51 protein-coding genes, 3 other RNA genes and 2 pseudogenes (1 of these 56 cut by a window edge) are annotated in these 56,563 nt (G+C 64.5%); 21 read left to right on the forward strand and 35 right to left on the reverse strand.

Annotated features, from left to right (window positions below):
* Positions 1-212 precede the first annotated feature (212 nt).
* Positions 213-1,931 (forward strand): ExeM/NucH family extracellular endonuclease, encoded by a 1,719-nt coding sequence (locus NX05_RS17050; protein ID WP_017115836.1) that lies wholly within the window; start codon positions 213-215, stop codon positions 1,929-1,931.
* 93 nt (positions 1,932-2,024) lie between these two features.
* Here the strand turns inward: NX05_RS17050 and NX05_RS17055 are convergent, their stop codons facing one another.
* Positions 2,025-2,411, reverse strand: a complete 387-nt coding sequence (locus tag NX05_RS17055) for a MerC family mercury resistance protein (RefSeq protein ID WP_017115837.1) — start codon at positions 2,409-2,411, stop codon at positions 2,025-2,027.
* Between the two features lie 61 nt (positions 2,412-2,472).
* On the opposite strand from NX05_RS17055, the gene NX05_RS17060 reads away from it, so the two are divergent.
* Complete coding sequence (locus NX05_RS17060) at positions 2,473-3,798, forward strand: GTP-binding protein (protein WP_017119512.1); 1,326 nt, start codon at positions 2,473-2,475, stop codon at positions 3,796-3,798.
* Positions 3,799-3,937: 139 nt separating this feature from the next.
* Here NX05_RS17060 and NX05_RS17065 read toward each other — a convergent pair whose 3' ends face one another.
* Positions 3,938-4,510 (reverse strand): hypothetical protein, encoded by a 573-nt coding sequence (locus tag NX05_RS17065; RefSeq protein WP_017117604.1) that lies wholly within the window; start codon positions 4,508-4,510, stop codon positions 3,938-3,940.
* A gap of 975 nt (positions 4,511-5,485) precedes the next feature.
* Entirely contained in the window at positions 5,486-6,361 is an 876-nt protein-coding gene (locus tag NX05_RS17070; RefSeq protein WP_039436498.1) for an EamA family transporter, read from the reverse strand.
* Between the two features lie 66 nt (positions 6,362-6,427).
* On the opposite strand from NX05_RS17070, the gene NX05_RS17075 reads away from it, so the two are divergent.
* The 5 genes from NX05_RS17075 to NX05_RS17090 all read left to right on the forward strand — a co-directional run bounded on the left by NX05_RS17075 (position 6,428) and on the right by NX05_RS17090 (position 10,041).
* Positions 6,428-7,090: an alpha/beta hydrolase gene (locus NX05_RS17075; RefSeq protein ID WP_039436901.1), complete on the forward strand. Its 663-nt coding sequence runs from the start codon at positions 6,428-6,430 to the stop codon at positions 7,088-7,090.
* Positions 7,091-7,167: 77 nt separating this feature from the next.
* Positions 7,168-8,262, forward strand: a complete 1,095-nt coding sequence (zapE, locus tag NX05_RS17080) for a cell division protein ZapE (protein ID WP_039436903.1) — start codon at positions 7,168-7,170, stop codon at positions 8,260-8,262.
* Between the two features lies 1 nt (position 8,263).
* Entirely contained in the window at positions 8,264-9,169 is a 906-nt protein-coding gene (locus tag NX05_RS25000) for a hypothetical protein (protein ID WP_230597553.1), read from the forward strand.
* The gene (locus NX05_RS17085; RefSeq protein WP_230597555.1) at positions 9,109-9,510 is read left to right on the forward strand and encodes a MarR family winged helix-turn-helix transcriptional regulator; all 402 of its coding nucleotides are present in this window, start codon (positions 9,109-9,111) and stop codon (positions 9,508-9,510) included. Before NX05_RS25000 ends, NX05_RS17085 begins: the two co-directional genes overlap by 61 nt.
* A gap of 102 nt (positions 9,511-9,612) precedes the next feature.
* Positions 9,613-10,041, forward strand: a complete 429-nt coding sequence (locus tag NX05_RS17090; protein WP_010370414.1) for an organic hydroperoxide resistance protein — start codon at positions 9,613-9,615, stop codon at positions 10,039-10,041.
* Positions 10,042-10,334: 293 nt separating this feature from the next.
* Here NX05_RS17090 and NX05_RS17095 read toward each other — a convergent pair whose 3' ends face one another.
* The gene (locus NX05_RS17095; RefSeq protein ID WP_039436502.1) at positions 10,335-11,204 is read right to left on the reverse strand and encodes a DUF2884 family protein; all 870 of its coding nucleotides are present in this window, start codon (positions 11,202-11,204) and stop codon (positions 10,335-10,337) included.
* Between the two features lie 161 nt (positions 11,205-11,365).
* On the opposite strand from NX05_RS17095, the gene NX05_RS17100 reads away from it, so the two are divergent.
* The gene (locus NX05_RS17100; protein ID WP_039436905.1) at positions 11,366-11,782 is read left to right on the forward strand and encodes a hypothetical protein; all 417 of its coding nucleotides are present in this window, start codon (positions 11,366-11,368) and stop codon (positions 11,780-11,782) included.
* Between the two features lie 295 nt (positions 11,783-12,077).
* Here the strand turns inward: NX05_RS17100 and NX05_RS17105 are convergent, their stop codons facing one another.
* The 4 genes from NX05_RS17105 to NX05_RS17120 all read right to left on the reverse strand — a co-directional run bounded on the left by NX05_RS17105 (position 12,078) and on the right by NX05_RS17120 (position 15,543).
* Positions 12,078-12,380, reverse strand: a complete 303-nt coding sequence (locus NX05_RS17105) for a hypothetical protein (RefSeq protein WP_039436504.1) — start codon at positions 12,378-12,380, stop codon at positions 12,078-12,080.
* Positions 12,381-12,526: 146 nt separating this feature from the next.
* Positions 12,527-13,330, reverse strand: coding sequence for a 2,5-didehydrogluconate reductase DkgB (gene dkgB, locus NX05_RS17110; RefSeq protein ID WP_039436506.1), 804 nt, complete (start codon positions 13,328-13,330; stop codon positions 12,527-12,529).
* Positions 13,331-13,403: 73 nt separating this feature from the next.
* The gene (locus NX05_RS17115) at positions 13,404-14,435 is read right to left on the reverse strand and encodes an NADP-dependent oxidoreductase (protein ID WP_039436508.1); all 1,032 of its coding nucleotides are present in this window, start codon (positions 14,433-14,435) and stop codon (positions 13,404-13,406) included.
* A gap of 136 nt (positions 14,436-14,571) precedes the next feature.
* Positions 14,572-15,543 (reverse strand): aldo/keto reductase, encoded by a 972-nt coding sequence (locus tag NX05_RS17120; RefSeq protein WP_039436510.1) that lies wholly within the window; start codon positions 15,541-15,543, stop codon positions 14,572-14,574.
* Between the two features lie 233 nt (positions 15,544-15,776).
* Between NX05_RS17120 and NX05_RS17125 the strand changes: the two genes are divergently transcribed.
* Positions 15,777-16,631, forward strand: a complete 855-nt coding sequence (locus NX05_RS17125; RefSeq protein ID WP_010379905.1) for a class I SAM-dependent methyltransferase — start codon at positions 15,777-15,779, stop codon at positions 16,629-16,631.
* Between the two features lie 93 nt (positions 16,632-16,724).
* On the forward strand, positions 16,725-17,297 hold the full coding sequence (locus NX05_RS17130) for a pseudouridine synthase (RefSeq protein ID WP_010370391.1): 573 nt from the start codon (positions 16,725-16,727) through the stop codon (positions 17,295-17,297).
* A 319-nt stretch (positions 17,298-17,616) separates the two neighbouring features.
* Here the strand turns inward: NX05_RS17130 and NX05_RS17135 are convergent, their stop codons facing one another.
* The 10 genes from NX05_RS17135 to NX05_RS17180 form a co-directional block, all read right to left on the reverse strand.
* Complete coding sequence (locus tag NX05_RS17135; RefSeq protein ID WP_010379909.1) at positions 17,617-18,048, reverse strand: hypothetical protein; 432 nt, start codon at positions 18,046-18,048, stop codon at positions 17,617-17,619.
* A gap of 365 nt (positions 18,049-18,413) precedes the next feature.
* Positions 18,414-20,915, reverse strand: a complete 2,502-nt coding sequence (hrpB, locus tag NX05_RS17140) for an ATP-dependent helicase HrpB (RefSeq protein ID WP_039436908.1) — start codon at positions 20,913-20,915, stop codon at positions 18,414-18,416.
* A gap of 421 nt (positions 20,916-21,336) precedes the next feature.
* On the reverse strand, positions 21,337-21,810 hold the full coding sequence (locus NX05_RS17145) for a YehS family protein (protein WP_010370381.1): 474 nt from the start codon (positions 21,808-21,810) through the stop codon (positions 21,337-21,339).
* 166 nt (positions 21,811-21,976) lie between these two features.
* Positions 21,977-22,336, reverse strand: coding sequence for a hydroxyisourate hydrolase (gene uraH, locus NX05_RS17150; RefSeq protein WP_039436511.1), 360 nt, complete (start codon positions 22,334-22,336; stop codon positions 21,977-21,979).
* Positions 22,306-23,727 carry an FAD-dependent urate hydroxylase HpyO gene (hpyO, locus tag NX05_RS17155; protein ID WP_039436513.1) on the reverse strand — a complete coding sequence of 474 codons (1,422 nt, stop codon included), beginning with the start codon at positions 23,725-23,727 and terminating at the stop codon, positions 22,306-22,308. Before hpyO ends, uraH begins: the two co-directional genes overlap by 31 nt.
* Positions 23,724-24,215 carry a 2-oxo-4-hydroxy-4-carboxy-5-ureidoimidazoline decarboxylase gene (uraD, locus tag NX05_RS17160; RefSeq protein WP_039436514.1) on the reverse strand — a complete coding sequence of 164 codons (492 nt, stop codon included), beginning with the start codon at positions 24,213-24,215 and terminating at the stop codon, positions 23,724-23,726. Before uraD ends, hpyO begins: the two co-directional genes overlap by 4 nt.
* Complete coding sequence (hpxZ, locus tag NX05_RS17165) at positions 24,212-24,607, reverse strand: oxalurate catabolism protein HpxZ (RefSeq protein ID WP_039436515.1); 396 nt, start codon at positions 24,605-24,607, stop codon at positions 24,212-24,214. The genes uraD and hpxZ overlap by 4 nt, the downstream gene beginning before the upstream one ends.
* Positions 24,604-25,494 carry an allantoinase PuuE gene (gene puuE / locus NX05_RS17170; RefSeq protein ID WP_039436516.1) on the reverse strand — a complete coding sequence of 297 codons (891 nt, stop codon included), beginning with the start codon at positions 25,492-25,494 and terminating at the stop codon, positions 24,604-24,606. The genes hpxZ and puuE overlap by 4 nt, the downstream gene beginning before the upstream one ends.
* Positions 25,491-26,747 (reverse strand): pyridoxal-phosphate-dependent aminotransferase family protein, encoded by a 1,257-nt coding sequence (locus tag NX05_RS17175; RefSeq protein ID WP_039436517.1) that lies wholly within the window; start codon positions 26,745-26,747, stop codon positions 25,491-25,493. Before NX05_RS17175 ends, puuE begins: the two co-directional genes overlap by 4 nt.
* Complete coding sequence (locus tag NX05_RS17180; protein WP_230597556.1) at positions 26,737-27,957, reverse strand: allantoate amidohydrolase; 1,221 nt, start codon at positions 27,955-27,957, stop codon at positions 26,737-26,739. Before NX05_RS17180 ends, NX05_RS17175 begins: the two co-directional genes overlap by 11 nt.
* 626 nt (positions 27,958-28,583) lie before the next feature.
* Here NX05_RS17180 and NX05_RS17185 point away from each other — a divergent pair.
* Entirely contained in the window at positions 28,584-31,088 is a 2,505-nt protein-coding gene (locus NX05_RS17185) for a S9 family peptidase (RefSeq protein ID WP_039436910.1), read from the forward strand.
* A gap of 46 nt (positions 31,089-31,134) precedes the next feature.
* Here the strand turns inward: NX05_RS17185 and NX05_RS22985 are convergent.
* From NX05_RS22985 to NX05_RS17225, 9 genes are all read right to left on the reverse strand, one after another.
* Positions 31,135-31,211: non-coding RNA, sX9 sRNA (locus tag NX05_RS22985), on the reverse strand.
* Between the two features lie 62 nt (positions 31,212-31,273).
* A complete protein-coding gene (gvpU, locus tag NX05_RS17190; RefSeq protein WP_039436519.1) occupies positions 31,274-31,732 on the reverse strand; it encodes a gas vesicle accessory protein GvpU in 459 nt (152 codons plus the stop codon).
* A gap of 228 nt (positions 31,733-31,960) precedes the next feature.
* Entirely contained in the window at positions 31,961-33,541 is a 1,581-nt protein-coding gene (locus NX05_RS17195; protein ID WP_039436520.1) for a gamma-glutamyltransferase family protein, read from the reverse strand.
* The gene (locus NX05_RS17200) at positions 33,541-35,001 is read right to left on the reverse strand and encodes an AtzE family amidohydrolase (RefSeq protein ID WP_039436521.1); all 1,461 of its coding nucleotides are present in this window, start codon (positions 34,999-35,001) and stop codon (positions 33,541-33,543) included. The genes NX05_RS17195 and NX05_RS17200 overlap by 1 nt, the downstream gene beginning before the upstream one ends.
* Before the next feature lie 428 nt (positions 35,002-35,429).
* Complete coding sequence (locus tag NX05_RS17205) at positions 35,430-36,590, reverse strand: nucleoside hydrolase (RefSeq protein WP_039436522.1); 1,161 nt, start codon at positions 36,588-36,590, stop codon at positions 35,430-35,432.
* A gap of 149 nt (positions 36,591-36,739) precedes the next feature.
* Positions 36,740-38,284, reverse strand: coding sequence for an adenosine deaminase family protein (locus NX05_RS17210; protein ID WP_039436523.1), 1,545 nt, complete (start codon positions 38,282-38,284; stop codon positions 36,740-36,742).
* A gap of 124 nt (positions 38,285-38,408) precedes the next feature.
* Entirely contained in the window at positions 38,409-39,722 is a 1,314-nt protein-coding gene (locus tag NX05_RS17215; protein ID WP_039436526.1) for an NCS2 family permease, read from the reverse strand.
* 369 nt (positions 39,723-40,091) lie between these two features.
* Complete coding sequence (locus tag NX05_RS17220) at positions 40,092-41,051, reverse strand: PDR/VanB family oxidoreductase (protein WP_010379951.1); 960 nt, start codon at positions 41,049-41,051, stop codon at positions 40,092-40,094.
* 17 nt (positions 41,052-41,068) lie between these two features.
* Positions 41,069-42,121, reverse strand: a complete 1,053-nt coding sequence (locus tag NX05_RS17225) for an aromatic ring-hydroxylating oxygenase subunit alpha (RefSeq protein WP_039436527.1) — start codon at positions 42,119-42,121, stop codon at positions 41,069-41,071.
* Positions 42,122-42,247: 126 nt separating this feature from the next.
* Here NX05_RS17225 and NX05_RS17230 point away from each other — a divergent pair, with 126 nt between their 5' ends.
* Together NX05_RS17230 and NX05_RS17235 are read left to right on the forward strand one after the other, a co-directional pair.
* Positions 42,248-43,165: a LysR family transcriptional regulator gene (locus NX05_RS17230; protein ID WP_010379953.1), complete on the forward strand. Its 918-nt coding sequence runs from the start codon at positions 42,248-42,250 to the stop codon at positions 43,163-43,165.
* 301 nt (positions 43,166-43,466) lie between these two features.
* The gene (locus NX05_RS17235; protein ID WP_039436528.1) at positions 43,467-44,279 is read left to right on the forward strand and encodes a TatD family hydrolase; all 813 of its coding nucleotides are present in this window, start codon (positions 43,467-43,469) and stop codon (positions 44,277-44,279) included.
* On the opposite strand, the gene NX05_RS22990 is transcribed toward NX05_RS17235, so the two are convergent.
* Positions 44,274-44,348, reverse strand: a non-coding RNA gene (locus NX05_RS22990) — sX9 sRNA. The two genes, NX05_RS17235 and NX05_RS22990, sit on opposite strands and share 6 nt — an antisense overlap.
* 221 nt (positions 44,349-44,569) lie before the next feature.
* On the opposite strand from NX05_RS22990, the gene NX05_RS22995 reads away from it, so the two are divergent.
* The gene (locus NX05_RS22995) at positions 44,570-44,863 is read left to right on the forward strand and encodes a hypothetical protein (RefSeq protein ID WP_244220698.1); all 294 of its coding nucleotides are present in this window, start codon (positions 44,570-44,572) and stop codon (positions 44,861-44,863) included.
* Positions 44,864-45,397: 534 nt separating this feature from the next.
* Positions 45,398-46,039 carry a XopG/HopH/AvrPtoH family type III secretion system effector gene (xopG, locus tag NX05_RS23000; protein ID WP_080764474.1) on the forward strand — a complete coding sequence of 214 codons (642 nt, stop codon included), beginning with the start codon at positions 45,398-45,400 and terminating at the stop codon, positions 46,037-46,039.
* A 33-nt stretch (positions 46,040-46,072) separates the two neighbouring features.
* On the opposite strand, the gene NX05_RS17240 is transcribed toward xopG, so the two are convergent.
* From NX05_RS17240 to NX05_RS17250, 4 genes and pseudogenes are all read right to left on the reverse strand, one after another.
* Positions 46,073-47,218, reverse strand: a complete 1,146-nt coding sequence (locus NX05_RS17240) for a DUF4236 domain-containing protein (RefSeq protein ID WP_039436529.1) — start codon at positions 47,216-47,218, stop codon at positions 46,073-46,075.
* 73 nt (positions 47,219-47,291) lie between these two features.
* A pseudogene (locus NX05_RS25005) lies at positions 47,292-47,414 on the reverse strand (XRE family transcriptional regulator); the annotation flags it as partial.
* Between the two features lie 101 nt (positions 47,415-47,515).
* Positions 47,516-48,125: pseudogene (locus NX05_RS25285) on the reverse strand (NYN domain-containing protein).
* A 648-nt stretch (positions 48,126-48,773) separates the two neighbouring features.
* Positions 48,774-49,661: a LysR family transcriptional regulator gene (locus NX05_RS17250; RefSeq protein ID WP_039436530.1), complete on the reverse strand. Its 888-nt coding sequence runs from the start codon at positions 49,659-49,661 to the stop codon at positions 48,774-48,776.
* Positions 49,662-49,806: 145 nt separating this feature from the next.
* Here NX05_RS17250 and NX05_RS17255 point away from each other — a divergent pair, with 145 nt between their 5' ends.
* The gene (locus tag NX05_RS17255) at positions 49,807-51,087 is read left to right on the forward strand and encodes an MFS transporter (RefSeq protein WP_039436531.1); all 1,281 of its coding nucleotides are present in this window, start codon (positions 49,807-49,809) and stop codon (positions 51,085-51,087) included.
* 203 nt (positions 51,088-51,290) lie between these two features.
* Here NX05_RS17255 and NX05_RS17260 read toward each other — a convergent pair whose 3' ends face one another.
* A complete protein-coding gene (locus NX05_RS17260) occupies positions 51,291-52,010 on the reverse strand; it encodes an SDR family NAD(P)-dependent oxidoreductase (RefSeq protein ID WP_039436536.1) in 720 nt (239 codons plus the stop codon).
* Positions 52,011-52,096: 86 nt separating this feature from the next.
* On the opposite strand from NX05_RS17260, the gene NX05_RS17265 reads away from it, so the two are divergent.
* The 4 genes from NX05_RS17265 to NX05_RS17280 are packed head-to-tail and all read left to right on the forward strand — an operon-like array spanning position 52,097 to position 55,688.
* Complete coding sequence (locus tag NX05_RS17265; protein ID WP_039436537.1) at positions 52,097-52,717, forward strand: TetR/AcrR family transcriptional regulator; 621 nt, start codon at positions 52,097-52,099, stop codon at positions 52,715-52,717.
* Positions 52,714-53,595 carry an NAD-dependent protein deacetylase gene (locus NX05_RS17270; RefSeq protein WP_039436538.1) on the forward strand — a complete coding sequence of 294 codons (882 nt, stop codon included), beginning with the start codon at positions 52,714-52,716 and terminating at the stop codon, positions 53,593-53,595. Before NX05_RS17265 ends, NX05_RS17270 begins: the two co-directional genes overlap by 4 nt.
* A 60-nt stretch (positions 53,596-53,655) precedes the next feature.
* On the forward strand, positions 53,656-54,774 hold the full coding sequence (locus NX05_RS17275) for an NADH:flavin oxidoreductase/NADH oxidase (RefSeq protein ID WP_039436539.1): 1,119 nt from the start codon (positions 53,656-53,658) through the stop codon (positions 54,772-54,774).
* 35 nt (positions 54,775-54,809) lie between these two features.
* Positions 54,810-55,688 (forward strand): NAD(P)-dependent oxidoreductase, encoded by an 879-nt coding sequence (locus NX05_RS17280; RefSeq protein WP_039436540.1) that lies wholly within the window; start codon positions 54,810-54,812, stop codon positions 55,686-55,688.
* A 28-nt stretch (positions 55,689-55,716) separates the two neighbouring features.
* Here the strand turns inward: NX05_RS17280 and NX05_RS23010 are convergent.
* Positions 55,717-55,792, reverse strand: a non-coding RNA gene (locus NX05_RS23010) — sX9 sRNA.
* Positions 55,793-56,042: 250 nt separating this feature from the next.
* Here NX05_RS23010 and NX05_RS17285 point away from each other — a divergent pair.
* A complete protein-coding gene (locus tag NX05_RS17285) occupies positions 56,043-56,435 on the forward strand; it encodes an XVIPCD domain-containing protein (protein ID WP_039436545.1) in 393 nt (130 codons plus the stop codon).
* Positions 56,436-56,493: 58 nt separating this feature from the next.
* Here NX05_RS17285 and NX05_RS24490 read toward each other — a convergent pair whose 3' ends face one another.
* Positions 56,494-56,563: the final stretch of a hypothetical protein gene (locus NX05_RS24490; RefSeq protein WP_164722205.1), read on the reverse strand. Its footprint extends 74 nt past the window's final position; 70 of the gene's 144 nt are visible here — the last part of the coding sequence; its start codon lies off the right edge, out of view; its stop codon occupies positions 56,494-56,496.

Raw genomic sequence — 56,563 nt, forward strand, 5'->3', positions numbered from 1 at the left:
GTGTACGCATGGGCGGAAATTGCAAGAAACCAGCCTTCAGCGTAGCGAACACTGGTAGTTTTAGCACGCCGGTGCAGACATCAAGGCCTTGCGGTCGTTGGGTGGTTGGGGTTTTTCAGGGGCGACTTGTTAGCCTGCCTCCGCGCTTTCGGTTATCACGCGCCGCCTTCCGGGCGGCGTTTGCGTTTGATCCACCTCACTGGAGTTGTTCGATGTCGCGTCGCCCGCTGGTTGTGCTCGGTTTGGTTGGTCTGTTGGCTCCGTTGCTCTGCAGCGCTGCCGATGGTGCCGCGCAACGGCTCTCGATTGCCGACGTGCAGGGGGAGGACAGCCGCAGTCCGTACGACGGCCGCGTGGTGGAGGTGGAAGGCATCATCACCGCCGACACGCGTGTGGGTTTGGCCGGCCTATTCGTGCAGCAACCCGGGTTCGAGCCGCGGCGCTCGCATGGTCTGTTCGTCACCGGTGCCGGCAATGCCGAGCTGGCGGTGGGTGACCGCGTGCGCATCGTTGGCACCGTGCGTGAGGTCTCGGCAGGGGGTGAGGCAAGCCTGACCACGGTGGACGCCAGCAGCATCGAGCGGCTCGCCAGTGGCCAGCCGGTGCCGGTACGCATGCTCAGCGGCCCGCCGGCCAATTGGGAAGCGCTGGAAGGCGAACACGTGCGCATTGCCGCGCTCACGCTCAATGGCAGCGACCGCCTGGACACCTACGGCGAATTGGTCGCCGCCTTCGGCGGGCGCCTGTGGCAGCCGAGCGAAGTGGCCGCAGCCGGCACGCCGGCATTCGCGCAAGTGGAGGCCGATAACGCACGCCGGCGCGTGCTGCTGGACGATGCGCGCAACGGCCGTAGCCCCAAGACGGTGTCGTATCTGCCGGCCGATCCGGTGCTACGCAGCGGCAGCCTGCTCAAATCGGTGGATGGCATCGTCGACCAACGCTACGACGGCAACTACCGGATCCAGGTGCTGAGCCCGCTGAGCTTGCCGGCGATGCCCACCGCCGTTGCGCCGCAGGTAGGTGGCGATCTGCGCATCGCCTCGTTCAACCTGGAGAATTTCTTCAACGGCAATGGCCGTGGCGGTGGCTTTCCGACCAAGCGCGGCGCACGCACGCATGAACAGTTCCAGGCGCAGCTGGCCAAACTGGTGGCCACCATCGTGCCGCTGGGCGCCGATGTGGCCGCACTGATGGAACTGGAAAACGACGGCGACGGTGCCGATGCGGCGGTTGCGCAGCTGGTGGCCGCGCTCAACGCTGCCGGCAAGGACGAGGATTGGCAGTTCATCGATACCGGCAGTGGCCCGGGCGAGGACGCAATCCGGGTCGGCATCGTGTATCGCAGCTCGCAGGTCACTCCGGTTGGCAAGCCGGCCACGCTGACCGGCGGGCCGTTCGACAATCACAGCCGCGTGCCGCTGGCGCAGGCGTTCCGCAGCACGCGCGGAGCCACCTTCGTGGTAGTCGCCAATCACTTCAAGTCCAAAGGCTGCGGTAACGCCAGCGGAGCCGATGCCGATCAGCAAGACGGCCAGGCCTGCTGGAACGCGACCCGTACCGAATCGGCCAAGCGCTTGCACCAGTGGCTGCAGACCGACCCCACCGGCGCGCAGACCAAGCTCGCCGTGCTGCTGGGCGACTTCAATGCCTACGCGATGGAAATGCCGATGCGCAGCCTGCGCGCCAGTGGCTGGCAGGACGCGTTTGCGGTGGCCGGGGTGAAGCAGCCTTACAGCTTCGTCTACGACGGCATGAGCGGGCGGCTGGATCACGCGCTGCTCAGTCCGGCGATGGCCAAGCAACTGCGTGGCGCGGCCGAATGGCATATCAATGCCGATGTCATGGATGCCGCCGGCTATGCCAAGCGCAACCTGCCCGGGCCGTGGCGCAGTTCCGATCACGACCCGGTGTTGCTGGGGTTTTCGCTGTAGCACCCATCGATCATCGACCTGCGTGCGTTGGTCTCAACCTCCCGTGCAAAGCGGCTCCGGCACACGTCGCTGGAGCGGTCACTGACCCTGCCGTTAGCGCGCGCACCCTCCATGTCGGCGACGCAGGCGCAGATTGAGCAGATGCGTGCTGGCCAGCAGCAGGCTGCCGGTGACCGTGATCGGTGTTTCCAGCGCCTCGCCGACCAGACCGCTCGCACCGAGCACCAACCCGGTTAGCCCGCAAAGCGCTGGCACCCAGACCGGCGCCGGCAGCGCGTGCCGGCGGTGCGTGCTCCACAGCGCATAGCCGCTCAGCGGCACCGCCGCCATCGCGAACACCACATGAACCCACTCGGCCCGGCTCCAGGCGCCCAGCAGCGGCAGCGCGGCGGCCAGCAGCGGCAGGGCGAGGCAATGCAACAGGCATAAGCCGGACAAGGCGATGGCCGAGCTATCCAGCAAGGAGGTGGTGGCGCGCATGTGAGCTGTCCCGTCGAGTAAGTGTTATATAGTAACACTACACTTCAGCCAGGCTCCCCGGATGTCCTTGTCCCCCAAGCGCGATTCACGTCTTCCCGTCACCGTGTTGTCCGGCTTTCTGGGTGCGGGCAAGACCACCTTGCTCAATCGCATCCTGCATAACCGCGACGGCCTGCGTGTGGCGGTCATCGTCAACGACATGAGCGAGGTCAACATCGACGTGCAGCTGGTGCGCGAGGGCGGCGCGGCGTTGCGGCGCACCGAAGAGACGCTGGTGGCATTCAGTAACGGCTGCATCTGCTGCACGCTGCGCGACGATCTGCTGCAGGAAGTGCGCCGGCTGGCCGAGCAAAATCGCTATGACTATCTGCTGATCGAATCGACCGGTATCGCCGAGCCGATGCCGGTGGCCGCCACCTTCGCGGTGCGCGATGCCCATGGTTTCAGCCTGTCGGACATCGCCCGGCTCGACACCATGGTGACAGTGGTGGACGGCGGCCGCTTTCTGCAGGACTTCGGCTCGGCCGCCACACTGGCCGAACTCGGCCAGCAAGCCGGCCCGGACGATACGCGCGGGCTGGTGCAGTTGCTGGGCGAACAGGTGGAATTCGCCGATGTGCTGGTGATCAGCAAATGCGACCGCATCGATGCGCAGCAGCTGCAACGCCTGCGCGCGGTGCTGCGTGCGCTGAACCGCGAAGCGGCGATTGTGGATGCGGCGCATGGCGAGGTGCCGCTGCAGCAACTGCTCGACACCGGGCGTTTCGATTTTACCCGTGCGCAGCTGGCGCCGGGCTGGATGCAGGAACTGCGCGGTCAGCACACGCCGGAAACCGAGGAATACGGCATCAGCAGCTTCGTGTACCGCGCACGTCGGCCATTCCATCCGCAGCGCTTCGCGCACATGGTGCACAGCGGCTTGCCGCAGGTGATCCGCAGCAAGGGCTTCTTCTGGCTGGCCAGTCGCATGGACTGGGTGGGCGAACTGTCCAGCGTGGGCGGCGCCACCCAGACCAATGCGGCCGGTTTCTGGTTCGCTGCGCGCCACCGTGTGGATGCGCAGTCGGTCGGCCAGCCGCTGCAGACCAGCGTCACGCCACTGCCCTACACCGATATCGGCTGGCAGCGGCAACAGACGCAGTGCTGGACTGCGCCACTGCCGCAATCGCACGAGGTGGGCGATGCCAACGAATACGCCGCGATGCAGCGGCTGTGGCATCCGCTCTGGGGCGACCGCCGCCAGGAGCTGGCGGTGATCGGCGTGGATATGGATGCGCCGCGCACACGCTCCGCGCTGGACGCGTGCCTGCTCAGTGACCAGGAACTACGGCTAGGGCCGGCGCAATGGCAACTGCTGGACGACCCATTCCCGCATTGGGCGCGGTGACCGTGGTTTTTTTTCAATGTGCGCAGTATTTTCGCCCATGTGTTTGTGATCGCATCAAGCACAAGGGGCCAGGCTGCGAGGTACGTGCCGTGTCACCCGCCCCATGCGGTTCACATTCCGCCTGGTCGTCGGGATTTCATTACCAATACCCTTGTGCGATGGACTCTTGGTGGGACTCGAGCTCCTGCTGCTTAGCTTCCTCACGCTCTCGCGGAGTACTAGGGTCGCTGTCAGTCAGCTGTGGCCCGCCCAGCGCTCCGAGCTGATCATTGATTTGATCGACCATCTGCTGCAATGCCAGCCAGTTTTGGTAACCCGTCATCATGCGTTCCAAACGCTTGAGCTTGTTGTAATCCGCCCCGCTATTTTTCAACGACTCAATGCGACGCTGTGCTTTCGCGTAATCCCTGGCGATCAAATCCATGTCGAGCTCTTTGCGTATTACGTCCTTGTAGGCGCGCCGATTAGCATCAATCACTTTGTATTGGGCAATGCTCACACGCTTGCTCGTTGTTTGCGGTGGTGTAATATATTCCATAGGGGCAAGCACCTTAAGCATGTTATCGAGTTGAATATCACGAACTCGATTGCGTTGGTCGATCAGCGCCTGACGCGTTTCAAGGTCTTCTTGCTCGTCTGCTGTGGGCGTAGGATCCTCACGACTATCGATGTTGTATTTCAATATGTTATACGGCGCCAATTGCTTATTCATCCTATCCAATAACGTCTCCCGCTTGCGCTGATTCGGCGAGGACGAGGTTGGGGATACGCTAGGTGACACCGGCGATGGGGGCGACGCCTGGGGGGTGTGCTGACGCTGCCTGGCTCGGTCGGTATCGATGGGACTCGGTGCCAGCCGTCGCCCGTCCTCGCCGCCTTTCTTCTCGGATTCGCGAACCGGCACGTGCTCTGCAAAGCGGGTAGGCCTCATTTGCCGCTGCGCCGGGGGGGACGTATTACGCCGATGTGGAGATTGTTGCTGTTGCCATCTCTCCTCGGTGCGGCTTGGCGGCACCTGCATGGGCTCTGGCGGACGTTCAGCCGCCACGTGCGCACGATGCCGTGCTGGGGGTCGCAGCGGATCCACGTTACGCCGATGTGGAGATTGTTGCTGTTGCCATCTCTCCTCGGTGCGGCTTGGCGGCACCTGCATGGGTGCTGGTGTACGTTCAGCCGCCAGGTGCGCACGATGCCGTGCTGGGGGGCGCAGCGGAGTCAGGTAGAAGGGGTTGCCTGCGGAGGCTGACCCTTGCGCGTCCAGGCCGGTTTGCGTCATCTGCGGCCGCGGGCTGAGCATGGAGGCTTTGGGTGTGGATAGCTTGCCCGGGGTCTGCGTTGCTTCGGTAGTCGGTGAACCCAGGCACGTCGAAGGCAGCAGCTTGCCCAGTCTCGCCAGCGACTTACGCGCCGACGCGAGCATGGCCAGGGGCGACCTATAGGCATTCTTTACCGCATCGGTCCTGGGGGCCTGAGGCAGCGCGTGCTGTGAGCCTGACGCAGGAGCTGCTGCTGGCACATCGGCAGCAGCTGGGCTGGCTGGTGTTGCAGCGCCGCCACCATAGCTGCGCGAAAAGAAATTCGTGCGCATCGGATACTCCTTTCGGAACGATGCGTCCATCGTAGCGGCCCCATTCCGGTGCTGGAGGCGGGTAGCGAACCGACGTCGCGCAGGCCGAACGCGCGAGCGTCAAGCCAGACGCATCCCCCATGCGATCGCAGCGATCGCGGGGGCCGCCAGTGCCAGCCCCAACCAGCCGCGTAGACCCAGGCGTTCGGCAAATCCCAGCTTGCCGACCAGGGCACCCAACACGACGACGCCCAGATTCATGCTGGCAAACACGATCGCCGGACTCTGCGGCAGCAGCTGATGTGCGCGCACGTAACAGAAGATGTTGCCGAAATTGAGCGCACCCAACAGCACGCCGGCAAGGATGCTGCGGATGTTCAGCCGTGCGCCACGTGTCGCGCGCACGCGCTGCACGCCAACCATCAGCAAGAAGGCCAGCGCGAAACACAACGTCAACGATGTCAGCGATGGTGTCCCGGCCTGCGCAATGTGCTTGAGCAGCAAGTCAATGAGCGCAAAGCCGATCCAGACGCCAACCAGCCAGGGCAGCCCTGTTGTCCTCGGTGCCGGATCTGCAGCGTCTTGGTGACGCGGGCGTCGCACGATACACACGATTGCCAAAAGGCCCAGTGCAAGCCCCGTCAGCTTCCAGCCATTGACCGGTTCGCCGAAGACGGTGAAGGCGGCGGCGAGCGAAAGCACCAACGACAAGCGCTGCGCAATATCGGTACGCACGATGCCGGCGACCGCGACCGACCGCGCCATCACCAGGAAGATGGAGGGCAATGCGACGGCCAACAGCAGCAGTGCCAACCAGGGCGTGGTCGTGGCACGTAGCGTATCCAACGCAGGATGCAGCGTCAGCCACGCCAAGACTGCGGCGGTGGCGTAGTTCCAGGTAATGGCCTGAAACACATCGATCTGGCGCCGTGGCGCACGCTTCAACAGCACCGACACCAGGACACTGCAAATAACGGCAAACAGCAGCAAATGCATGGGCAACGCAACGGAGTGTGCAGGCAGGGCGGTGAACGCGGCCGGCGGGGCGGCTATTATGCAGGCATGTCCAATCCCTCATTCCCCATCGAATCGGCTGCGTTGACGCTTCAGGGGCCGGTCGGCCCGCTGGATGTCGCGGTCGATCTGCCCGAGCCGGACGTTGCCGCACACGCGGTCACCGCCATCTTCTGCCATCCGCTCTCCACCGAAGGCGGCAGCATGCACAACAAGGTCGTCACCATGGCCGCGCGCGCGCTGCGCGAGCTGGGCATCACCGTGGTGCGCTTCAATTTCCGCAGCGTCGGCAACTCCGCCGGCACATTCGATCATGGCGATGGCGAGCAGGACGATCTGCGCGCGGTCGCCGACTGGGTGCGCACGCAACGCCAGGACCACACAGTGTGGCTGGGCGGTTTCAGCTTCGGTGCGTATGTGTCGTTGCGTGTTGCTGGATCGCTCGCACCGCAGGTGCTGATTTCGATCGCGCCGCCGGCCGGGCGCTGGGATTTCAGCGATATCCAGCCGCCGGCGCAGTGGTTGGTGATCCAGGGCGATGCCGACGAGATCGTCGACCCGCAAGCGGTCTACGACTGGCTGGACACCTTGGAACAGCAACCCGAGTTGGTGCGCATGCCCGACACCAGTCATTTCTTCCACCGCAAATTGATCGACCTGCGCGGTGCGATCCAGCATGGTGTCCGGCGCTGGTTGCCGGCCGCAGTCTGAGCGCGGCACGGCCCATGCGCATCCTAGACGATGCGCTGTTGAGCGGGCCAGGCAGCAGCCGGCCCGCGGAGAATGTAATGAGTGAGATGACCCCGTCGCAGCGCTACGCCGACGGCGTGCAACGCGGCGACTGGCGCGCCGACCCCGCGCAACTGGCGGCCCTGGCGGAACTGGACCGTATCCACGAAGCGCTGGTGGACAGCGAACAGGACGGTTGGCTGGATCGGCTGTCGGCGTTCTGGAAAAAACCCGAACCGGTGCGCGGCCTGTATTTCTGGGGCGGTGTCGGGCGCGGCAAGACCTTTCTGGTCGATCTGTTCTATGACGGCCTGCCGATCAAGCAGAAATACCGCACCCACTTCCACCGCTTCATGCGCGGCGTGCACGAGCAGTTGCGCGAGCACGCCGGGCAAAGCGATCCGCTGGCCAGAATCGCCCAGCAGTGGCGCGAGAATCTGCGCGTGCTGGTGCTGGACGAATTCTTCGTCACCGACATCGGCGATGCGATGCTGCTGGCGCGCCTGCTCGAACGCCTGTTCGCCGAAGGCGTAACCCTGGTGACCACGTCCAACACCCCGCCGGAAAACCTCTACGCCAACGGATTGCAGCGCGACAGCTTCATGCCGGCGATCGGGTTGCTGCAGAAGTTCTGCGTGGAACTCTACGCAGAAGGCACCGAGGATTACCGCATGCGCGCGCTGACGCGCTCGCCGGTGTACCGCGCGCCACTGGATGCGCAGGCTGATGACTGGCTTGCGCAGCGCTGGGGTGAGTTGAGTGGCAACGCCGAGGCGCGCGCGGGCACTATCGAAATCGAAGCGCGCAAGATTCCGGTGCGTGCACGTGGCAAGAGCATCGCCTGGTTCGATTTTGCTGCGCTGTGCGAAGGCCCGCGCGGACCCAGCGACTACATCGAGATCGCACGCGAATTCACCACCGTGTTGCTGGGCGGCATTCCGCACTTCAACCGCATGAATGAAGATGCCGCGCGCCGTTTCGTCAACCTGATCGACGAGCTGTACGACCGCCACGTCAATCTGGTCTGCACCGCGCAAGATGCGCCGCCGGCCTTATACAGCGGCCAGCGCCTGGCCGGCGCCTTCGAGCGCACTGCGTCACGTTTGATCGAAATGCAGAGCGCCGACTATCTGGCCGCTGCGCATCGGGCCTAACATGCAGACGCGGCCTGACCCCGGATTCCACAAGATCGTTGTCAGCGATTCGGACGGTGCCCTGGGCCAGTTGGCGGCGGTGCGTGGCTGGACGACGCAGCGCGATGGCCGACGGCCCCGTCGACTGGTCAGCCAATGCTCCCATCGTCATGCTCACCGCGTTGTTTTTGCCGACCTTTATCTGCCCGACGACATGGCGCTGACGGTCTTTGCATCGATTGAGCGGTCCGACGATGGCGACAACCATGCATCGCTGCGCAGGCTGGCAGTCAATCAGCAAAGCGACTTCGACAAGAGTGCGCTGGGGCATAGCAAGGTGCTGTTGCATCGACGCGCCAAGCAGGAGGTGTGCGTCGGCGACAGTGCGTTGTTGCTCGGGCGTCACTTCATTGGTCTGCAGCCATTCGATGACGACGATAGACCAGAAGAACTGGAAGATGGCGACAACGGCGCCGGGATGAGTAAACAACTCGGCCGACCGTGCTGGTTGCAGGGCCCCATCCATGCGAGCCAACGCTATTACTTTCTTGCCCAGTTCGTTGAATCGGAGCTGCGTCGCAAAGATCCTGGCATCGACGACATTTTCGGTGGCGGCGCCGGTTACCTGTTTGCAGACCAGCGCGCGAAGAAACTGGGCAAAGGCGATGCGGCGGGCATTTCCTGCTGCAGTTCACCTGAGGCGTTGCGCAGCGCGGCTGCAGGCGTGCGTATTCCGCCACCCAAGGCAAATTGGTTCCATTCGTTAAATCGCTTGCTATTAAATCGGGAACTATGTAAATTGCATCCATGGACACCGCCCCAGCCACCAACTGCCGCACCGATGCGCTGCTGCAGCTCGACAACCAGCTGTGCTTTGCGCTGTATTCGGCCAACCTGGCGATGCACAAGCTCTACCGCGGGTTGTTGAAGGCGCTGGATCTGACCTACCCGCAGTACCTGGTGATGCTGGTGTTGTGGGAGACCGACGAACGCAGCGTGTCGGAGATTGGCGAGCGCCTGTATCTGGATTCGGCCACGCTGACGCCGCTGCTCAAGCGCTTGCAGGCGGCCGGCTTGGTGACTCGCACCCGTGCGGCCAACGACGAGCGGCAGGTGATCATCGCGCTGACCGAAACCGGCCGCGCATTGCGCCACAGGGCAGGCGCGGTGCCGGAACAAGTGTTTTGTGCGTCGGCCTGTTCGTTGGACGAACTGCGTCAACTCAAACAGCAATTGGAGAAGTTACGCTCCAGCCTTGGCGCCGGGTGAGCTGCCCGGTGTACCCCCATGCTTTGCAACACGTCGTACACGATTCGGTCGTCAACTAGTCAACCCCTCATGCGCTCATAGCGCTCACCCTGGAGAACCACCATGGCCTCACCTGAAAAAGTCCTCTACACCGCCCACGCCACTGCTACCGGCGGCCGCGAAGGCCGCGCCGTGTCCTCGGACAAGGCGCTGGACGCCAAGCTGTCCACCCCGCGCGAACTGGGCGGCGCCGGAGGCGATGGCACCAACCCGGAACAGCTGTTCGCAGCCGGCTACGCTGCCTGCTTCATCGGCGCAATGAAGGCCGTGGCCGCACAGGACAAGATCAAGCTGCCGGGCGAAGTGAGCATCGACAGCAGCGTTGGTATCGGCCAGATTCCGGGCGGCTTCGGCATCGTCGTGGAACTGCGCATCTCCGTGCCGGGCATGGACAAGGCCGAACTGCAGACGCTGGTCGACAAGGCTCATCAGGTCTGCCCGTACTCCAATGCGACTCGCGGCAATATCGACGTCACCCTGACCTTGGCGTAATGCAGGTCAGGCCGTGACGCGCATGCGCGTCACGATATCAACAACGGCCCGGCGCATACGTCGGGCCGTTGTACGTTGTGGCTTGAGAAGATTCCCGATTCCCGCGTGCGCACTGCAGCGAAGACATGGCAGCAGATAAATCGGCATCGATCTGCTACTCCATGCACTGCCCGCAGCGCATGCGCTGTGTTACATGGTGCACCAGCCGTGGCGGTTGCCGAAGCGTCCTTCCAGCACAACCGGGTGAGAACATCGATCCGACGCGTGCGCCCAGCGATACGTGCTGTTTAGGTTTAGCGCGTCACTGTCGCCACGACGCTACTGGACGCCGGCGCATCCTCTGATGGCGTCTGCGGATGCAGGTTGAGTTCCAGCATCTGCAGGCGTTCACCGTGGAAGCGGTACTCCAGCGCCTGCTGCACCGCGTAGAGCGCCTGCGCTTGCACACACAGGGTGCGGGCCTGGGTTTCCAGCGCCTCGCTGCGGCCCTGCATCTGCTGCTGCATCCGCGCATCCAACTCCTCACCGCGGCGCTCCAGCTGCGCGGCGCGCCCGGTCATGACTGTCCACAGCACGCTGCGGGTGAGGCTGCCAGCCAGCTCTTCGGCTGCCTGTTCGACGTTGGCCTCGAAGCGTTCGTCGAACGCCTCCTGCTCCCAACGCCCACGCCCGAGGCTGCCATCGACCTGCGCACGTGCGGCTGTGCGTAGCTGCTCCACCTTGCGCTGCTGGCGTGTGCTGCCGGACAGCAGGTGCACCACCCCGGTCAGTGCATCGAACGTGATATCGACCACCGACTGGGCGATGGAGGTCACTGCCGGCAACAGCGCACGGGTGCTCTGTTCGAGCTCACGGAGGCGTTGTGCATCGGCGGCGTTGACCGGCTGCGGCTGGCGGTCCACGTTGAGCTCGCCAGCGTGGAAGAAGATTTCGCGCGGCACGCCCTGCTTGCGGCGCAGCCAGATGCCGCCGCTGTCTGCCAGCACGTCGTAGGAGGTACTGACATCGCATTGCTGCGAGGACAACTGCGGAGTTGCGGTCTTAGCATGCCCAGCGCAGGCTGCCAGCAGCAACAGCGGCGCGAGAAAAAAGAGGGTGCCGCGCATGCGAGTGGCCTTGCAATCCGGGCCTGCAGCATCGCGCAGCGCGGTGACAGCCGCCATGGGAAGAAAGTCACGGTGCCGCAGGTGCTTGCTAGGAGGGATGTTGCGAAGCGTGAACCGGGTCGAGCATCGGCACACTGACGGCTTTCAAACGACTAGCTCACTTGATTCTCACGGCGTATGGTGTGAATTATGTTGCACAGCAGCATCGGAGCTTCGAAATGCTCGACCCACGCATCGAAAAGGTAGACCTGGCGCTTACCGAGATTGCCCAGGACCCATCGGAAAAGGTGGCGTTGTGGCAATGGGCGTGCCGCGAGATGCTGCATGAGACGCTGATCGGCATGCATCAGCTCTCACACCTGGCCGGCATCGCCCGGCAGGTGGCGAACGACTGGCGCGAGCCGGTGGACGTCATCGCACCGGCAAAGCCCTATCTAGCCGCCTCGGCGCTTGCAGACAGGCGCCTGCCGCAGGTTCTCGACGGCCTGGGCAGTACGCATGACGACAACGACCGCGCCACGCTGTGGCGGCTGCGTTATGCCAGCCTGATCGCCTCGACCTTGCAAGGCATGCAGGCGTTGGCCGAAAAGCACCGCATCGATCGCCGGGCAATGGTGATCGGGCAGTTGAACTAGCAGGTATTTGTTGCCCGCAGTTCGCAATGCCGATTGCTCTTTCTGGCGCGGTTACCTGGCCGAGGCGTTCTCATCTAACTGGGCGGGCAACCTAAGCTGTGAGCGCGATATAGGCAGCAATCCTGCGTCGCTACTTGATACGCTTTGCCATGGTATGGCTGCTTTGTTGACGCCAAGTGGCAGGCGTCATCGCCGCAGGCGCTTTCAGCGCAATCGGACCAGTGAACGCTGCCCGGTAAGGCATTTTCTAAGCGATGGCAACGCTAGTGCGTCGCGAAACTCTTCGTGAGACGCTCTAATGCCGAACAGCCGCATCTTCCAGATGCCGCCACGCATGCCGCACGATCCAGCGCGCCTGATCCCAGGGCACCGTCAGCATTGGCAGACAGTGGTAGTAGCTGTCCTGCAGCACGCGGTAGAGCTGTGCTTCGGTTGCGCGCGGGTAGGCCAGGTAGATGTCGTAGCCAAGGGAGAGCAGTCGGGCGTAGTCGGCGAACGCGTAACCACCCAGATGCCCTTCGGCATGGACGTCGCGCCAATAGGCAATCTCCGCGTCGAGATTGACGCCGCGGCGGGTTAAGACGGATGCGCTGTGCATGGGTAGGACTCCGCAATCGAGACTACCCCCCTGTGCGTGCACCGTAGCAGCGGCTGGCGTAGGCAACCAGCGCGCGACGACGAGCGGTCGTCGCGGCGGTAGCTGCCATGCACCGAGCGATGCCGGCGCATGGCAAAAACAAGACCTCAATCCCAATCGGGTGCGATTGCCTTCGGGTTGGCCAGGCGGTGCCCACGGTCGAGTGCGGCGATCTCGCCCATGTCCTGCTCGGTCAGCCGCAGCGTCTGCGCCTTGAGGTTGCTTTCCAGATTTTCACGCTTGGTCGAGGAAGGGATCACCGAGTAGCCCTGCTGCAGCGCCCAAGCCAACGTGACCTGTGCCGGGGTGGCAGCGTGACGCGTGGCGATCGCCTGGATCACCGGATCCTTGAGCACTTCGCCCACTGCCAACGTCATGTATGAAGTGACATGGATGCCTTGCTCGCGCAGGAAGTCGGTCAAGGCACGATTCTGCAAGTACGGATGCACTTCGATCTGGTTGGTGGCGATGGCGTCGGCGCCCAGGATCTCGATCGCCTGCTTGGTCAGTGCGATGGTGAAGTTGGACACCCCGATCGCGCGGGTCAGACCCTGCTGTTTGGCCTGCGCCAGCGCTTCCAGATACTCGCGCATTGGCACCTGGTCCTTCGGCGAAGGCCAATGGATCAACGTGAGATCCACATACTCGGTGCCGAGCTTGCGCAGGCTTTGCTGCAGGCTCGGCAGCAAGGCGCCGTCGCCGAACTTGTCGACCCAGATCTTGGTTGTCAGATACAGCTGATCGCGCGCAATGCCGGAAGCTGCGATCGCTTCGCCAACCTGCGCTTCGTTGTCATAAATCTGCGCGGTGTCGACGGCGCGATAGCCTAGTTCCAGTGCGTTGCGCACCGAGTCGATGACAATCTGGTCTTTGAGGCGAAAGGTGCCGAGGCCGAATGCGGGGACAGTCATTGTGTGCCTTTGGGAATGGAGAATAGGGAATGGGGAATCGCAAGAGCGAAAGCTGCGAACCGCACCATGGATTTCATTCGTCGAGGGCGACGACGGATTTTCCGAAGTTCTTGCCGCGCAATACCTCGATCAGGCCCTGCGGGGCGCTGTCCAGGCCGTGCAGCACGTGCTCGCGGTACTGAATCTTGTCTTCGCGCAGCCATTGGCCCATTTCGCGCAGGAACGCGGGCATCAGGCGGATGAAATCGTGCTGGATGAAGCCGCGCACCGTGAGGCGCTTATGCAATACCTGACCCATGAACCCTGGCAGGCGATCTGGACCGGGCAGCACTTGCCCACGGCTGTTGTAGGTCGCGACCACGCCGCAGACCGGGATACGTGCGAAGTCGTTGAGCTGCGGCAACACCGCATCAAACACCTTGCCGCCGACGTTTTCGAAATAGATGTCGATGCCGTCCGGCGTTGCAGCGCGCAGCTGCTCTGCAAAGTCGTCGGCGCGGTGGTCCAGCGCCACATCTACGCGCAGCGTATCGCGCAGGTAAGCCACTTTTTTTTCGCCACCGGCAATGGCCACCACGCGCAAGCCCTGCAAGCGGGCCAGCTGTGCCACCGTGGCGCCAACCGGGCCGCTGGCGGCGGCCACCACCAGCGTTTCGCCGGGCTGCGGCTTGCCGATTTCATGCAGGCCGGCATACGCGGTAAAGCCGGGCATGCCATACACGCCCAGCGCGGTGCTCAGCGGCAGGCTGTCATCCTTGGGCAGCTTGCGCAATGGCGTTGTCGGGGTCAGCAGGGTATGCGTCTGCCAGCCGCCGGGGAGCACCAGCAGGTCACCGGGGTGATAGTCGGCGTGATTGGACGCGATGACTTCGCCAACCGTGCCGCCTTCCATGACCGCGCCGATGCCTACTGGCGCGACGTAGGAGGGGCCCTCGTCCATGCGTCCACGCATGTACGGGTCTAGCGACAGGAAGCGATTGCGTACCAGGATCTGATCGTGGCCAGTCGGCGCGACAGCAACGTCTTCGATACGGAAGTTGTCGGCACTGGGTTCATCCTGCGGGCGCGATGCCAGCACCACGCGGCGGTTGGTAAGGGAAGTCATGGGGAATTCCTCACAAAGAGGCCGCGCAAGTGCGGTCGTGTTCGCACAGCCGCCAGAGCGACTGCGCGAGGGAGTGTTGTAAGAGGCGCACCAGGACGCATGCCCGGCAGATAACGCGACATGCCGAGCTATTGCATCACGCTGCTGCCGATGGCTCCGGCGTGCTGGCACTGTCGAGCTGTGCAATCTGATCGGCACTCAACGACACGTGTGCGGCTGCCAGCACATCGTGCAGCTGGGCCACGCTGGTTGCGCTGACGATTGGTGCGGTGACACTGGGGCGTGCGATCAACCAAGCCAGGGCGATTTGCGCAGGTGTGGCGTTGTGCGTCACAGCTAGATCGTCCAGCGCCTGCAGGATGCGCAGGCCACGCGGGTTGAGGTATTGCTTGACCACCGACGCACCACGCGCGCTGCTCTTGCCGGCGTCATCGGCGCTGCGATATTTGCCGGTGAGAAAGCCGCTGGCCAGCGAGTAGTAACTGATGACGCCAAGCTCGCGCTCGCGCACCAGCGGTTCGAGTTCTGCTTCGTAACCGGCGCGATCGTACAGGTTGTATTCCGGCTGCAGGCTTTCGTAGCGCGGCAGCTTGTACTGCTCGGAAATATCCAGCGCATCGCGCAGTCGTGCAGCGCTGTAGTTGGAAGCGCCAATCGCACGCACTTTGCCTTGTTCGATCAACCGGCCGAATGCGGCCAACGTGGCTTCCAGTGGAATTGACTCATCGTCTTCGTGCGCCTGGTACAGATCGATCACATCGGTCTGCAGACGCGTCAACGAATCTTCCACCGCCGCGGCGATGTTGTCTGGCGACAGACCGGGGTGCTCGCTCCACTTGGCCACCTTGGTGGCGATCAGCACTTTGTCGCGCTTGCCGCTGCGTGCAAGCCAGCGCCCAATGATGGTTTCCGATTCGCCGCCGCGGTTGCCGGGCACCCAACCAGAATACGCATCGGCCGTATCGATCAGATTGAAGCCGGCATCCACAAACGCGTCGAGCAACGCGAACGAGGTCGCCTCATCGGCGCTCCAGCCGAACACATTGCCGCCGAAGACGATCGGTTGAACCTGCAGGCCGGAGCGGCCGAGTGCGCGGGGTTGGGACATCGTAGATGCTCCTGTTTCGAACTGCGCACAGGATAGTCACGCGTACCGATGTTGCGTGTGACATCTGTGTGGATTCAGCGTTCCGCCGGTCGTCCTCAGCAGCTCACAGGATCTGAACATGTCGGCGACAGCGCACGCCACAACGTGCCCTGTGCTGCCCAACCGCGGGCACATGGCAGGCCCCGGAGCGCATGCTAGGCTCGCGCTACTTTTTCCCGGAGGAGGGCGTTGCGATGATCCGCAACAAGCTGGCCTGTGCATGTGTGATGAGTGTGGTGATGGCGATGAGCATCCCTGTGGCAATGGCTGTAAAGCCTGCCGATAGCGCAACGTTGCCGGCGCCCGATACCGCGTTGCAGGCGACCATCAACGGCAACTGGCGCGACCGTGTGTACGTGCAGCGCGACCAGTACCGCCACCCCGGCCAGACGCTGGCGTTCTTCGGCATCAAGCCCACCCAGACCGTCATCGAGATCACGCCGGGCGGCGGCTGGTATTCGGAAATTCTGGCGCCGTATCTGCGCGAGAAGGGCAAGTACGTTGCGGCAGTGGTCGACCCCGCGTCGGCGCCCGAGGGCCGTAGCCGCGATTACGCACAGCGCGCGCGCGATGACCTGGAGAAGAAGTTCCAGGCCAAGCCGGAGGTTTATGGCAAGCCTTCGTTTGTCTCGTATGTACCCAAGTCGCCGTCCTTCGGCGTGGACAACTCCGCTGACTTGGTGCTGACCTTCCGCAACGTGCACAACTGGCGCATGGCCGGCAATGCCGAGGCGATGTTTGCCGGCTTCTACAAGGTGCTCAAGCCCGGCGGCGTGCTCGGCGTGGTCGAACACCGCGCCAAGGCCGATGTGCCGGCCGACGACAAGAGCGGTTATGTCGGCCAGGCGCAGGTGATCGCGATGGCCGAGGCAGCCGGTTTCACGCTGGTCGGCAAGAGCGAGGTCAACGCCAACCCGCGCGACACCAAGGATTACCCGGGCGGTGTGTGGACGCTGCCGCCGAGCAACAGCCATGACAAGGCCGATGATGCCAAGTACAAGGCGATCGGCGAAAGCGACCGCATGACCTTGAAGTTCGTCAAGCGCTGAGGCATGGCCTGCATGCCGGCGCGTTGCGCGTGTCGGCATGCAGATGTCTGAAATACGTGAGGCTTGGGTAGCGCGTCGCGCAACAGGATTGGCATGTTGGTGTTGTTGAACAAACCCTACGGCGTGCTGTCGCAATTCAGCGACCGCTCGCAGCCGCCCAAGCGCACGCTGGCCGAATTCGGCTTGCCGCCCGATGTGTATGCGGCAGGCCGCCTGGACCACGACAGCGAAGGCTTGTTGTTGCTGACCGACGATGGCGCATTGGCGCATCGGCTCACCGACCCACGCCACAAACAGCCCAAGACCTACTGGGTGCAGGTGGAAGGCGAGCCGCAAGCCGAGCAACTGCAGGCCTTGCGCGATGGAGTGGTACTCAACGACGGCCCGACCCTTCCCGCACAGGTGCGCAGCCTCGATCCGGCACCGCAGCTGTGGCCGCGCGATCCACCGGTGCGCGTGCGCAAGACTGTGCCCGATGCCTGGCTGGAACTGCAGATCACTGAAGGCCGCAACCGTCAGGTGCGGCGCATGACGGCAGCGGTGGGCTTGCCGACCTTGCGGTTGGTGCGTGTCGCCATTGGCGATTGGCGGCTGGACACGCTTGCGCCCGGGCAGTGGCGCGTTGAAGAAACGACGAGCGCACGGCCAAGTCGCAGTCGGCGCTGAGTTGTGTCCATCGCTTGTATGGCGAACGCGGGACTGCGCTGCGGCGTTTTAGCGGCTAGCAAAAACGATCGCTGCCTTATTACGGCGAGATAGCCGGTGCTCGTGACCGTGGAGGTTCTGTACCTGAACCATGCTGCGTTTGAGCCTCATGGCTGACGGTTGCTCGGACCATTTTGATCGGCGCGTCATCGCATGATGCGGACGACACGGAGAGCGGGTATATCAGTCGCCGACATCAATGCACCAAATTGCACGCATATCAGAAACGACAACGCCACGGCGCAAGACCGTGGCGTTGGAGAATGCTTAAAGCGTTGGCTTATTCGATGCCGTCGCTCGGCGTCACTGCACCGCGACGCTGGTAAGCCGCACGACGTGCGTTGGCATTGCTGGCGTGTTCGCGATCCAGGCGATGCACATTGCCGCCGAGCACCTGCTGATCGCGCTGACGCTTGCGGTACACCGCGTAGCCGATCAGGCCCAGGCCTGCGACCGCTGCAGCAACCGTGACGGCCGGGTTGCGCTTGACCAGCTTGCTGGCCGCCTTGCCACCGTTACGCACTGCACCGAGTGCGACGCCGGTCTTAAGCCATTCGCTCGCGCTCGGGCCGAAATGACGCAGGCTGCTCCCAGCATTGCGTGCCTGATCGCCCGCATTGGACGCGGCATGACGCAACTGGTCGCCTGCAGTGCCGGCCAGTTCCAGGGCACGCTCCAGGGCGCGTTCAGTGATCACAGTCAGCTTGCTCATCGGAGGCGTTTCCTTTCTGAGTACGTGCTGTGCAGTCTGTGCGCTGATGCGTATAGGCGGCGTTAGCGGGGCTGGGTGTCGTTTGGCTTACGGTTAGGAAGGGCGCTGCGCACTGGTGCAAACGCTGCTGAAAAGGGCAGGGAAAGGCAGCGCAAGTTTGGATTCCCTCGAGCCTGCGCCCCGGACCCTCGCCCCACTCCGCGCCCCACTCCGCGCCCCGGCCCGGCCCGCGCCAGCGACGCGGGCGCTCCTAAGACACGCGCTCTTTCGGTGCGCAAGCAGTGCCTTGTCGCCTCGTGAGAGAGGGGCTCGTTCAGGAGACCAGGGCCACCGGGTCCTCTCCCGCTGCCGCCGGTCCGTGCGTCTCAGGTCCCGCGAGGTTTGGCCCGATGGGTTGCTGCAGCCGTCCAAGGATCGTCAGGCCACGGATGCCGCGGATACCGCCCCCTCATCTCTTTTTTAACGTCCGGATACGTGTTCGCCCAGAAACTCTCCAAATCCTGTGTCACCTGCAATGGGCGTCCGCCGGGGGAGAGCAGGTGCAGGGTCAAGGGGATGCGGCGGTCGGCGATGCGCGGGGTTTCGGCCAGGCCGAACAGTTCCTGCAGTTTGACTGCCAGCACCGGCGGTAGCGGTTGGCCGGCATGGTCGAGGGCGTAGTTGATCTGCCGCTCCATGCCCGACGGCACGCTGATGCGGGTGGGTGCGTGGCGGTCGATGGCCTGGCGGCGCTCCCATGGCAGGGCGGCCTTGAGTGCTTCGCCCAGGCTGGCTTCGTCCAGTGCGTCCAGGCGGGTCTTGCCGGCGAAGGCCGGGCGCAGCCAGGTATCCAGCGTCGCCAGCAGCGCGGTGTCGGAGAGATCGGGCAAGGCGAGTTCGGGCATCCACGTGCGCAGCGCCTGCACGCGTGCGCGCCACTGCTGCAGATTTTCGGTCCACGGCAGGGCGTCCAGGCCGAGCTGACGCACGGCGTCGGTCAGCGCGGCGGCGGCGTGCGCCGGGTCGACGCGGCCGGCCGGGCGGCTGTCGAGCACGATGCGGTCGAAACTGGATTGGCGACGAGCGACCAAGGCCCGCTTGTCTGCGTCCCATTGCACCACGTCCTGCTGCACGAAGCGCTCGGGCAGGCTGCGGCGCAGGTAGGCTTCATCCACCGGGGCGGCGCGCAGCAGCAGGGCGTCCTTGGCTTCGTAGCGCAACTCGCTGGCGACCAGCCACGGTTCGCCACGCAGATCGCTGTGGTCGAACAGGCGCGCGCTGCGTCCATTGGCGAGCAGGTAGCGCAGCGGGTCGGCCGGGTGGCGTGCGGCAATACGGTCGGGGAAGGCATGCGACAGCAGGTCGCCGAGTGCGTGCGCTTCCACGCTGGACGGCGGGGCGCTGTCGCAGCGCAACCGGCGTCGCCATTGCTTGGCGGCGCTGTCGATCGCGGCCAGGCCGCCGCGATTGGCGTCGGCTGCGCTGCGGCCCTGACGGAAGGCCGCCAGCGCACGCCAACGCGCGGCCAGCCCGTCGCCGCCCTGACGCAACGGGTCGCGTGCTTCCAGCAGTGCGGCCAGGTCGCAGGCCAGCGCCACACGCGGCGCTTCGCCAGCCTGCGCCAACATCGCGGCCAGGCGTGGATGCGTGCCCAGCGCGAGCATGCGCCGGCCGAGCGCAGTGATGCCGCCGCCTGCAGTGAGCGCGCCCAGCCGCTGTAGCAACTCGTGCGCGGCGGCCAGCGCACCGCTCGGTGGTGCATCGACAAAGCGCAGCGCGGTGCTGCCCCAGGCGGCCAATTCCAGTGCCAGGCCGGCCAGTTCCACCTGGGTAATTTCGGCGCGGCGCTGCGGTTCCAGCCGTTGCGATTGCGGCCACAGCCGGTAGGCCCAGCCGCTGGCGACACGCCCGGCGCGACCGGCGCGTTGGTCGGCCGAGGCCTGCGCAATTGTGGTCACATCCAGCCGCGAAAAGCCGCTGTTGGGGTCGTAATGCGGCTCGCGTGCGAGCCCGCTGTCGATCACCACGCGCACGCCGGGCAAGGTGACCGACGATTCGGCCACGTTGGTGGCCAGCACCACGCGGCGGCGGCCTTGCGGGTCGGGCTGCAACACCTGGCTTTGCGCCTCCACCGACAGCTCGCCATGCAGCGGCAGTACCTGCACCGCCGGGTCCAGTACATCCTGCAGCGCGCTGTGCACGCGCGCGATTTCGCGTTGGCCGGGCAGAAACACCAGCACGTCGCCGGGATGCGTCGCCAGCGCGTGCTCCACTGCACGCCGCGTCTGCGGCTCCAGCGCTTCGTCGCGGCGTGCGGGAAAGTGCGCGATCTCCACCGGGAAACTGCGCCCGGCACTGCTCAGCCGTGGCGCCTCCAGAAAGCCGGCCAGGCGCTCGCCATCCAGCGTGGCCGACATCGCCACGATGCGTAGGTCCTCGCGTACCTGTGCCTGCACATCCAGCGCTAGCGCCAACCCCAGGTCGCCGGCCAGATGGCGTTCGTGGAATTCGTCGAACAGCAGCACGCCGACGCTTTCCAGCATCGGGTCGTCCTGGATCAGTCGGGTCAGGATGCCTTCGGTAACGACTTCAATGCGGGTGCGCGCGGAGGTCTTGTTCTCGAAGCGGATGCGGTAACCCACCGTCTCACCGACCGGCTCTTCGAGCTGGCGCGCCATGAACATCGCCGCGCTGCGGGCAGCCACGCGGCGCGGTTCCAGCATCACGATCTTGCGGCCGGCCAGCCACGGTGCATCCAGCAGCGCCAACGGCACCTGGGTGGTCTTGCCGGCGCCAGGCGGCGCTTCCAACACCAGTCGCGGATGCGCGGCGAGACTGTCGCGAATCTGCGGCAACAACGGGGAGATCGGAAAAACGGGGTCGGTCATGCGCGGGAAGGATACGGGCTGCGGCACGCTGCGGCGACGATGTGACGCGTTGGATGCATCAATGCCGCCAACGGTCACGCAATCAGCGAGGACGCCGCGCAAGAACGTTCGCAGGTGTTTTTGCTGAAGAATGAAACCGCAAGGTCACGCGGCTTGGTTGTTGCTCATTGCTGCGCTGAAACGGTGCGGATCGACCAACTCGACTGATCCTTGCCCGCTCACCGCGTAAGTGCGTGCAAGGACGTACTTGCAGCGTATCGCACGACCGTGGGCCGCCAAGGGCCTTGCAAACGCAACGAGGTCGAGGACATCGCACCAGACAGCTTGCTGGCGGTCTCTTGAAGAACAAGGACACCGCATCGCGGTGTCATCAGACCGTCCGGGTCAGGCCGATCTCACCAACAGGACGTCGACCGGGACATCAACCGGCTTCGCGCATCCGGGATGTCAGGCCCTTGAGGAAGGCGCGCAGCAGCTGGTCGCCGCAGGGACGGAAATTCTTGTGGCCGGGTTGGCGGAACAGGGCGGAGAGTTCCGGCTTGGACAGCGGGAAGCCGGCGCTGGCGAAGATGGCGTGCATGTCGACATCCTTCAGTTCGAAAGCCACGCGCAGCTTCTTCAGCACCAGGTTGTTGCCGACCCGGGTTTCCAGCGGGCGCACCGGCTGGCTCTCGTCGCGGCCGCGGAATCGCAGCACCAGGCCGTCGAGAAAACGCGCCAGCATGGCATCGGTGCAAGGCTCGAAGCCCGGCTCGTCTTCCTTCTTCAGCCAGGCCTGTACCTGCGGCTTGTCGAGCGCGAACTCGGGGTCGGCCAGGTGGGTGATGTCCACCACCTTGTCGTCGCTGAGGTCGAGCATGTAGCGGATGCTGCGCAGTACATCGTTGTGGATCATGACCGTTCCGGTGCCCCGGCCTGTCGCCGGAAAGCGGTTATTCTACGGGGCTTGAGTGAAACCGGCCTGACACTGGGCGCAGCGCGTCACTCGCGCCAGCGTTGCGATGGAAGCACGGACCGTCGGGCAGGAGGGCCCGCACTGCCTGCGCCGCGTTAGACAGCGCTCAGCTGCCGCGATAGGTGGAGTACCCGTACGGCGAGAGCAGCAATGGCACGTGATAGTGGCCGTCGCTGGCGATGCCGAAGGCGATCGGCACCTGTTCCAGAAACGGCGGGTCGGCCAGCGCCATGCCGGTGGCCTGCCAATAGCGGGCGACGTCGAATTCCAGCCGGTAGCGGCCGGGCTGCAGCGCGAGCGCGGCCAGGTCCGGGCAGCGGCCGTCCTGGTTGGTGACGCCTTCGAAGTGCAGCGTGTCGCCGGCGAACAGGCGCAGCGGCACGCCAGCGGCGGGGCGGCCGCTGGCGATGTCCAGCACATGCGTGGACAGGGTGCTCATGCCACCGCCTGGGCGGGTTGCGGCCATTGGCCGACAAATTCGGGCTGGTCGTAGGCCAGATAGGTTTCGACGATGGCTTGGCGGTCGTCCAGGAACAGTTGGTCGGCCACCGCGCGGGCAAGCCGTGGCAGTGCGATCTTTAGCCCTGACAACGCTGCGGCCGAGGGGCCGTGGTTGATCAGCGCCGAATAGTTGAACGCGAACAGCCCATGCAGCAGTGCAGCATCGTCGGGCGTGCGCGGTAGCAGCTCGAAGCCCGGCCCAAGATACGGATGCGCGTCCAGCACCGGGTTGGCCTGGCCCGGCGGCGGCTGATAGCGGTCGCCCCAGCAGGCGATGCGGCTGGACAGCGCAGCCAGCTCCGGGCGCAGCTGCGGGTCTGTGACCAGGCCAGTGGCCACTGCCAGAAAATCGAAACGGTGTTCGCCCTGCGGTGTGCGGACGATGACGTCGCCATCGCGTTCGGCGACGTCCAGCCATGGCGCACCCAGATGCAGCGCAAAACCGGCATGCGCGCAGGCGCGTTGAAAGGTGTCGTTGGTGGGAGGTTGGTTATGCGCGAAGAAGCTGGCCATCATCCGGTACTTGTCCGCATCCGGCAGGCTCAAAAAGCGCGGAATGATGCCGGCCTGCTCCATGTGCCGGAAGGGATTGATGCGCGGCAGTTCATTGCGGCGTACGAATACTTCCGCACTGGCAACGCCTTGTTCCAGCGCAAAACACGCATTGTCAAACGCCGAGGCACCGCCGCCGAGAATGCCCACGCGCTTGCCGGCCAGCGCGGCGAAATCGATATGGCTGGAGGTGTGTGCGTAACGCTGCGCGGGCAGGGTGCGGCTGATCCACTCGGGCACCACCCACTGGCCGCCGCCCTGGATGCCGGTGGCCAGAATCAGTTTGCGCGTGAGCAGCGGCGCACCCATCGCCAGATGCAGGCGATGGATGCCGGGCGCGACGTCCGGTTCTACGCGCACCAACTGGGTGGCGTTGCGCACCGGCAAGCGCAGCGTTGTGCGATACCAGCGCAGGTAGTCCATCCAGCGGGCGCGCGGAATTTTGTCCAGCGCGTCCCACGCGGCACTGCCGTACTGCGCCTCCCACCACGCGCGGAAGGTGAGCGATGGCACGCCCAGATCGATCGAGGTGATGTGCTTGGGTGTGCGCAAGGTCTGCATGCGCGCGTAGGTTACCCACGGGCCTTCCTGCCCGGCCGGGTTTTCGTCGATCACCAGCACGTTGTGCACGCGCTCGCGTTGCAGCGCGAACGCCGCACCCATGCCGCTCTGGCCGGCGCCGACGATGATCACGTCATACACATGCCCGGCCGGATGCACGCGCGGTTGCACCCAGGCATCGCCGCCGTGTGCCAGGCATTGCAGGTCGTGGGCGAGCGCGCGTTCGAGTTGGGCCAGGCTCATGGCAGTGCCTCCAGGCGCAGGTGAACGATCTTGCCGATTTCGGCGATAGCGGTGGCGATCTCTGCCTTGCGTGATGCGTCCAGCCGCTGCTCCAGCGCGGCGAGAATGCCGGCCTTGTCATGCAGCCGTACGCAGATCACGAACGGAAATCCGAAACGGTGGCGGTAGGCTTGATTGAGCGCGTGGAAGCGCTTGAATTCGTCTTCGCTGAGCCGGTCGAGCCCTGCCGATGCCTGCTCTGCAGCGGAGGCTTCGGTGAGCGTGCGATCGATCGCGGCCTTGCCGGCCAGCTCGGGGTGCGCGCGAATCAGTGCGACCTGATCTTCCTGCGAAGCGTCCAGCACCACCTGCATCAAGCCGCGATGCACATCGGCGAACGGCCGCCGCCGCAGCGCACGCTCGAGCACCCACGGCGAGTGCTCGAACAGGTCGCGATAACGCGCCACGAAGGCGGCATCGTTCAGCATGCGGTCGTCGATAACGCTCATGCGTGCATTCCTTGCAGTGAGACGTGCGCGGCCACCACTTTCCAGCCGTCGGCAAAGCGCACCCAGCTCTGACTTTGCCGCCCATGTGCATTGCTGCCCTCGCGCATGAATTCTGCGTGCGTGGTGGCGAAGTCGTGGCCAAAGCCGTGCACCTGCACATGCGTCAACTGACGCTGCGGTGAGCCGCCGCGGCCGATGCGGAATGCGCGGATCGCATCGATGCCGTACAACACTTCGCCCACGCCATAACGCACCGTGCTGGGCGCTGCATGGAACAGCGCGTCCATCGCCGCGATGTCGTCGCGCATCAGGGCTGCTTCATAGGCATGAAACGCGGCCGTCACTTGCGCGATCACCTCGGGCAAATCGATGTCGGAGGCTGCAATGTTCATGCGGGATGCACCTGTAGCCAATGGCGCGCGATATCGATGCGGCGCGCAATCCAGGCATCGCCGCTGTCCAGCACATGATCGACAAAGCGTGCTAGGGCCGCCGCACGCGCCGGCTTGCCGACGATGCGCCCATGCAAGCCGATCGAGAGCATGCGCCCGCCCTCGCTGCGCAGTTGCTCGAAGCTGTCGCGCAGATAGCGGAAGAACGGTTCGCCATCGGCAAAGCCGTTGTAGGCGACGAATTTCATATCGTTGGCGTCCAGCGTGTACGGCACGATCAACTGCGCGCGGCCGTGGCGGCTGTCGTAGTACGGCACATCGTCGGCATAGCTGTCGGCGTCGTAGACAAAGCCGCCTTCTTGGGCGATCAGGCGCGCGGTGTTGGGGCTGGTGCGGCCCTGGTACCAGCCCAGCGGGCGGCTGCCGGTGACGCGCGTATGCATGGCGATGGCCTCGGCAATATGCGCGCGCTCGGTGGCCTCATCCAGGTATTGGTAGTCGATCCAGCGCAGACCATGGCTGGCGATTTCCCACTCGGCCGCCTGCATCGCGGCTACCGCTTCCGGATTGGCTGCCAATGCCTGCGCCACACCGAACACCGTCAACGGCACATTGCGTGTGGTGAACAAGCGATGCAGCCGCCAGAAGCCGGCGCGGCTGCCGTATTCGTACAGGCTTTCCATCGCCATGGCGCGTGCGCCGGGTTGCGATTGCGCACCCACCATTTCGGAGAGAAATGCCTCAGAACCAGCATCGCCATTGAGTACGCAGTTTTCCGCGCCTTCTTCGTAATTGATGACGAACTGCACCGCGATGCGCGCGTCGCCTGGCCACTGCGCCGCAGGCGGCGTGGCGCCATAGCCGACCAGGTCGCGCGCAGCGTTCATGCCTGCGCTTCCGCGTGCCATGCGGCCAGTGCTGCTTCCACCGCCAGGCCTTGCGTGCAAGCGTAGCCTTCGGCACGCAGCACCGCTTCCAGCGCGGCCAGGGTGATCAGCACCTTGTGCTTCATGGCGTTGTAGCCCATCGCCCCGATGCGCCAGATCTTGCCTTGCAGCGGGCCGAATGCCGTGCCGATTTCGATCTCGAAATCTTCGCGCATGCGCCGGCGCACCGCATCGCTGTCGATGCCGGGTGGAATCACTACGCCGGTGACATTGGTCATGCGATGCGCATCGTCGCCGAACACCTCCAGCCCCAATGCGCGGATGCCGGCATTGACCGCACGCCCGGCGGCCGCGTGACGCGCGAAGCGTGCATCCAGGCCTTCCTGCAGGGCAACGCGTGCGCACTCGCGTGCGCCGTATAGCATGGTGGTGGCTTCGGTGTGGTGGTTGAGGCGCTTGTCCGACCAGTAATCCATGATCATCGCCAGGTCGAAATAATTCGAGGCGATGCGCGGGCCGCTGCCGTTGAGGATGTCGTCGCGCACGATGCCGCGTTCGACATGGCGGCGCGCGAAGATCGCCTCGGCCGCGCGTTCGGAGACGGTGATCGGTGCCGAGCCGGACGGCCCGCCCAGGCATTTCTGCAGGCCGGCGGTGACCACATCCATCTGCCAGCGGTCGCTGGCGATAGGCATGCCGCCCATGGTGGCGGTGGCGTCCACATAACTCAGCGCGCCGGCTGCGCGGCACAGTGCGCCGACGCCATCGAGCGGCTGCGCCATGGTGGTGGAGGTGTCGCCGTGCACGGTGGCCACCAGTTTGGGCGCGACGCGCTCGATCGCCTCGGCAATCGCGCTCAGCGGCAGCACTTCGCCCCACGGCGCGTCCACGGTGTGCACCTCGGCGCCGAGGCGGCCCAGGATTTCGGTGAGCAACAAGCCGAAGCGGCCGAAGTTGAGCACCAGCACGCGGTCGCCGGGGCTGACCAGCGACACCAGCGCGGCTTCGATGCCGGCGCGTGCGGTGCCATCGACCAGAAACGTCCAGCGGTTGTCGGTGCCGAACAATGGACGGTACAGCGCCATCACCTCGTTCATGTAGGTGGTCATTTCCGGATCGAACTGGCCCAGCAGATCGGCTGCCATCGCGCGCAGCACGCGCGGATGCGCATTGACCGGGCCCGGGCCCATCAACAGGCGTTGCGGTGGATCGAGTTCGCCGAAGGTGTGCAGGTGGCGCAGATCAGGTGACAAGGGGATCTCCCAGGTGTTCGATGAAGTGGCGCATGACCGCCAGTGCGCGTTCGGCATCGGCCGGGTCGACGTGTTCGTCCGGATGATGGCTGATGCCGCCGGCGCAGCGCACGAACAACATCGCGGTGGGGCACAGCGATGCCATCACCATGGCATCGTGGCCGGCACCGGAGACCAGCTGACGCGGTGCAATGCCTTGTGCGGCGACCGCGTGTTCCAGGCGCGTGATCAGTGCCGGCGCGCAGGGGCTTGCGGCCAGTGTTTGCAGCGGCTCGATGGCGATGGCGATGCCGCGGTGCGTGGCGATCTGCGCAAGCGCCTGTTCGATCTGGTGCACGGCTGCATCGCGGCTTGCATCGCTGCCGGCGCGTACGTCCAGCGTGCAGTCCACACGGCCTGGCACCACATTGGTGGCGCCGGGTGCGACCTGCAGCTTGCCGACCGTGGCGACCAGATCGCTGCTGCCTGCGCGTGCGATACGTTCAATGGCCAACAGCGCTTCGGCCGCGGCGCTCAATGCGTCGCGGCGCAATGCCATGCTGGTGGTACCGGCATGCCCGGCGCGGCCGTCCAAGCGCAGTGCGAAGCGCCGCTGCGCTGCGATAGCGCTGACGATGCCGAGCGGTAGTCCTTGGGCCTCCAAGACCGGGCCTTGTTCGATATGGGTTTCCAGATACGCCAGCACGCTTCCGGGTTTACGTGCGGCGTGCTGGACGTGGGCGATATCCAGATTCCACTCAGCCAGCGCGTCGGCCACAGTGATGCCGGCGGCATCGGTGACCGCCAACGTGGTGGGGTCGAGGGTGCCGGCCACCGCGCGGCTGCAGAACATGGACGCGGGAAAGCGCGAGCCTTCTTCGTCGCCGAAAGCGATGACCTCGATGGCGAACGGCAGCCGGCGCCCATGCGCATGCAGTGCGGCCACGCATTCGATACCGAGCAGGATGCCGAGCGGGCCGTCGTAGCGGCCGGCGTCGCGCACGCTGTCCAGATGGCTTCCAATCAGTAGCGTCTGCGCGTCTGGTTGCGTGCCTGCGAAACGGCCGACCAGGTTGCCCAGGGGGTCGATGCGCACCTGCATGCCGGCTGCTTCCATCCAGGCTCTGACCTGTTTCACCGTGGCGCGGTGGGCGGGGCCAAGCCAGCCGCGGAAGAGTCCGGTGTCGCTGTCGCTATAAGGCGCAGTGCCCAGCGCGTCGCAGCGCGCCACCGCACGCGCACCGCCAGGAGCGGTGGGGTCGGCGGTGGCTTGGCGGGAGGGCAGGGCAGCGGGCATCGACAGAACCAACAGGGCTCGCGGAGCTTTCAATAGCAGCCCGGGGAGCAGGCGGGAGAGGTGACGCTTCGACTATAGGGAGCCGGTCCTGTCGCCATCAAAGAGTATTTTCGCAGGCTGGCGCTGCAAAAAATGCAACGCGTCGTCTGCATGCGCTGGCCACGCATTGCACGGCGATGGTGCAAGGCTGGCCGATGCCAGCCACCCACACCGGCGCAACCACGATCGCCGGCTCTGCAGAACGTCGGTTGATCGAATGCGCACATGCCAGCCGCCGCTGCCGACGCCACGAGGCAAGCGCGGCCAGTCTTCTCTTCCCGCGAACGCGCGGGCCTAGCGCAAGGGTCTTCCGATGGCTCAACAGGGCACCTCGCACAGGAGACGCATGCGATGAAGATTGCCAACTCCATCACTGATTTCTTTCGCGCACGCTCGGGGCATCGGCATAACGCTGTGGGTCCGCATCCGCAATGCGGAAGTCGCGACAGGGATGCGTCCACGTGCAAATTGGCGGGCAACCAGGCGTGCTAGCTTGCGGCGCTCACCGCCGAGATATGCCGATGATCGCCTCGCACCGATGGACAGCGTTGTTCGTGCTCGTCAGCCTGATGCCGGTGCCTGCGGTTGCAGGGACGCCGGAGGGTGGTTACCGGCAGCCACCGGAGCCGCTGCTGAGTGTGATGCGCGCGCCGCTCAATCCATCGCCGCGGCCGGATCCTACCGGCAGGACCTTGTTGCTGGTGCAGCGCACCCAGTACCCGCCGATCGCGCGGGTGGCCGAGCCCTATCTCAAGCTCGCCGGCGTGCGGGTGGAGCCGCGCACGCATAGCCGCCACGATATGTCCGACGGATACGGCATTCGTTCCTGCCTGGAAGGCTTCAGCCTGGTGGATATCGCCAGCGGCAAGCAGACGGCGGTGAGCTTGCCGGCCGGCGCCTGTCCGGCCTTGCCGGTGTGGTCGCCGGATGGGCGTCGGTTCGCCTTCAACAACACGGCGGCCGACCGTGTCGAGCTCTGGGTGGGAGACGTCGCCACCGGGCAGGTACGCAAGATCGACGGTGTGCAGCTCAATCCTGTGCTTGGCGGCGAGATCCAATGGCTGGGCGGCAGCAACACACTGCTGTTGAAGACGGTACCGCAGGATCTGGGCCCCGCACCGCGCAAGGCGGCGGTGCCGCCGGGCCCGGAGGTCAAGGAAACCATCCAGGGCAAGGGTGAAAGCAGTACCTATGAAGCCCGCGACACGCTGTCCAGTCCAGAGGAGGAGGCGTTGTTCACCTATTACGCCACCGCGCAACTTCTCACGGTGGATGCGGCAACCGGCAGTCAGCGCAAGCTCGGGACACCTGCGGTCTACAGCAATGTGGATGGCGCGCCCGATGGCCGCCACGTGCTGGTGGAACGGTTGAAGCAGCCCTATTCCTACGTCACTACCTATGCGCGGTTTGCTCACGATGTAGCGGTGCTGGATCTGGCCAACGGCAACGCGCGTGTGCTGGCCAACCTGCCGGTCGCGGACCGGGTGCCGGTGCAGGGCGTACCGAGCGGCCCGCGTGCTTATTCCTGGCGCGCCAACCAACCAGCCACGCTGGTCTGGGCCGAGGCGCTGGACGGCGGTGACTGGAAAACCAACGTGCCGGCACGCGATAAGTTGATGACGCTGGCGGCACCGTTCACCGCCAAACCGCGCGAGCTTGCGCGCGTGCAGCAGCGGTATGTGGGCCTGTCGTGGTTTGCCGAAGGCGGGCAAGCCTTGCTGGACGAGTACGACGATAACCGCCATTGGCGGCGGACCACGCTGGTGGATACCGACCGCCTCAGCGCTGGGGGCCGGGTGTTGTTCGACCTGTCCACCGACGATCTGTATGCCGATCCCGGCCTGCCCGAGATGCGGGTGCTCGCCAACGGCCAAGCCGTGCTGCGCGAGGCGCAAGGTGTGCTGTTCCTGAGCGGGCAAGGTGCCTCGCCCGCGGGCGACCGGCCATTTCTGGATCGCTACACGCTTGCCACCGGCAAGAGCCAGCGGCTGTTCCGCAGCGACGCGAATGTAGACGAGGTGTTCTTCGGATTTGCAGAAGACGAGACCTCGCGCCTGCTGACCTGGCATCAGTCGCTGACCGACCCGCCCAATGTGTACTTGCGGACCTTGGGCGAACCGTTACCGGCGCCGGCTGCGGGCGAAGCCGCCTTTGCGTCCACTGCCACGCCGGTGACGCATTTCGCGGATCCAACCCCGCTGGTGCGGCAGATCAAGAAGCGTCTGGTGAGCTACAAGCGCAAGGACGGTGTGGACTTGTCGTTCACCCTGTACACGCCGCCCGGCTACAAGGAAGGCACGCGCGTGCCGGCCATCCTGTACGCCTACCCGCTCGACTATGCCGATCCCTCCAAGGCTGGTCAGGTCAGCGGTGCCAGCGAGCGCGATTTCACCCGTCTCAATTACTACCAGCTGCTGCTGTTGGCCGGTTACGCCATCATCGACGATGCCGCATTCCCCATCGTGGGCGACCCCAAGACCGCTTACGACACCTACCTGCAGCAGTTGGTGGACGACGCCACCGCTGCGGTGGACAAGGCCGTGGCGTTGGGCGTGGTCGACCGTCAGCGCATCGGCGTCACCGGCCATAGCCACGGCGCGTTGATGACGGCCAATCTATTGGCGCATACAGACTTGTTTCGCGCAGGCGCCGCCACCAGCGGCAGCTACAACAAGACCTTAACGCCATTCGGATTCCAGAACGAGCGTCGTTCGTTCTGGGCAGCACCGGACGTTTACGCGCAAGCATCGGCGTTCTTCCACGCCGATAAAATCAACCAACCGTTGTTGATCGTGCATGGCATGGACGATGCCAACCCCGGTACCGAAACCACCCAGGCACCGCGCTTGTTTCAGGCCATTCGCGGCAACGGTGGCACTGCACGCCTGGTGCTACTGCCGTTCGAACCGCACTGGTACAGCGCACGCGAATCCAACGAAGACCTGGTGGCTGAAATGCTGGAGTGGTTCGACCGTTACGTCAAAAACGCACCGCCGCGCGCGAAGGTCAGCACGCCAAAAATGTGAGATGACCCGCACCTCACACAAACGCGGACCTTGCCAGGCTTAGACCGGCTAACAAACCGTAGCGAGCGGTCGTCAGGTGGGCGTGGACGGCGCGCTCAGAATCGCAGCGTACGCGTGGTACATGCCGATTCCGAGCACCGGCCGCGCCCGCCTGGCGGTGAGCGCAGTCGTTTTGTTACCTGCTCTTAGTCTGCCGACAGCGACCCAAGGGTAAAGCCGGACACAGCATTCACCTTGCCGCGCCACAGCACGCCACGGTTGCTGGGCAGTGGCTGGCCGCCGGGCGAGAAGCAACGCGATTCGATCAGGTGGATGAACTGCGGCGGCGTGCTGCTCTGCTGCGCATCGTCTTCGGAGTCGTAGATGCTGGCGTGGCTGGCAAACGCGCGGCGGATATCTTCTTTTTCATCGGCACCGCCGGGGTAGGCAGCAGAGAATTCCTGCGCAAACGCCTCGAAATATCGCTTGCCGCTGACCAGTTGGCCGGAAATGACGACGCCTTCGACAAACAACGTGACGCCGAACTGCACGTCCGAGTTGTTGGCAATGCCGACCAGCTTCTGCAGATACCAATCCACGCTTTGGCCATCGAACGCCAGCTTGACGTCTTCCAGCGACGGCTGATTTTGATCTTGGTCTGTCATGTTGCTCTCCCTGAGTAGATTCAACGACGCGTTAGCAGTAACGCAGATGTGGTTGGCTCGCCATTGGCGTGCTTAAGCATGGCACACGGACCGCCAAGTTTGCCGCGGTTGGGTTCGCTACCGACTCTCCGGCACGGCCGCCCTGCGACACATGGACGCTTCATCCTGATGCGCGCCATGCTGCGAGTGTTGGGGGGGGGCGCCGCAGTCGCGAAACGAGCGCCGTGGTCACCACCCCGCCACCGCCCCATCGGAGCGCGGGTCACTTGCGCCGCTGATCACGCCATCGACCTCGCGCACCAACGCGCCGGCATGCCCCATCACCGAGGTATAAGCCGGGTGCAGTTCCACCGCATGCCCAGCCTCGCGCAGGGCGTGCACCGCTGCTGGGTCGAAACGGTTTTCCAGCTTCAATGACGTGCTGTCTTCGCCCCAGGTGCGGCCGAGCAGCCAGCGTGGTGCGGTGATCGCTTGTTGCAGCGGCATGCCGAAGCGCGCGTAGCGGGAGAACACGGCGGCCTGGGTTTGCGGTTGGCCTTCGCCGCCCATGGTGCCGTAGGCCATGACGCGGCCGTCGTCGAAGGTGGCCAGCGCCGGGTTGAGGGTGTGGAAGGGTTTGCGCCCGGAGGCGAGGGCGTTCCAGCCATCGGGGGCGAGGCGGAAGCTGCAGCCGCGGTTCTGCCAAGTGATGCCGGTGCGCGGCAGCACCAGCCCGGAGCCGAATTCGAAGTAGGTGGACTGGATACAACTGACTGCGCGGCCGTGCGCGTCGATGGCGCCGAACCAGACGGTGTCGCCGGCTTGCGAAGGCTGCGGCCAGGGCAGGGCCGTGGTCATGTCGATGCGTGCGGCAAGCGCGTCGAGTGCAGCACTGTCGTCGAGCAACGCCTGCGCGTCGAGCGTCATCCAGGCAGGGTCGCCGATGTGCGCGTCGCGGATCAGGAAGGCCTGTTTGCTTGCTTCGACGAGCCCATGCAGATGCGCGTAGCTGTCTGCTTCTTCCACCTTCAAGCGATCAAACAGTGCAAGGATCAACAGCGATGCCAGCCCCTGCGTTGGCGGTGCGTGGTTGTAGAGACGCGCGCCATGGATGGCGGCCGAGAGCGGCACGCTGGCTTCGGCGTGATGGGCGGCGAGATCGTCAGCGCTGAGCGGGCTGCCGAGCGCGTGCAGATCTGCAGCGATGTCGTAGGCAAGCGCACCGCGATAAAAACTCTCCAGTCCTTCATCGGCGAGCCGTTGCAAGGTATGCGCGAGCTGCGCTTGCTGCAGCAGCGCGCCTTCGTGCAGAGGGATGCCGCGCGGCTCGAAAATCTCGGCATAGGCGCCCGGTTGTGGACGCAGCTCTGCACTCTTGCTTGCAGCAATCTGCGCGCCGCCCAGCGTCATCGGCACGCCAGCACTAGCGTGATGGATCGCATCGCTCAACAGCCGTTGCAGGGGCAACGTGCCGCCGGCGTGCTGCAGCGCAAGCGCCCAGCCGGAGACGGTGCCGGCCACGGTGTTGGCCGCACCGGGGCCGCGCCACGGGATGCTGCTGTGGCCGCGATAGAAATCCAGTGTTGCGGCTCGTGCGGCGCGGCCGCAGGCGTCGATGGTATGCACGCGCCCATCGGGTTCGTGGATGAGCCAGAAGCCATCGCCGCCGATGCTGGTCATGTGTGGGTACACCACTGCCAGGCAAGCGGCGGTGGCGACGGCGGCTTCGATGGCATTGCCACCGTCGCGCAAGACATCCCGCCCGGCCTGGCCGGCGAGATGGTGCGGGGCGACCACCATGCCGCGGCGCGCGCGCAGGGTATGCAGCATCAGCGTGGCTCCGGCGGCGGGCTGAAGGCGAGCAAGCCGTCGCGTTCGAGTTGCGCGGCGAGGGCGAACACGCGGTCTTCGCGACCCGGCGCGGCAATCAGTTGCACGCCCAGCGGTAAGCGCCCGGGGCGCGGCAACGGCGCGGCCAGCACCGGGCAGGCGGCCAGCCCAAGCGGTTGGGTAAAGATGCCCAGATTGGCGCGTGCAGAGACCGGCAGGCCGTCGATCTGGATGGTGTCCTGGTCGATGCGTGGCGCCACGCACGGCGTAGCCGGTGCGATGAGCACATCGACGTCGTCCCATAGCGCGTGCATGGCATTGGCAAACCAGTGTGCAAAGCGCTGCGCGTCGGCCACTGCGCTGGCGGGCAGCTGCAAGCCGGCGAGCAGGCGGTCGCGTGTGGCTGGGTCGAATTGCGCGCCGTGCGTATGGAGTGCGCTGCGGTGCCGATGTCCGCCTTCGGCGGCGGTGAGGACGAAGGCCGCTGCGCGCGCGCGTTCTGCTTCCGGTAGTTCGATCATGGTGGTGCTGTTGCAGGCGGTGAGCAATGCCTCCAGCCCGGCATCGAGATCCGGATCGAGATTGCGTTGAAACCAGCCGCCCAGCCGTGCGATGCGCAGGTTGCCGGTCGTGCGCGAAGGCAGTGCATGCCCGCGCATTACTTCATACACGCGGCGCAAATCGGAAACCGACGTGGCGAAGGGGCCCACCACATCCAGCGCATCGACAAACGGGAACACGCCATCCACGGGCACGGCGCCATGCGTCGGGCGCAGGCCGTAGACACCGCACAGCGCAGCCGGCACACGGATCGAGCCGTTGGTGTCCGAACCGAGCGCGAACGGCACCAGCCCGGCGGCCACTGCTGCAGCCGAGCCGCCCGATGAGCCACCGGCCAGGTGCTGGTGATCGTGCGGATTGGTGGTCGTGCCGTAATGCGCGTTGACAGTGGCAAAGCCGTACGCGAATTCGTCCATGTTGGCAGTGCCCACCAGCACCGCACCGGCATCGCCGAGCCGTTGCACGACCGCGGCATCGCGGGCGGCAGGCGCACACTGCGCGCGCACCGCCGCACCGGCGGTGGTGACCTGCCCGGCGACATCGAACAAATCCTTGACCACGAATGGCACGCCGGCCAACGCGCCACCGTCGCTGCCACCGGCGAGCGCGGCCTGCACACGCGCGGCATCGGCCGCAGCACGCGCTGGCAGCAGGCGGGTGATGGCGCACAGGCGGTCGTTGGCCTGGTTGATGCGCGTCAGCGTCTGCGTGGCCAGCCGCGCGGCCAGCGTGGGCTGACTGCGCGTGGTGCTGACGATGGAAGCGATCTGGCCGCGTGGGCCGCCACCGTCACGGGTGGTCGCGGGCGGCGCGTTGAAGGCGGCCAGCAGCTGCGTGTGCCCGCGCAGCACTTCGGTATTGCGATCGACGCCGGCCTGCCACTGCGCTGGGAGTTGCATGGGTCACCTGTTGGAGAGCGGAATTTGGGATTGGTGATTCGTATTGCCTGCGCGGTGTGCAAGCAACGCAACTGTGCCTGCTGCTGATTTAGAACCTGACGCGGGGCGGATGGGACGAATGTATAAGCCGTTGAAGCACGAGCAGGCAATGGAATGACTGCGGATGTACAGTTTCTAGCGTTCGATCTAACCACGCGGTAGTGGCATGGCGCTTCGTTTCGTCTCAGGCTTGGGTTGGGCCCTTCTCACGCCGGGGCGAGAAGGTACGGTTTGCGCACCACTGGCACGCGTGCGTTGGAGCGCTCGCGTCGCAAACGCGGGTTGGGGCGCGGGGCGGGGGTTGGGATGAGGGTGCCTCGGGAGTTGGAGATGTGTCAGGCATTTGCTCCGCGCCGTTTACAAGCTACTCAACCGGCGCAGCACTGTCATCAGCACGCCGAACACTCATCCGCCCTTCGGGCACCTTCTTCCCATAAAGGGGACCGAGGTCTCGACGGGAGAAGGGGTAAAGGCAATCCCACCGCTGGCGGTTGCGGCGCAGTGAGGCGATCGATCAACAGCTGCTCGAATGCCTGCACATCCACTGCATGCACCACCGTCTGCGCCTGTTCGCCCAGCCCGGGCTGATACCCCGGTGCCCACGACAAGATATCGCCATACCCGGCATCGAAGGCGGTGTTGGTGTCGACGTAGAGCCTTTCGGTGTGCGTTGCCAACTCCGGGTGCAGCCACACTGCGGTGGCCAGTTCGTCCCACATCGGAAAGCCCGGCTCGCGGCTGCGTAGCGCGTGGCCGATGGTGGTGTCGGCCGCACTCATGCGTGCCAGCAATTCGGGAGTGAGTTCGGTGGCGGTGGATGGGTCGACCGGCACCATGGTGATTTGGCGCCACGGGGCGCGCATGACGATGCTGGCCGCTTCCGGGTCCCAGCGGATATTGAATTCGCGGCGCGGCGAGTTGACGAATTCGCGCGCGAATTGCTGTGCGCTGATGCTGTTGCGCTGTTGCCGGGGATTGAGGCTGCCGCCCATGTAGACCAGCTCGCGCGTCAACGTGGCGAAGGCCGGGTCCAGCGATTGCGCCAGTGCCAGGTTGGTCAACGGGCCGGTGGCAATGATGCTTACCTCGCCCGGGTATTGGCGCACCATGCGCAGCATGAATAACGCGGCCGGCTCGTCGGAGGCGCGCACCACACTGGGATTACCCAAGGCCAGATCGGGCACCACATCGTGCGCGTGATAACGCGGCGCGCTCTGCACGGTGTCGCCATCTACCCAGTGTTTGGTCCACGCGCCTTTCCAGACGAGTTTGCCGTACAGCGCTTCCCAGCGTTCGGTGGCCAACTCGCTGTTGAGCAGCGGATGCACCGGGCCGGGGAGCACTGGAATCTGCGGGTGTCCGGCAAGTTCCAGCAGGCGGCAGGTGTGCGCCAACACTGCATCGCGCCAGATGTTGCCGCTGACAGCACTGATACCCAGCACCTCGACGTCGGGCGATTGCAACAACAGCAACTGCGCGGGCGTGAAGCCGTCGATATCGTCTTCGAGAATGACGAGGCGCTTGGGATGTGGGGAGGAAGAAGCGGTCATTGATGTCGGGTGATCGAAGGTGAGTGCATCGTGGCGATGATGAAACACGTTGGCACAGAGAAGTTGTAGGAGCGCGCTTGCGCGCAAGGTGGATTTACCGGCGACGCCACATCGCGCGCAAGTGCGCTCCTACGTCATATGCATCTGCACTAGCGACGCTGCGCAAGCAACGTACGCTCGTACTGCGCCAGGTCGGTTTCCAGCTGCCATTGCAGGCGTGCCTTTTCGCTGCTCTTGCGGAAGTCGCGGCAGGTTGCGTCATCCGTCTCGCGCTGCACTGCTGTGGCGCAGGCCGATGCAGGGGCACCTTCGGCAGTCCACAGGCTGGCACCTGGCAGGAAGCTGTAGCTCAGACCATTGCGGGCGAGTTGTTTCAGGGTGGGGTAGTCGATGCCTTGTTCCTGCATCGCGCGTTGGTATTCGTGGGTCATGTCCGCGCGCGAGACGCCGGCATCATCGGTGGACAGCACCACCGGTACGCCGGCACGCAGATACAGCGCCAGCGGATGCGCGGCGCCTTTGACGCCCAGGATCACATCGTTGCTGGTGAGATTGATCTCCACTGCAATCTGCTCGCGCCGCATGCGCTGCAGCAGTGCATCGGCATCCTCTTCGTAGGGTAGATCCACGCCATGACCGATGCGGCGCGCACCCGCATCCAGCGCCTGCCGGATATGCGAGCGCAGCTGCGCCGGCGGCACCAGCCCCAACGTCAGCTCGCCGGCATGCAGCGACAGCGGCACACCGGGGTAGCGCGTTGCGAAGAAGCGGAACATCGCCATGTGCCGCGCGTAATCGGCCAATGCCACCGGGTTGTCTTCCGGCGCGACGATGTTGAGCGCCACTGCGCGGGTAGTGCCGGCAGCGATCAGCGCATGCGCTAGCGCCATCTGCCCAAACACCATCGGCTGCGGCAGCACACGCAACACGTAGGGAACATAGCGGTAATCGACCGTGCAGCCGGGGCGAGCATCGGCCTGGTCGCAATGCAGCACACGGCGTATCTGGGCATCGATGTCGGCGAGGTCGCGCTGCGCGGCTTGCACCAGCGGCGGCAAATCGGCCTGCAATGCGCGCAGATTGGCCGCGTCGTCATAGCCCTTCCACTGCAAGGCTTGCATGCGCTTGGCAGCCTGATCCATCTGCGGTGGGTTGGCGATGATTTCCACGTACGGCACGCGGTCGCGTGCGGCCTGCTCCAGCACTGCGGCGACGGTGTCGGCAACGCGGGTGCGTACCACTGCATCGAACTTGCCGAAGGTGCTGAAGAACTGATCGTGCCCGGTGGGTTGCGCTGGGCTGGGCAGGAATTTGCGCATCGACAGCGAATCCACCACCCGGCCATACAGCGCGGCATTACGCGCTGCCAGGCCGCTGGCCGGTTCCTGGCCGGCACCGCAGGGCGGCGCGCGCAAGCTCAGATCGCTCAGTTGGACGCAGGCACCATCGTCGCTGGCCCATTGCAGATAGTCCTCGGCATACACCGAGCCAGAGAGATGGTTGTGCAGATCGCCACCTTTCGGCATCGCCTGTAGCCAGGTGCGTAACTGCGCCGGCTGCGCGGCAGCATCACGGAATAATTGCGCGACATGTTGTTCGCGTTGTTGCGCAGGCGCTAGCGCTGGCCGTGCGTGCGCGACGATGGGTAAGAAAGCGCACATGCTCAGAAGCAGGCAGCGGTGAAGAATGGGCATGCAGGAAGCTCGGTAAGAGATGCGTTGGCGTGCGAGCGCCGATGAAGGTGTAGCTTGCCTGGCAGCGCGACGCTCGGCCAGCCACGTGCTCGCCTGCAGGTCGTCGCGCGCGCGACGCCGTCGGTCATTCCAGCGCATAGCGCAACACGAATAATCCCGCGATCGCCCAGGTGGCTGGATGCACACCGCGCCAGCGCCCACTGCCGAGTCTGAGCGCCGCATAGGTGATGAAGCCGAACGCCAGCCCGGTGGCAATGGAATAGGTCAACGGCATGGCTAGCATGCAGATGGCCGCCGGCAACGCATCGCCCACATCGTCCCACTGAATCTGCGTGCATTCGCGCAGCATCACCGAGGCCAGGTAGATCAATGCCGGTGCAGTAGCGTAGGCCGGCACCATCGCGGCCAGCGGCGAGAACAGCAGCGCGAGTAGAAACAGGCCGGCAACCACCAGCGCGGTGAGGCCGGTGCGCCCGCCCACCTGCACACCGGCGGCGCTTTCCACATAGGCGGTGGTGCTGGAAGTGCCAAGCAGCGAGCCGGCCAGGATGGCGGTGCTGTCGGCAAGCAGGGCGCGGTCGAACTGGTGGCGCTGCGCGGGCGTATGCAGCAGACCGGCGCGTTGTGCCACGCCCATCAGCGTGCCGGTGGCGTCGAACATTTCCACCAGCACGAACACCAACACTACGTGCACCACTGCAGCGAGCGCGCCGCTGCCGCCATGGCCGTGCAGCGCGCCTACGATGTCCAACTGCAACAACGTGGGCGCCAGGCTCGGCGGCAGCGACAGCACGCCGGTGTAGTGCACCAACCCCAGTGCCAGGGCAGTCACGGTCACCGCCAGAATGCCGAGCAGCATGGCACCACGCACGCGGCGCAGTTCCAGTACGCCGATCAGCAGCAAGCCGGCCAGCGCAAGCAGCGGCTCGGGCCGATGCAGATCGCCCAACGTGAGCAAGGTCTGCGGATGTGCCACTACCAGCCCGGCTTTCTGCAGCCCGATCAAGGCCAGAAACAAGCCGATGCCCACCGCAATGGCGCTGCGCAAGGTGGGTGGAATCCCATCCACCAACCATCGCCGCGCACCAGTGACGGTGAGCAGCAAAAAGATGCAGCCGGAAACGAACACCAGCCCAAGCGTCTGCTGCCAGCTGTAGTCCAATGTGCCGACCACGCTGAAAGCGAAGAACGCGTTCAAGCCCATGCCCGGCGCCATGCCGATGGGGTAATTGGCCAGCACGCCCATCAACAGCGAGCCGAGCGCGGCGGCAAGGCACGTGGCCACGAACACAGCGCCATGATCCATGCCGGTGGTGGCCAGGATGTCGGGATTGACGAAGACGATGTACGCCATGGTCAGAAAGGTGGTGGCACCTGCCAGCACCTCCGTGCGTACCGTGCTGCCGTTGGCGGCGAGCGCAAAACCCGGCCAGCGCATCAGCGTGCGCTCGGGGCGGGGAGTGAGTTGACGGCAGGACAAACGAACATCGGTAGACATCTCATCGATATGGGGCGGCATGCGGCAGCAGCGCACTGGCGCGGACTGCCCATCTTGCCCTGTTGTGCTGCGCTTGCCACGGACATCGGGCGCGGATTTTGGTGCGAGGGGAACTCACCAAACGTAGCGCGGAATCTTTAGGCGGCGATATCACGCATTGTCGCGCTGTATGTGCCTTGGCTGACGTGCGCATTGCAGCGCGCACGCGAACGGATTGCGCGGCACATTGCGCGCCGTTGTTGGGCGCAAGCAAGTCCTCCGCCAGCGCGACGTTACGGAACAGGCGCAGATGCACCGCGTAGACAGCGGTCAAAGGTCCAGCACCAACCGCGGCGAGCGGCTGCGCGAGCAGCACACAGTGATCTGCCGATTGGTGGCATGTTCGGTGTCGCTAAGCACGCTGTCACGATGATCTGGCGTGCCAGCCAGCACGCCGGTGAGACACGCGCCGCACATGCCTTGTTCGCACGACAGTGGCACTTCAATGCCTGCATCGAGCAGGGCGCTGGCAATGCTGCAATCAGCCGGCACCTGCACCACACGTCCGCTGGCGGCCAGTTCCACTTCGAATGCGCTGTCGGCATCATGGGCAACGCTAGGCGCGGCGGCAGCGAAGTGTTCGCGATGCAGTTGCGCCACCGTCCAGCCATGCGCTTTTGCCAGCACGGTGAAGTGGTCCATGAACGCGGCCGGCCCGCAGAGATACAGCTGATCGCGTGCACGCGCTTGGCCCAGTTCTTCCGGTACATGCACACGCGGGCTCTGCCCGCCATCGCTTAGGTGCATGCGCACCTGCCCATGCGTAAAGCCTTGTTGCAGCCGCTGCGAAAACGCCACATCCGCATGCCGGCGTGCATAGTAATGCAGCACGAAGGGCTCGCCGCGGGCCTCCAGTGCTTCGGCCATCGACAGCAGCGGGGTAATGCCGATGCCGGCCGCTAGCAGCACATGGCGGTCGCCCGGATGCAGCGGAAATAGATTGCGCGGTGTGGAGATGCGCAGACGATCGCCCGGTGCGAGCTGTTCGCACAGATGCCGCGACCCGCCGCGCGAGGCATCGGCCAGCTTGACGCACAGCAAATAGTGGTCGCGCACATGCGGTGCGCTGGCGATCGAATACTGGCGAATCAAGCCATCCGGCAGATGCAGGTCCACGTGTGCGCCGGCCTCGAATGCGGGCAATTGCGCGCCCACCGGTTCCAGCCGGATCGCGCGTTGGCGGTGGCCTTGATCGACGACCTCGGCAACGCGCACTTCATGCAGGCTCATGCGAGTGTCCTTGGTCGTCAGCGCAGGAAGAAATCGCTATAGCCCTGGCTACGCAGCCCACGCCGATAGGCGATGGAACTGCGATCGGCGGGAATATGCACTTCCAGCAGCGGGTCCAGCGGCAGGTATTCCGGCCGCTGCGCTTCCACCATCGCGCGGTCCTCTTCGAACACGCGCAAGTTGAAGGCGTGCACGTCTTCCACCGGCAGATGGGTATCGAAATTGCGCGCAATCGGCACCAGCAGCCGGGTCTTGTGCTTGGACACCGGGCTTGCGGCATTCATGATCACCAGCCGCTTGCCCGGCACCGGGAAGTGGATGGTGAGCGTGGCGGTGAACGGCAGATGCACTTCGAAGTGACGCAGCCACTGGAAGTCCGGCGCCACCTCCGGCAGCGGCATGTCCACCGAATAATTGGCCACCGTGCTCAGGTAATCGGCATTGAAGCCGGTCGGCGTTTCGGTGGTGGTATAGGCCGGCACTTCGCGCTTGTCCGGCTGAGCAAACGTGGCGGTGTGCACGAAGGCGAAATGCGCCACGTCGATGAACCCCTCCAGCTGGCGCGCGGCACTGCCGCCGATGTCGAAGGCCGGGCACACGATCTGCTGGAAGCCTTCTTCGTCCCAACCCGGCATCGGCGGAATCTGGATTTCCGCATCGCTCACCCCGGCCGGCTTGGCCAGGCACACCCAGATCAACCCGTAACGCTCGGCCACCGCATAGGTATGCAGGCGCATCTTGGCCGGGATGTTCTGGCTGGGGCTGGCAGGAATGTGATTGCAGCGCCCGCCGCTGCCGAAGCGCAGGCCGTGATAGGCGCAGACCACCCCGCCGCCGTCAGCCGTGCCCATGCTCAGCGGCACGCCGCGGTGTGGGCAGACATCGCGCGCGGCCACCAACTCGCTGCCCAGCCGGTACAGCACCAGCGGTTCGTCCAGCAAGGTGGCCTTGGACGGCACTTCGCTCACCTCGCTGCTCAGCGCCACCGCGTGCCAGTGCTGGGCCAGGCGCTGCCAATCGGCGGCCTCGAAGGTGCAGTGCAGCGGCAGAGCGGGGACGGCGACATCCATGGGGCGGTCTCTGGCATAGGGCGGGAGCGGTGCCGGATTGACTCTAGGAAGCCGGGGGTGTGTGATCAAACATCGTTTTTCCGTCTAGCCATTGCAAAAAATGCAACGCCAACAGAGCCCCGCCGCATGCTGACCTTTTCCCGCTTCACCCGTTACTTCATCGAAGTGGCCCGCTGCGGCAGCATCCGCAAGGCCTCCGACGTGCTGCACGTGTCGGCCTCTGCGATCGACCGGCAGATCCTCAAGGCCGAGGAAGAGCTGGGCGCGCAGCTGTTCGAACGCCTGCCCGGCCGGCTGCGGCTCACCGCCGCCGGCGAGCTGCTGCTGGTGGACGTGCGCGGCTGGGAAAAGGCCTACGCGCGCACCCTGGAGCGCTTCGACGAGCTCAAGGGCCTGCGCCGCGGACATGTGGAGATCGCCATGATCGACGCGCTCAGCGAAGGCGTGGTGCCGGCGGCGGTGGCGGCGCTGGTGCAGGAGTACCCCGGCATCACCTTCAACCTCTCCACCGCACGCAACCAGCGCGTGATGGAAATGGTGACCTCGGCCGACGTGGATATCGGCCTGCTGCTGGACCCGGTGAGCAGCGTGGACCTGGAAGTGCGCGCGTTTGCGGACATTCCACTAGGCATTGCGATGCCGGTGGGTCACCCGTTGAGCACCCGCACCGAGCTGCAGCTGAGCGAGACGCTGGAACACCGCCTGCTGCTGCCGGCGGCCCCGTTGATCGTCGGCGAGCACGCCAAGGTGCTGTACCAGCGCCAGCACATCGACGTGAAGCGGCTCACCCACTGCAACGACGTGCGCACCCTGCGCGGCCTGGTGCGTGCCGGCGCCGGCGTGGGCCTGATGTCGTGGCTGGATGCCGCCCCCGACGTGGCCGACGGACGTTTGGCGTTCGTGCCGTTTCGCCAGCACCTGACCAAACCGATGACGCTGGCGCTGTGCGTGGCCCCACAACGGCAACTGTCGCGCTCGGCGCAACTGGCGATCCAGGCGCTGGCAGCGAAGATCGATGCGATGTCGGTGCCGGCGGTGGGGTAACCGCTTTCCCTGTTGAAGAGGGGTGAAGGTATGGGCGTAGCAGCCGCTGCGTCACTTCTTCAGGCGCGTGGCGACGCGTTTGTCACTGCAGGCGCTGGCAGATGCGTGAGGCTCCCTCCGGCACTACGCGCCAGCTTCTCCCCCATGAAGGGGGACAATGTCCCGATGGGAGAAGGAAGCCCAAGCCCCTGTCCTGCGGGTTGGGGTGATGGTAAGGCGCGCAGCGACCCTCACCGAGCAGGCATGCAAACCGCGCCGCTCGTTACACTTGCCCGGCTCACCCCCACACGACACCCGCAGCATGCAATTGATCGATATCGGCGCCAACCTCACCCATGACGCGTTCGACCGCGATCGCGATGCGGTGCTGCAACGCGCACGCGATGCCGGCGTGGCGCAGCTGGTGATGACCGGCGCCAGCCGCGAGCATTCGCCACTGGCCTTGCAACTGGCGCAGCAACACCCCGGATTTCTGTATGCCACCGCCGGCGTGCATCCGCATCACGCAGTGGAATTCACTGCCGAATGCGAAGCGGAAATGCGCACCCTGCAGGCGCATCCGCAGGTGGTGGCGGTGGGCGAGTGTGGGCTGGATTACTTCCGCGATTTTGCGCCGCGCCCGGCGCAGCACAAGGCATTCGAACGCCAGCTGCAGTTGGCTGCAAACAACGGCAAGCCGTTGTTCCTGCACCAGCGCGACGCGCATGAGGATTTCATCGCCATCATGCGCAGCTTCGAAGGCCGCTTGGGTGCGGCGGTGGTGCACTGCTTCACCGGCACGCGCGAAGAATTGTTTGCGTATCTGGACCGCGATTACTACATCGGCATCACCGGCTGGCTGTGCGATGAGCGTCGCGGTGCGCATTTGCGCGAGCTGGTGCGCAATATTCCGGCTAATCGTTTGATGATCGAAACCGATGCGCCGTACCTGTTGCCGCGCACACTCAAGCCGATGCCCAAGGACCGTCGCAACGAGCCGATGTTCCTGTCGCATATCGTCGAAGAACTCGCGCGCCATCGTGGCGAAGACGTTGCCGTGACCGCCGCCAACAGCACGGCGGCAGCGCGTGTGTTCTTCCGCTTGCCGGAGCCGGCCAGCGCCAAGAGCGGCTGACAAACGTAGCGAGCAGACATCAAGCGGGTGCGGGCGGCGCGCAGGGAGCGCAGCGCACTCGTGGTACATGCCGCAACGCGCACTGCCAAGTTTCCTGACGGTGAGCGCAGTCGTCTTGCTCGCGGCTCCAAGCGGGTTGGGCTACGCTGCGGTTTAGGCTGCCAGCAATTCCCAGCCTTGCGCATCGCGCGGGCGCAGGCCGGGCTGTGGCATCCACGCTGACGCGCAGGCCGTCGGCCCAGGGCAACGACCTCAATCGCAGTTGAGGTCAGGTGGTATGCGCGGATGGTGTGTCCGGATTCGGCAGGGTGTTCTGCCCGAAACGCTACGAGGACAGTAAGGAGTTGCCGCGATTAATCGCCGCCCTAGATCAACGCAATGTCTATCCAACACGGCATCACAATCATTTCGCCGTGAAGCGCGTCACACCCGAAGGGCATTACTCCATTTGGTTTCGCGTGTCGCGCGGACGAAATCTCTTGTTGCTCGTTGTTGAAAGCGCTTATGTCCGTCTAGACATGGACGAGCAAATTGCGCGCTCGGCTGCTACAAAGCTGATAGACGTCTTGGTCAACACAAAGTGAGCAGACAGCAAAAAGCCCGCGTGAGCACGCTTTTTGTTAACAGCATGGTAGTGCGGGCCGGAGTCTCTTAACCCCACTCTGGGTGGGACCTTCTTTAGAAGGTGGCCAGCTCCCCCTATACACTGGGTCGGGAGAGCCTGTAACTTCTCAAGGGCAGTGGCGCTATCTCGGCCACTCCTGACGCTTCCGTCAACTACAAATGACGCAAACATCAACAAGCGATTCAGGCTCCAGGCTAGCTAGTCTCAATGTAGGTGAGATGCATGCCGCCATCCACACCGTCGGTGCCGGCGCATGAGCGACAACATCCCGGAGGAAGGCATGCCATGGGATTTGGGACATCATGGTCCCGAGGCTGGTAGTAAAACGCCGACCGGCTCTGCTTGACGACCGCGCAGGCTCGACGAACCCCACGTAGTCCGAGTTGGATCATCCATTCGCCATTGATGACAGAATTTCACATACCGGCAATGTGCTTGTTTGCTCGCAATTACCATCCGGGTGTCAGTCCATAAACAACGATACATACTCGACATGCCAATCGGTCAAACAAAATTTCCAGGAATCTATATTTCCACGCAGACAAGCGCTCGAGAAGAGCCATACAAGAACCAAGTTGAATCAGCGCTTGAGAAGATTGCGGCCGGCAGCTCAGGCAGCGCTCTCCTTCAAGGCTTGAGTGCTATCAGCGCTTGCAAGAATCGAAAAGTGACCATAGCGGAGATTGGCGCTGAAGCGCAGCCCACTACCAGCGCCGTCCTGAGCGCGAGAGAAGTTGAAAAATATGATCCTAGGACCTTCGCCGATAACCAAGCGCTCGCCAATGAACGGGCAAGAAAAGGAAAGGGCTGCAACGCCATTATAGAATGGAGCCCGCATAGTAATATCGAACTGAACTCAAACGGCTCCCCTCTTCGTCTTGGCTCCAATCCTGAGGAGTCGTTTGTAGTTCTTGCACACGAGCTTATCCATGCTCAGCATCTATTGGCAGGCACGTCGAAAGCCTGCAAGGGTGGAGATCGCTACGACGAAACATCCGAAGCCGGTAAAGAGGAACTCAGGGCCGTCGGCGTCGGGAAATACGAATATCGAAAGACCAGGCAACCGAGCGAAAACTCGATCAGGCAGGAGCATGGGCTACCGATCCGCAAAAAATATAAGCCTCACGGCAGGTGAGGCTGCATATCGGTCAGGATCCTGCGGGGTTGATCACTGCGCGCTCAACGCCACCTTGTAAGTATCGAATGCTCGGGCAAACTCGCCTGCCGCGATAGCGTTAGAAAACTGATATTCCTCTTGAACGCCTCCCGGGCTGGTGAACAGCAAGCGTCCATACTGGACGATCGGGATTTGGTCGTTGTCCCGGAAGCGCATGTCGCGCGAGCCGTCCTTATTCACCTTCTCCCATGTCTGCCCCACGACGACAGCGTCGGGTGGCACGACCTCATGCTCAAGGAAGCCAACGACGTGGTATTGAAGGTCAACCTCTCGAAGCTCGATAAGGGCGAACGCGCCATCTGCGCGTGGCATGATCACCACCCCTGGATAAATCAAAATGTCCTCACCATTAATGTTGCCGAACCGCATCGCATGGCCGGCAAACCGCACCAATTCGGACGATGAGAAATGAATTTGAACCGGCTTCCGATCCAGCGTCCGAGAGGCTGCGGATCGCTCACGCACGCGATCGGTGTCCCGATCAAAGGTAATATCCCAAATTGCCTTACTTTGCCCCAGTGCTTCAAAGGCCCGAACTAACGCGCCATAAGCGCGCTGCGCAACGTCGCTCGCTTCGAAGCACATCTCGATGTGCGTTACGCTCTGCCACTCCATAAGTCGCTGGACCTCGCCAGCTGCTTCTGCCACCGATGCATCAAGCTCGGCAATGCGCCGTTTCATGAACCACCGAAACCAACTTCGCTGTCGCCGTTCCAGATCGGCCGACTCGGCACGATGGGTCGCCTGCGCCTCCGCCAAATCCTGATCGACTTTCTTCCGCTGCGATCGGGCCTTGGCAATCAGGTCGCGAACCTCGACCAAGCTATGACTTGTAAGCCGTTCAACGGACGCGCTGTTGATTTCGCGCATGGGTTGCACGGGGGCGTAGGTCGGAGCGTAGCCTTGAGTTGGCACGAACGCGTGCGGCGTCGGCGAGCCTGATGGCGAGCAGTGGTTCGTTGTGAAGGACAGGCCCGAGCCCGGAATGCCGATCGCGCTGCGGACCCCTTGAGCCCCGACATTCACTGTCGCGCCGTCTACTCCGAAGCTGGCGGTGATGCCGCTACCGGACAGGTTCAGCCTAACACCTGGAAACACCTCAAACGATTGCCTGAACTCAAGCCCCATGTCATCCATCCCTATGCCGAGTTGCCGGTGACGTTGGCCAGCAGCGCGCCGATCAGCGTTTATACGATGGCGGTGTCCCCGTCAGGACATAGAGGATATCTACGCCAATGTGGTGCGCAGCGATGAGATACGCGCCACCCGGTAGATTGGTGTCCTTTTCGAAATTCAGCTGCGCCCACCGAGTGACAGAACAGCGCTCGGCCATTTCGGTTTGAGTAAAGCCGAGGCGCTTTCGCTCCGTCACCAGACGTGCGCCGACCGTCTCGGGGAGTGCGGTTGTAGTTGTACGAGGGTTTGAACTCATCCTCACCAATGCCCCGGCTTGTCGATGGGCTTGCCAGGCTTACGAACGCGCTCGGGAAGCTGCGCTGCGGCCAGCTCATCGTCCAAAATGTATTGACGTATCCAGTCAGCACGGCTCGACAGCTCGACGCTGACTCGCCTGATCGCTTCACCCTCGACTGGCGGCCTGCGTGGCGTGACAACGCCTAGCACGATAGTGGGAAGTCCTCGCGGATCGCCGCAAGGGCCGGCGCGATATCGCTATCGTTGGAGCACACCACCAACTGCTGATAGCGCCCCGACGCCGCATCGCGATACATGGCCAGCGCCAGGTTCACATCGGTCTGTTTCTCTTCGAGCTTCCAGACCCGCACCCGGCGCGTCCGATCATACGGCTGGCCGCTGACAAACTCCGCCAGAAAGGCTCCGCCTTTGTCCCAGCTGTGTTTGCCTAATGTGGTGGTAAATCGCTGCGGGTGGGTGTGTGCTAAGGCGCGCAGATACGTTGTTTGCGCGATTTCCGAAGCCTGCTTGTTGGTCGCAAACCGACCCAGCGCCGGCGCTGTGAAATACCGGACGTGCAGCAGATCGGTGCTCGGGTCTTGGTCATGCAGGAGGCGAACAGTGCGACCACATCGAGCTACTTGAATGCAGTCCCACGGATGCGTCCGTAGTACAGGTTGTAGCCATCGATGTAGACGGCAGTCGCTTTGGCGATGGTCACACGGAGCTTCCTGCGCGCATGAAAAAACCGCCTTGCGGCGGTTTTTTCGTCCCAAGCCGTTACCCTAACTTAATGGGCGCGACAAGGGAGGAGTGGTGAGAGGACTATAACGGATGCGCCCGGGCTATGCAACATCTGGAATACTTTTGGTTCATGTGCGGAGGAAAGACCCGCCCCCCGACTGCGTGGAATTGGCCGTTATGTCCGCCAGGCCCCTCGCCGCCCTCGCCAGTGCCGGGGCGTGCGCGCTGGCCACGTGCTTGCGCTGTCTACGGTGGAGGCCTTTGCCGCGACGACGGCACTAGGCAAGCGGCATCGCGGGCATGTGCGCTTCGACAGGATCAACGGCGGCTGGTGTGGCTGAGTGGGTGTTGATCAGATCTCGGCTCAAGAGAACCAGCGCCATCGCTGGTGGTGGGCAACGCAATCCAACATCTTTTCGCCTGGTGGCAGGTAGGAGCGCACGCGTGCGCGAAAGGGCGTTACCGGGAGAGCCACGTCGCGCACGCGCGCGTTCCTACGATGGCCGTGGTGCTGTCGGCTCAAGATCAGCCTGGCTCACAGCACTTCCGCCAATGCCCATAAATGCCGCACCAACGGTGTGCTCTCCAACGCGCCCGGCGCTGCGGCCAGGGCCAGGCGCGCCAGCGGCATATGGCCTTCGATATCCAGATAGCGCACGCCGGGTCGCAGCAGTTGCGCAGTGGACGCGGGCACCACCGAGACGCCCAGTTCGGCGGCCACAAGATTGATGATCGACGACATCTGCGGCGCTTCCTGAGTGATGCGCAGGGTCACGCCGGATTCGCGGCAGGCGGCCAGGATTTCGTCGTACAGGCTCGAGCCGAAGCTGCGCGGAAACAGGATGAACGGCTCGCCGGCCAGCGCCGCCAATGGGGCGCTGTTGCGCGTGGCCAGGGGGTGCGCGGCGGGGACGGCGATCTTCATCGGCTCGTCGGCAAAGCGCAGCAGCCGCAAATCCGGTGGCGTGCTCAGCCCATAGCGCACGAACGCCGCATCCAGCCTGCCTTCGGCCAAGCCCACCAGCAGGCTGGCGGTATTGGTCTCGTCCAGCAGCAACTCCACTTGCGGCCACTTGCGGCGGAAATCGCGAATCAACCGCGGCACCACCGGGCTGAAGGCGGCCGAGGCGGTGAAGCCCAGGCGCAACCGTCCAGACTCGCCACGCGCCACCCGGCGTGCGGTCTCGGCGGCGCGTTCCACGTCGGCGAGCACGCGGCGCACTTCGCCCAGAAACGCCTCGCCGGCTGGGGTGAGCTCGGCACCGCTGTGGGTGCGCCGAAACAACGGCGTGCCCAGCTCGCGTTCCAGAGTCTGGATCTGCTGGCTCAGCGGCGGCTGGCCGATGCCCACCCGCGCGGCGGCACGAGTGAAGTTGCCTTCTTCGGCAACCGCGAGGAAATAACGCAGGTGGCGCAGCTCCATCCATCTGTTCCAGATATGGCAACTGCTACCATCATATATTGGACAGGGGGTGGTGGCAGGCGAATACTCGCCGTCTCACGTCTCACGTCTCACGTCTCACGTCTCACGTCTCACGTCTCACGTCTCACGTCTCAAGTGCGCGCCTGTGTCTTCCTCCGATCGCCATCCGGGTCCGCTGCCCGAGCCATCCGCCAGTTCCGACGCCGGCGCCCACGCACCGGCAGCGCTGCGCATTCGTCTGGCGCTGTTTCTGGCCGGCTTTGCCACCTTCTCGCTGCTGTACAGCGTGCAGCCGGTGTTGCCGGAATTTGCGCGTGCCTTCCATGTGGACGCAGCGACCGCCTCGCTGCCGTTGTCGCTGGCCACCGGTGCATTGGCTCTGGCGATCTTCTGTGCCGGCGCGGTGTCGGAAAACCTCGGCCGGCGCGGGCTGATGTTCGTGTCGATCGCCATCGCGGCTGTGCTCAACCTCATCGCTGCCTTCCTGCCGCACTGGGGTGCGCTGGTAGTGGTGCGCACCTTGTCCGGCATCGCGCTGGGCGGGGTGCCGGCGGTGGCGATGGTGTATCTGGGCGAAGAATTGCCGGCCAACAAGATGGGTGCGGCCACCGGCTTGTATGTGGCCGGGAATGCCTTCGGCGGCATGAGCGGGCGCATCGTGATGAGCGTGCTGACCGACCACACCGATTGGCGCACCGCATTGGCAGTGTTAAGCGTGTTTGATCTTCTTTGCGCGCTTGCGTTCTTCTGGTTGCTGCCGCCGTCTCGCAATTTCGTGCGTCGGCACGGCATTAACCTGCGCTTCCATCTGCGCGCCTGGGCCGGGCATCTACGCGATCGCAATCTGCCGTTTCTGTTCACGCTGCCCTTTTTGTTGATGGGCGTGTTCGTGTGCCTGTACAACTACGCCGGCTTTCGCCTGGGTGGGCCGGAATTCGGCTTGAGCCAAAGCCAGATCGGCATGATCTTCAGCGCCTATGTATTCGGCATCGTCAGTTCGTCGGTGGCCGGTGCGGCCTCGGACCGGTTCGGGCGCGGTCCGGTGGTTACGACCGGCATCGTGCTGTGCCTGCTGGGCGTGGCGTTGACCTTGGCGCACGCGCTGGCGGTGGTGGTGACCGGTATCGTGCTGCTGACGATTGGGTTTTTTATCGCGCATTCGGCCGCCAGTGCGTGGGTCAGCCGGCTGGGTGGTGCGCATCGCAGCCATGCCGCGTCGCTGTATCTGCTGGCCTATTACGCCGGCTCCAGCGTGATCGGCGCGCTGGGTGGCTGGTTCTGGCAACACGGCGGCTGGGACGCGTTGGTCGGCATGTGCCTGACGCTGCTGGCGATTGCTTTTGCGGCCGCCTACATCTTGCGCCAACGTGCCGACGATGCGCGTCCTTATGGCCGGTTTGCGCCGCATCCTGCGCGCGGCGAGTGATGCAGCGCGACCGATGCGGTCATCCGTTATCGAACATGGCCGATCTGGATATCACCCGCGTGGTCTGCGCGCGCGTGCTCAACATCGGCGGTGATTTCCCGTGAGGGCGCGCATCGACGTCGGGCAAGAGAAGATCGTTGTGTCGACGGCCGGGCATGCGCGCGAACCAGCCGCGCGCAGCAGCCCACCGCTGGTTGGCCGCATCACCACGCCAAGCGTCCACCTTCTGTGTAATACCCGCCCGTGCCCAATTCGGACATCGCCACATGTGCGATTGTGGCGGCGGCTTGCTCCACGCTATTGGGGCCGGTGTGTCCGTTGAGGTCGGTCGCGGTGTAACCGGGATTGACTGCATTGACCGCGAAGCCTTCGTTGCGCAACTCCTTCGCCAGCAACACGGTGAAGGCGTTGAGCGCGGTCTTGGACGAGCAATAGGCCAGCACGTTGACCGCGTGATAGCGATAACCCGGGTCGCCCTGCAACGACAACGAACCCAGATCGCTGGAAACATTGACGATGCGTTTGAGCGTGCCGGCGCGTAGCACTGGCAGCAGTGCCTGGGTGATGGCGACCTGGCCGAACAGATTGACCTCGTAGGTGGCGCGCAGGTTGTCCAGCGTCGCGGTGGCGGGCGTGCCGTCATCGATAATCACCGCAGCATTGTTGACCAGTACATCGAGCGCGGTGCCGGTTGCCTGCAGCTGCGCCACCGCTGCAGCGATGCTGTTGGTATCGGTGATATCCAGCGGCAGCACGTGCACGTTGTCTGGAGTGCGCAGCTTGCTGCGTGCGGCCTCGCCACGTGCAGGGTCGCGGCTGCCCAGGTACACGGTCCAGCCGGCGTCGGCGAGGTGGGCGACCAGCGCAAGGCCAATGCCTTTGTTGGCGCCAGTGATCAATGCAACCGGTGTGGAAGCGGACATGCGGGCAGTTCCTTGGAATTGCTGAGAAGTCCCCCCAGACTAGGTGTCATCCCGCAATGTGTACATTCGCATTCGTGAGCACCTCCATGCCGCTGCAAAAAACGCGTAAATCCCCGCAGCAAGCGCGTTCGCGCGCCACTGTGGAGGTCATTCGCCAGGCCAGCATTCAGGTTTTGGTGGCTGAAGGACTGAAAGGCTGCACCACCACGCGCGTGGCCGAACGTGCCGGGGTTTCGGTGGGTAGCGTGTATCAGTACTACCCGAACCGGCAGACCATGTTGACCGCAGTGCTGGACTGGTATTTGCAGGCGGTGACCCACGCGGTGGAGCAGGCCTGCGCGCAACAGCACGGGCGTACGCTTGCGCAGCAATGCGAGGCGCTGGTGCATGCGTTTGTGCACGCCAAGTTGCAGCACGTGGATGTCTCACGCGCGCTGTATGCCATCTCCGAACTGCATGGTGGTGCGGCATTGGGAGCGCAGGCGCGCAAGCGCTCGCAGCAGGCATTTGCAGCCGCGCTCGCTACCACGTCGGATATACGTTTCGACGATTGCGAGGCAGTCGCGGAGATCGGCATGGCGGCCATCACCGGGCCGCTGAGAAGCCTGCTGGAAGATGGTGCGCCAGCCGCGCGTGTTGCACCGCTACAGGCGCAACTGGTGGTGTTGCTGCACAGTTATCTCGTTGCCACCGGAGTTTCACGATGAGTACGGCGAGGGTTCACGACGGCGACGCACTGCAGGACTTCATCGAGCGCCATCAGCGTCTGTTCGTGCTGACCGGCGCCGGTTGCAGCACTGATTCGGGCATTCCCGATTATCGCGATCTGCAAGGCGGCTGGAAGCGTCCGCAGCCGGTGACGTTTCAGGCCTTCATGGGCGAGCTGTCCACGCGGCAGCGCTATTGGGCACGCAGCCTGGTCGGTTGGCCGCGCTTTGGCCTGGCGCAACCCAATGTCACCCATCACGCGCTCGCTGCGCTGGAAGCGCGTGGCCAGTTGGAAGTGCTGCTCACCCAGAACGTGGACCGCCTGCATCAGGCCGCCGGCAGTCAGGCGGTGATCGATCTGCATGGGCGGCTGGATGTGGTGCGTTGCATGGGCTGCGAGTGCCGCATGCCACGCACCGACTTCCAAGTGCTGCTCGAGCAGGCCAACCCCGGTTGGGCGGAGCTGGAGGCCGCGCAGGCGCCCGATGGCGATGCCGATCTGGACGATGTGGCCTTCGAGCATTTCGTGGTGCCGCCGTGCCCGGTGTGCGGTGGCGTGCTTAAGCCGGATGTGGTGTTCTTCGGCGAGAACGTGCCGCGCGAGCGGGTGGAGCGCGCATTTGCACATCTGCAGGCCGCCGACGCGGTGCTGGTGGTAGGGTCATCGCTGATGGTGTATTCGGGGTTTCGCTTCGCGCAGACCGCGGCACGCAACGGTTTGCCGATTGCCGCGCTTAATTTCGGGCGCACGCGCGCCGACGACCTGCTGACGTTGAAGGTGGAGCAGTCGTGCGCGCAGGCGCTGGCATTCCTGCACGGGCCGCCGGACCTGCCGCGTGTACGCAGCGTCAATGACGCCAGTGCGCGTTCTGCATGACGCAGTGATCCATCGCAGCAGTTGTGCTGACGCGCGCGGCGCAGTGCAATAAGCGTCCCCGTGTCAGTTGTGGATGCCGCCTTGAGCCAGTTGTTCTCCCCCATTACCTTCGGCCCGCTTGCGCTCGCCAACCGGATTGTCATTGCACCGATGTGCCAGTACTCGGCACAGGACGGCCGCGCCAGCGATTGGCATCGCATCCATCTGGGCACGTTGTCGCAATCCGGTGCCGGCCTGCTGATTCTCGAAGCGGCCGCAGTGGTGCCGGAAGGGCGCATCAGCTACGCCGATCTTGGCCTGTACGACGACGCCACCGAGCAGGCTTTGGGTGAGGTGTTGCAATCGGTGCGGCGCTGGTCGCCGATGCCGATCGGCATCCAGCTGGCACATGCCGGCCGCAAGGCTTCGACCGATCTGCCATGGAAAGGCGGCGAGGCCATCGCACCCGATCACGCGCATGGCTGGCAGACGGTGTCTGCATCGTCTGTACCGTTCCGCGCAGAGCAGCCGGTCCCACAAGCGCTGGATGAGGCGGGGATCGATGCCGTGGTTGACGCCTTCGTCGCATCGGCAAAACGTGCCGAGCGCCTGGGCCTGGAGTTGATCGAACTGCACGCCGCGCATGGCTATTTGATGCATCAGTTCCTGTCGCCGCTGAGCAACCAGCGCAGCGATGCGTATGGCGGCTCGCTGGAAAATCGTATGCGGTTGACGTTGCGCATCTTCGACGCGGTGCGTGCGGCGGTGTCGGACAAAATCGCCATTGGCGTGCGTATCTCGGCCACCGATTGGGTCCAAGGCGGTTGGGATGTGCAGCAGAGCATCGCCTTGTCGAAGGCGCTGGATGCACGCGGTGCGCATTACATCCATGTTTCCAGCGGCGGGCTCGATCCGCGCCAGCAGATTCCGCTGCAGGCGGGCTATCAGATTCCGTTCGCGCAGGAGATTCGCGCAGCAGTGAGCACGCCGGTGATTGGTGTGGGCTTGATCACCGAGCCGGCGCAGGCCGAGGCGATTCTGCAAGAAGGCCAAGCCGATGCGATCGCGCTGGCGCGTGGCATCCTGTACGACCCGCGCTGGCCGTGGCATGCCGCCGCAGCGCTGGGCGCGTCGGTCACTCCGGCGCCACAATACCTGCGCTGCGAGCCACGCGATGCGCGTGGCGTGTTCGCCAATTGATCCACCCCTGACGTGATACCGAACAAGGACAACGCATGCCGATAGGATTTCTGGGCTTGGGCACGATGGGCCTGCCGATGGCGCACAACCTGGTGCGCGGCGGGTTCGAACTGAGCGTGTGGAACCGCTCACCCGAACGTGCCCAGCCGCTGCGCGACGCTGGCGCCACGGTGGTCGAGCAACCGCGCGACGCCGCGCACGGCCCGCTGCTGTTTTCGATGCTGGCCGACGACAACGCAGTGCGCCAGACCTTGTTGGAACGCGGCGTGCTGGACGCGCTGCCGGCGGGCAGTGTGCACGTCAACATGGCCACCATTTCGGTGGCGCTGGCGCATGAGTTGACCGCGCTGCATGCCGAGCGCGGTGTGGCCTACGTTGCCGCGCCGGTGCTTGGGCGCGTGGAGGTGGCCGAAGCCGGCAAGCTCAATATTCTGGCCGGCGGCGATGAAGCCGCAGTGGCACGCGTGCAGCCGATGTTCGATGTGCTGGGGCAGAAGACCTGGCACATCGGTCGCGCACCGGAGCAGGCCAATGCAGTGAAGCTGGCCGCCAATTTCTGCCTGGCCAGCGCCATCGGTGCGATGGCCGAAGCCAGTGCGCTTGCACGCGGCCACGGCGTGGATGCCACGCAGTTTCTGGGCATGCTCACCAGCACCTTGTTCGCCGCGCCCGCCTACCAGGGCTATGGCCGTCTGATCATGCAACGCGAGTACCTGCCCGCCGGCTTCACTGCCACGCTCGGTCGCAAGGATGTGGACCTGGCCATCCAGGCCGGTGCCGATAAGGAGGTGCCGATGCCGTTGGGAGAATTGCTGCGCGCCGGCCTGGACGAGGCCATCGCGCATGGCGACGGCAATGCAGACTGGGCGGTGCTGGCGGAAGTTTCGGCGCGGCGGGCAGGGCAGGTGGCCTGATCGCGCTGCCGCAAAGCGGATTTGGAGCGGTTAACACAACATAGTGAGCAGTCGTCAGGTGGGCGTGGAAGGCGCGCAGGAACTGGGGTGTACGCGTGGTGCATGCCGCTTCCGAGCTCCGCCCACGCGCGCGTGGCCGGCGCTCTTTTTGTTAGCTGCGCTTAGCCCTGCACAAGGCACTTCGCTTCAAAGCACGGCAGCCCACCGCTTGCTCACCTAACCATGCAGCAGACCTTCTAAAATGCCGGCTCGTGACAGCCGCCGCTCCAGGGAGGATGCGATGCGACACCTGCATATCACGCTCGGTTCGATCGCGCGCACACCGCGCGCACTGGCTTGCGCCGGTGACACACGATGACCGACGCTCCGGTCATCGCCCAAGGCCCGGTAGGCCCGGACCATCCCGAGCACCCAGACCACTATCTGTTCGCGCAGATCCGCGAAGCGGTGAGCGTGCTGGATGCCGAGTTGGGCAAGCCTGTTGATGAGGCGAGCGAGCGCATGGCCGCGCGTCTGCTGCCGCTGGCCAAGCAGCATGGCTTCGATCAGGTGGATTACGTGGTACTCAGCCGCCACCTCGGCGAAGTTGGCGAGAACGTGTTCCTGGTGCGTGGCGAGTTGTCCGACCCCGCACATCTGCGTGCGCACATCACCACGCAGGAAGCCATGGAGACGTCGGTGGACGCGTCGCTTGCACAACTGGACGAGATCAATCGGCGGCTGATGCTGCGTTTGCCGCCGCGCTGAGTACGTGTGTGGAATCGCGCATGCGGTTGCGCCGCGCGATCGACTCCAGCACCACGTCTCAGCGAAGCACGCGGTGTGCAGCACGGACGTAAGGCAGCAACGACGCATCGGTCAAACGCTGCAGCGTT

This window comes from Xanthomonas vasicola, from assembly GCF_000772705.2.
Taxonomy (GTDB): Bacteria; Pseudomonadota; Gammaproteobacteria; order Xanthomonadales; family Xanthomonadaceae; genus Xanthomonas; species Xanthomonas vasicola.

Excerpts from the sequence above, each read along its gene's own strand:
- zapE (WP_039436903.1), top strand. The coding sequence starts at position 7,168 with ATGAGTGAGATGACCCCGTCGCAGCGCTACGCCGACGGCGTGCAACGC.
- NX05_RS17250 (WP_039436530.1), bottom strand. The coding sequence starts at position 49,661 with ATGGAGCTGCGCCACCTGCGTTATTTCCTCGCGGTTGCCGAAGAAGGC.
- puuE (WP_039436516.1), bottom strand. The coding sequence starts at position 25,494 with ATGAACGCTGCGCGCGACCTGGTCGGCTATGGCGCCACGCCGCCTGCG.
- NX05_RS17070 (WP_039436498.1), bottom strand. The coding sequence starts at position 6,361 with ATGCATTTGCTGCTGTTTGCCGTTATTTGCAGTGTCCTGGTGTCGGTG.
- NX05_RS17075 (WP_039436901.1), top strand. The coding sequence starts at position 6,428 with ATGTCCAATCCCTCATTCCCCATCGAATCGGCTGCGTTGACGCTTCAG.
- NX05_RS17050 (WP_017115836.1), top strand. The coding sequence starts at position 213 with ATGTCGCGTCGCCCGCTGGTTGTGCTCGGTTTGGTTGGTCTGTTGGCT.
- dkgB (WP_039436506.1), bottom strand. The coding sequence starts at position 13,330 with ATGACTGTCCCCGCATTCGGCCTCGGCACCTTTCGCCTCAAAGACCAG.
- hpyO (WP_039436513.1), bottom strand. The coding sequence starts at position 23,727 with ATGAGCCTGGCCCAACTCGAACGCGCGCTCGCCCACGACCTGCAATGC.
- NX05_RS17100 (WP_039436905.1), top strand. The coding sequence starts at position 11,366 with ATGCTCGACCCACGCATCGAAAAGGTAGACCTGGCGCTTACCGAGATT.
- NX05_RS17230 (WP_010379953.1), top strand. The coding sequence starts at position 42,248 with ATGCTGACCTTTTCCCGCTTCACCCGTTACTTCATCGAAGTGGCCCGC.
- NX05_RS17210 (WP_039436523.1), bottom strand. The coding sequence starts at position 38,284 with ATGCCCATTCTTCACCGCTGCCTGCTTCTGAGCATGTGCGCTTTCTTA.
- NX05_RS17225 (WP_039436527.1), bottom strand. The coding sequence starts at position 42,121 with ATGGATGTCGCCGTCCCCGCTCTGCCGCTGCACTGCACCTTCGAGGCC.
- NX05_RS17185 (WP_039436910.1), top strand. The coding sequence starts at position 28,584 with ATGATCGCCTCGCACCGATGGACAGCGTTGTTCGTGCTCGTCAGCCTG.
- NX05_RS17195 (WP_039436520.1), bottom strand. The coding sequence starts at position 33,541 with ATGCTGCATACCCTGCGCGCGCGCCGCGGCATGGTGGTCGCCCCGCAC.
- uraH (WP_039436511.1), bottom strand. The coding sequence starts at position 22,336 with ATGGCCGCAACCCGCCCAGGCGGTGGCATGAGCACCCTGTCCACGCAT.
- NX05_RS17090 (WP_010370414.1), top strand. The coding sequence starts at position 9,613 with ATGGCCTCACCTGAAAAAGTCCTCTACACCGCCCACGCCACTGCTACC.
- gvpU (WP_039436519.1), bottom strand. The coding sequence starts at position 31,732 with ATGACAGACCAAGATCAAAATCAGCCGTCGCTGGAAGACGTCAAGCTG.
- NX05_RS17285 (WP_039436545.1), top strand. The coding sequence starts at position 56,043 with ATGACCGACGCTCCGGTCATCGCCCAAGGCCCGGTAGGCCCGGACCAT.
- NX05_RS17215 (WP_039436526.1), bottom strand. The coding sequence starts at position 39,722 with ATGCGCTGGCCGGGTTTTGCGCTCGCCGCCAACGGCAGCACGGTACGC.
- NX05_RS17240 (WP_039436529.1), bottom strand. The coding sequence starts at position 47,218 with ATGGATGACATGGGGCTTGAGTTCAGGCAATCGTTTGAGGTGTTTCCA.
- NX05_RS17205 (WP_039436522.1), bottom strand. The coding sequence starts at position 36,590 with ATGACCGCTTCTTCCTCCCCACATCCCAAGCGCCTCGTCATTCTCGAA.
- NX05_RS17270 (WP_039436538.1), top strand. The coding sequence starts at position 52,714 with ATGAGTACGGCGAGGGTTCACGACGGCGACGCACTGCAGGACTTCATC.
- hrpB (WP_039436908.1), bottom strand. The coding sequence starts at position 20,915 with ATGACCGACCCCGTTTTTCCGATCTCCCCGTTGTTGCCGCAGATTCGC.
- NX05_RS17060 (WP_017119512.1), top strand. The coding sequence starts at position 2,473 with ATGTCCTTGTCCCCCAAGCGCGATTCACGTCTTCCCGTCACCGTGTTG.
- NX05_RS17065 (WP_017117604.1), bottom strand. The coding sequence starts at position 4,510 with ATGAATAAGCAATTGGCGCCGTATAACATATTGAAATACAACATCGAT.
- NX05_RS17095 (WP_039436502.1), bottom strand. The coding sequence starts at position 11,204 with ATGGCGGCTGTCACCGCGCTGCGCGATGCTGCAGGCCCGGATTGCAAG.
- NX05_RS17200 (WP_039436521.1), bottom strand. The coding sequence starts at position 35,001 with ATGCAACTCCCAGCGCAGTGGCAGGCCGGCGTCGATCGCAATACCGAA.
- NX05_RS17220 (WP_010379951.1), bottom strand. The coding sequence starts at position 41,051 with ATGAGCCTGCATGAAGTGCGCGTTGCCGAGGTCGTCGATCAAGGCCAC.
- NX05_RS17105 (WP_039436504.1), bottom strand. The coding sequence starts at position 12,380 with ATGCACAGCGCATCCGTCTTAACCCGCCGCGGCGTCAATCTCGACGCG.
- NX05_RS17145 (WP_010370381.1), bottom strand. The coding sequence starts at position 21,810 with ATGATCCACAACGATGTACTGCGCAGCATCCGCTACATGCTCGACCTC.
- NX05_RS17235 (WP_039436528.1), top strand. The coding sequence starts at position 43,467 with ATGCAATTGATCGATATCGGCGCCAACCTCACCCATGACGCGTTCGAC.
- NX05_RS17280 (WP_039436540.1), top strand. The coding sequence starts at position 54,810 with ATGCCGATAGGATTTCTGGGCTTGGGCACGATGGGCCTGCCGATGGCG.
- NX05_RS17265 (WP_039436537.1), top strand. The coding sequence starts at position 52,097 with ATGCCGCTGCAAAAAACGCGTAAATCCCCGCAGCAAGCGCGTTCGCGC.
- NX05_RS25000 (WP_230597553.1), top strand. The coding sequence starts at position 8,264 with ATGCAGACGCGGCCTGACCCCGGATTCCACAAGATCGTTGTCAGCGAT.
- xopG (WP_080764474.1), top strand. The coding sequence starts at position 45,398 with ATGCCAATCGGTCAAACAAAATTTCCAGGAATCTATATTTCCACGCAG.
- NX05_RS17120 (WP_039436510.1), bottom strand. The coding sequence starts at position 15,543 with ATGTCCCAACCCCGCGCACTCGGCCGCTCCGGCCTGCAGGTTCAACCG.
- NX05_RS17130 (WP_010370391.1), top strand. The coding sequence starts at position 16,725 with ATGTTGGTGTTGTTGAACAAACCCTACGGCGTGCTGTCGCAATTCAGC.
- NX05_RS17055 (WP_017115837.1), bottom strand. The coding sequence starts at position 2,411 with ATGCGCGCCACCACCTCCTTGCTGGATAGCTCGGCCATCGCCTTGTCC.
- NX05_RS17115 (WP_039436508.1), bottom strand. The coding sequence starts at position 14,435 with ATGACTTCCCTTACCAACCGCCGCGTGGTGCTGGCATCGCGCCCGCAG.
- NX05_RS17125 (WP_010379905.1), top strand. The coding sequence starts at position 15,777 with ATGATCCGCAACAAGCTGGCCTGTGCATGTGTGATGAGTGTGGTGATG.
- NX05_RS17135 (WP_010379909.1), bottom strand. The coding sequence starts at position 18,048 with ATGAGCAAGCTGACTGTGATCACTGAACGCGCCCTGGAGCGTGCCCTG.
- uraD (WP_039436514.1), bottom strand. The coding sequence starts at position 24,215 with ATGAGCGTTATCGACGACCGCATGCTGAACGATGCCGCCTTCGTGGCG.
- hpxZ (WP_039436515.1), bottom strand. The coding sequence starts at position 24,607 with ATGAACATTGCAGCCTCCGACATCGATTTGCCCGAGGTGATCGCGCAA.
- NX05_RS17260 (WP_039436536.1), bottom strand. The coding sequence starts at position 52,010 with ATGTCCGCTTCCACACCGGTTGCATTGATCACTGGCGCCAACAAAGGC.